Source organism: Treponema denticola (assembly GCF_024400535.1).
In the GTDB taxonomy this organism is placed as follows: domain Bacteria; phylum Spirochaetota; class Spirochaetia; order Treponematales; family Treponemataceae; genus Treponema_B; species Treponema_B denticola_C.
This window is the reverse complement of record NZ_CP038800.1, coordinates 1-57,671: the sequence shown is the minus strand read 5'-3', so window position 1 is coordinate 57,671 and position 57,671 is coordinate 1. Positions and strand designations below refer to the sequence as shown.

At 37.7% G+C, this 57,671-nt stretch carries 45 protein-coding genes and 3 pseudogenes (1 of these 48 running past the window's edge); 27 read left to right on the top strand and 21 right to left on the bottom strand.

Annotated features, from left to right (window positions below):
* From E4N78_RS00240 to E4N78_RS00225, 4 genes and pseudogenes are all read right to left on the bottom strand, one after another.
* Positions 1-267 carry the 5' end (the start) of an outer membrane lipoprotein-sorting protein gene (locus E4N78_RS00240; protein ID WP_255811130.1) on the bottom strand. It extends 507 nt beyond the left edge of the window, so the window shows 267 of its 774 coding nt (coding positions 1-267); the start codon lies at positions 265-267; the stop codon falls past the left edge of the window.
* On the bottom strand, positions 264-2,987 hold the full coding sequence (locus E4N78_RS00235) for an efflux RND transporter permease subunit (protein ID WP_255811129.1): 2,724 nt from the start codon (positions 2,985-2,987) through the stop codon (positions 264-266). Before E4N78_RS00235 ends, E4N78_RS00240 begins: the two co-directional genes overlap by 4 nt.
* Positions 2,988-3,046: 59 nt before the next feature.
* A complete protein-coding gene (gene cobO / locus E4N78_RS00230) occupies positions 3,047-3,562 on the bottom strand; it encodes a cob(I)yrinic acid a,c-diamide adenosyltransferase (RefSeq protein ID WP_002666509.1) in 516 nt (171 codons plus the stop codon).
* Positions 3,563-3,637: 75 nt separating this feature from the next.
* Positions 3,638-4,925, bottom strand: a pseudogene (locus E4N78_RS00225) (SLC13 family permease).
* Between the two features lie 187 nt (positions 4,926-5,112).
* Here E4N78_RS00225 and E4N78_RS00220 point away from each other — a divergent pair.
* Complete coding sequence (locus E4N78_RS00220) at positions 5,113-6,000, top strand: fructose bisphosphate aldolase (RefSeq protein ID WP_255811127.1); 888 nt, start codon at positions 5,113-5,115, stop codon at positions 5,998-6,000.
* 6 nt (positions 6,001-6,006) lie between these two features.
* Here E4N78_RS00220 and E4N78_RS00215 read toward each other — a convergent pair whose 3' ends face one another.
* The 4 genes and pseudogenes from E4N78_RS00215 to E4N78_RS00200 form a co-directional block, all read right to left on the bottom strand.
* Positions 6,007-8,544 carry a ribonucleoside-diphosphate reductase subunit alpha gene (locus E4N78_RS00215; RefSeq protein WP_255811126.1) on the bottom strand — a complete coding sequence of 846 codons (2,538 nt, stop codon included), beginning with the start codon at positions 8,542-8,544 and terminating at the stop codon, positions 6,007-6,009.
* 1 nt (position 8,545) lies between these two features.
* Positions 8,546-10,150 (bottom strand): murein biosynthesis integral membrane protein MurJ, encoded by a 1,605-nt coding sequence (gene murJ, locus E4N78_RS00210; RefSeq protein ID WP_255811125.1) that lies wholly within the window; start codon positions 10,148-10,150, stop codon positions 8,546-8,548.
* A 72-nt stretch (positions 10,151-10,222) separates the two neighbouring features.
* Positions 10,223-12,380: pseudogene (locus tag E4N78_RS00205) on the bottom strand (methyl-accepting chemotaxis protein).
* Positions 12,381-12,534: 154 nt separating this feature from the next.
* A pseudogene (locus E4N78_RS00200) lies at positions 12,535-14,710 on the bottom strand (methyl-accepting chemotaxis protein).
* A 146-nt stretch (positions 14,711-14,856) separates the two neighbouring features.
* On the opposite strand from E4N78_RS00200, the gene E4N78_RS00195 reads away from it, so the two are divergent.
* The 5 genes from E4N78_RS00195 to E4N78_RS00175 all read left to right on the top strand — a co-directional run bounded on the left by E4N78_RS00195 (position 14,857) and on the right by E4N78_RS00175 (position 20,681).
* Positions 14,857-16,599: an ABC transporter ATP-binding protein gene (locus tag E4N78_RS00195; protein WP_255811123.1), complete on the top strand. Its 1,743-nt coding sequence runs from the start codon at positions 14,857-14,859 to the stop codon at positions 16,597-16,599.
* A gap of 1 nt (position 16,600) precedes the next feature.
* Positions 16,601-18,508, top strand: a complete 1,908-nt coding sequence (locus E4N78_RS00190; protein ID WP_255811122.1) for an ABC transporter ATP-binding protein — start codon at positions 16,601-16,603, stop codon at positions 18,506-18,508.
* Between the two features lie 136 nt (positions 18,509-18,644).
* Positions 18,645-19,319: a hypothetical protein gene (locus tag E4N78_RS00185; RefSeq protein WP_255811121.1), complete on the top strand. Its 675-nt coding sequence runs from the start codon at positions 18,645-18,647 to the stop codon at positions 19,317-19,319.
* A 22-nt stretch (positions 19,320-19,341) separates the two neighbouring features.
* Positions 19,342-20,514 (top strand): RNA-binding domain-containing protein, encoded by a 1,173-nt coding sequence (locus E4N78_RS00180; RefSeq protein WP_255811120.1) that lies wholly within the window; start codon positions 19,342-19,344, stop codon positions 20,512-20,514.
* Positions 20,511-20,681 carry a hypothetical protein gene (locus E4N78_RS00175; RefSeq protein ID WP_255811119.1) on the top strand — a complete coding sequence of 57 codons (171 nt, stop codon included), beginning with the start codon at positions 20,511-20,513 and terminating at the stop codon, positions 20,679-20,681. The genes E4N78_RS00180 and E4N78_RS00175 overlap by 4 nt, the downstream gene beginning before the upstream one ends.
* On the opposite strand, the gene E4N78_RS00170 is transcribed toward E4N78_RS00175, so the two are convergent.
* Both E4N78_RS00170 and E4N78_RS00165 read right to left on the bottom strand, forming a co-directional pair.
* Complete coding sequence (locus E4N78_RS00170) at positions 20,678-22,024, bottom strand: MATE family efflux transporter (RefSeq protein ID WP_255811118.1); 1,347 nt, start codon at positions 22,022-22,024, stop codon at positions 20,678-20,680. The two genes, E4N78_RS00175 and E4N78_RS00170, sit on opposite strands and share 4 nt — an antisense overlap.
* A gap of 82 nt (positions 22,025-22,106) precedes the next feature.
* A complete protein-coding gene (locus E4N78_RS00165; RefSeq protein ID WP_255811117.1) occupies positions 22,107-22,733 on the bottom strand; it encodes a TetR/AcrR family transcriptional regulator in 627 nt (208 codons plus the stop codon).
* Positions 22,734-22,845: 112 nt separating this feature from the next.
* Between E4N78_RS00165 and E4N78_RS00160 the strand changes: the two genes are divergently transcribed.
* The 5 genes from E4N78_RS00160 to E4N78_RS00140 all read left to right on the top strand — a co-directional run bounded on the left by E4N78_RS00160 (position 22,846) and on the right by E4N78_RS00140 (position 28,644).
* Positions 22,846-24,045, top strand: a complete 1,200-nt coding sequence (locus tag E4N78_RS00160; protein WP_255811116.1) for a coenzyme F420-0:L-glutamate ligase — start codon at positions 22,846-22,848, stop codon at positions 24,043-24,045.
* Positions 24,046-24,067: 22 nt separating this feature from the next.
* A complete protein-coding gene (locus E4N78_RS00155; RefSeq protein WP_255811115.1) occupies positions 24,068-25,654 on the top strand; it encodes an LTA synthase family protein in 1,587 nt (528 codons plus the stop codon).
* Positions 25,655-25,732: 78 nt separating this feature from the next.
* Positions 25,733-26,455 (top strand): 5'-methylthioadenosine/adenosylhomocysteine nucleosidase, encoded by a 723-nt coding sequence (locus E4N78_RS00150; protein WP_255811114.1) that lies wholly within the window; start codon positions 25,733-25,735, stop codon positions 26,453-26,455.
* 18 nt (positions 26,456-26,473) lie between these two features.
* Positions 26,474-27,505: a 3-dehydroquinate synthase gene (locus tag E4N78_RS00145; protein ID WP_255811113.1), complete on the top strand. Its 1,032-nt coding sequence runs from the start codon at positions 26,474-26,476 to the stop codon at positions 27,503-27,505.
* On the top strand, positions 27,502-28,644 hold the full coding sequence (locus tag E4N78_RS00140; RefSeq protein WP_255811112.1) for a cysteine desulfurase family protein: 1,143 nt from the start codon (positions 27,502-27,504) through the stop codon (positions 28,642-28,644). The genes E4N78_RS00145 and E4N78_RS00140 overlap by 4 nt, the downstream gene beginning before the upstream one ends.
* Positions 28,645-28,670: 26 nt before the next feature.
* On the opposite strand, the gene E4N78_RS00135 is transcribed toward E4N78_RS00140, so the two are convergent.
* A complete protein-coding gene (locus E4N78_RS00135; RefSeq protein ID WP_255811111.1) occupies positions 28,671-29,963 on the bottom strand; it encodes a cyclic nucleotide-binding domain-containing protein in 1,293 nt (430 codons plus the stop codon).
* Between the two features lie 63 nt (positions 29,964-30,026).
* Here E4N78_RS00135 and glgX point away from each other — a divergent pair, with 63 nt between their 5' ends.
* The 7 genes from glgX (at position 30,027) to E4N78_RS00100 (ending at position 41,066) form a co-directional block, all read left to right on the top strand.
* Complete coding sequence (gene glgX, locus E4N78_RS00130) at positions 30,027-32,171, top strand: glycogen debranching protein GlgX (protein ID WP_255811110.1); 2,145 nt, start codon at positions 30,027-30,029, stop codon at positions 32,169-32,171.
* Positions 32,172-32,242: 71 nt separating this feature from the next.
* A complete protein-coding gene (locus E4N78_RS00125; protein WP_255811109.1) occupies positions 32,243-34,213 on the top strand; it encodes an alpha/beta hydrolase family protein in 1,971 nt (656 codons plus the stop codon).
* A gap of 203 nt (positions 34,214-34,416) precedes the next feature.
* Positions 34,417-36,291, top strand: a complete 1,875-nt coding sequence (gene recQ / locus E4N78_RS00120) for a DNA helicase RecQ (RefSeq protein WP_255811108.1) — start codon at positions 34,417-34,419, stop codon at positions 36,289-36,291.
* A gap of 23 nt (positions 36,292-36,314) precedes the next feature.
* Positions 36,315-37,796: a DUF1538 domain-containing protein gene (locus tag E4N78_RS00115; protein WP_255811107.1), complete on the top strand. Its 1,482-nt coding sequence runs from the start codon at positions 36,315-36,317 to the stop codon at positions 37,794-37,796.
* A complete protein-coding gene (locus E4N78_RS00110) occupies positions 37,793-38,440 on the top strand; it encodes a P-II family nitrogen regulator (RefSeq protein ID WP_255811106.1) in 648 nt (215 codons plus the stop codon). Before E4N78_RS00115 ends, E4N78_RS00110 begins: the two co-directional genes overlap by 4 nt.
* 11 nt (positions 38,441-38,451) lie before the next feature.
* The gene (locus E4N78_RS00105) at positions 38,452-39,771 is read left to right on the top strand and encodes a hemolysin family protein (RefSeq protein WP_255811105.1); all 1,320 of its coding nucleotides are present in this window, start codon (positions 38,452-38,454) and stop codon (positions 39,769-39,771) included.
* Positions 39,768-41,066 carry a hemolysin family protein gene (locus E4N78_RS00100; protein WP_255811104.1) on the top strand — a complete coding sequence of 433 codons (1,299 nt, stop codon included), beginning with the start codon at positions 39,768-39,770 and terminating at the stop codon, positions 41,064-41,066. The genes E4N78_RS00105 and E4N78_RS00100 overlap by 4 nt, the downstream gene beginning before the upstream one ends.
* On the opposite strand, the gene E4N78_RS00095 is transcribed toward E4N78_RS00100, so the two are convergent.
* From E4N78_RS00095 to E4N78_RS00085, 3 genes are all read right to left on the bottom strand, one after another.
* Entirely contained in the window at positions 41,029-42,048 is a 1,020-nt protein-coding gene (locus E4N78_RS00095; protein WP_255811103.1) for an AAA family ATPase, read from the bottom strand. The genes E4N78_RS00100 and E4N78_RS00095 overlap by 38 nt on opposite strands.
* A 63-nt stretch (positions 42,049-42,111) precedes the next feature.
* Complete coding sequence (locus E4N78_RS00090; protein WP_002692308.1) at positions 42,112-42,426, bottom strand: SHOCT-like domain-containing protein; 315 nt, start codon at positions 42,424-42,426, stop codon at positions 42,112-42,114.
* A gap of 45 nt (positions 42,427-42,471) precedes the next feature.
* Positions 42,472-42,852 carry a DUF2089 domain-containing protein gene (locus tag E4N78_RS00085; RefSeq protein WP_253681125.1) on the bottom strand — a complete coding sequence of 127 codons (381 nt, stop codon included), beginning with the start codon at positions 42,850-42,852 and terminating at the stop codon, positions 42,472-42,474.
* A 246-nt stretch (positions 42,853-43,098) separates the two neighbouring features.
* Between E4N78_RS00085 and E4N78_RS00080 the strand changes: the two genes are divergently transcribed.
* The 3 genes from E4N78_RS00080 (at position 43,099) to E4N78_RS00070 (ending at position 45,441) form a co-directional block, all read left to right on the top strand.
* A complete protein-coding gene (locus E4N78_RS00080) occupies positions 43,099-44,688 on the top strand; it encodes an ABC transporter ATP-binding protein (RefSeq protein WP_255811102.1) in 1,590 nt (529 codons plus the stop codon).
* Positions 44,689-44,903: 215 nt separating this feature from the next.
* A complete protein-coding gene (locus E4N78_RS00075; protein ID WP_255811101.1) occupies positions 44,904-45,170 on the top strand; it encodes a type II toxin-antitoxin system RelB/DinJ family antitoxin in 267 nt (88 codons plus the stop codon).
* The gene (locus E4N78_RS00070) at positions 45,163-45,441 is read left to right on the top strand and encodes a type II toxin-antitoxin system YafQ family toxin (protein ID WP_255811100.1); all 279 of its coding nucleotides are present in this window, start codon (positions 45,163-45,165) and stop codon (positions 45,439-45,441) included. The genes E4N78_RS00075 and E4N78_RS00070 overlap by 8 nt, the downstream gene beginning before the upstream one ends.
* A 35-nt stretch (positions 45,442-45,476) precedes the next feature.
* Here the strand turns inward: E4N78_RS00070 and E4N78_RS00065 are convergent, their stop codons facing one another.
* Positions 45,477-45,644, bottom strand: coding sequence for a hypothetical protein (locus tag E4N78_RS00065; protein ID WP_255811099.1), 168 nt, complete (start codon positions 45,642-45,644; stop codon positions 45,477-45,479).
* 131 nt (positions 45,645-45,775) lie between these two features.
* Here E4N78_RS00065 and vapB point away from each other — a divergent pair, with 131 nt between their 5' ends.
* The 5 genes from vapB (at position 45,776) to E4N78_RS00040 (ending at position 50,250) form a co-directional block, all read left to right on the top strand.
* Positions 45,776-46,006, top strand: coding sequence for a type II toxin-antitoxin system antitoxin VapB (gene vapB / locus E4N78_RS00060; protein WP_255811098.1), 231 nt, complete (start codon positions 45,776-45,778; stop codon positions 46,004-46,006).
* A complete protein-coding gene (gene vapC, locus E4N78_RS00055) occupies positions 46,006-46,401 on the top strand; it encodes a type II toxin-antitoxin system tRNA(fMet)-specific endonuclease VapC (protein ID WP_255811097.1) in 396 nt (131 codons plus the stop codon). The genes vapB and vapC overlap by 1 nt, the downstream gene beginning before the upstream one ends.
* A 117-nt stretch (positions 46,402-46,518) precedes the next feature.
* Positions 46,519-47,727: a M20 metallopeptidase family protein gene (locus E4N78_RS00050; protein ID WP_255811096.1), complete on the top strand. Its 1,209-nt coding sequence runs from the start codon at positions 46,519-46,521 to the stop codon at positions 47,725-47,727.
* Positions 47,728-47,798: 71 nt separating this feature from the next.
* The gene (locus tag E4N78_RS00045) at positions 47,799-48,887 is read left to right on the top strand and encodes a Fic family protein (protein WP_255811095.1); all 1,089 of its coding nucleotides are present in this window, start codon (positions 47,799-47,801) and stop codon (positions 48,885-48,887) included.
* Positions 48,888-49,041: 154 nt separating this feature from the next.
* Positions 49,042-50,250 (top strand): ATP-binding protein, encoded by a 1,209-nt coding sequence (locus E4N78_RS00040; protein WP_255811094.1) that lies wholly within the window; start codon positions 49,042-49,044, stop codon positions 50,248-50,250.
* 3 nt (positions 50,251-50,253) lie between these two features.
* Here the strand turns inward: E4N78_RS00040 and E4N78_RS00035 are convergent, their stop codons facing one another.
* From E4N78_RS00035 to E4N78_RS00025, 3 genes are read right to left on the bottom strand one after another with little or no spacing between them, the layout of a single operon-like run.
* Positions 50,254-50,886, bottom strand: a complete 633-nt coding sequence (locus tag E4N78_RS00035) for an ABC transporter ATP-binding protein (protein WP_255811093.1) — start codon at positions 50,884-50,886, stop codon at positions 50,254-50,256.
* A gap of 10 nt (positions 50,887-50,896) precedes the next feature.
* The gene (locus E4N78_RS00030; protein WP_255811092.1) at positions 50,897-52,579 is read right to left on the bottom strand and encodes an ABC transporter permease; all 1,683 of its coding nucleotides are present in this window, start codon (positions 52,577-52,579) and stop codon (positions 50,897-50,899) included.
* On the bottom strand, positions 52,563-53,573 hold the full coding sequence (locus E4N78_RS00025; RefSeq protein ID WP_255811091.1) for a thiamine ABC transporter substrate-binding protein: 1,011 nt from the start codon (positions 53,571-53,573) through the stop codon (positions 52,563-52,565). Before E4N78_RS00025 ends, E4N78_RS00030 begins: the two co-directional genes overlap by 17 nt.
* A 237-nt stretch (positions 53,574-53,810) precedes the next feature.
* On the opposite strand from E4N78_RS00025, the gene E4N78_RS00020 reads away from it, so the two are divergent.
* Positions 53,811-54,479 carry an HlyC/CorC family transporter associated domain-containing protein gene (locus E4N78_RS00020; RefSeq protein WP_255811090.1) on the top strand — a complete coding sequence of 223 codons (669 nt, stop codon included), beginning with the start codon at positions 53,811-53,813 and terminating at the stop codon, positions 54,477-54,479.
* A 67-nt stretch (positions 54,480-54,546) separates the two neighbouring features.
* Here the strand turns inward: E4N78_RS00020 and E4N78_RS00015 are convergent, their stop codons facing one another.
* The 3 genes from E4N78_RS00015 to dnaA all read right to left on the bottom strand — a co-directional run bounded on the left by E4N78_RS00015 (position 54,547) and on the right by dnaA (position 57,671).
* Positions 54,547-55,644, bottom strand: coding sequence for an amidase domain-containing protein (locus E4N78_RS00015; protein WP_255811089.1), 1,098 nt, complete (start codon positions 55,642-55,644; stop codon positions 54,547-54,549).
* Positions 55,645-55,659: 15 nt separating this feature from the next.
* Positions 55,660-56,169, bottom strand: coding sequence for a PsbP-related protein (locus tag E4N78_RS00010; protein ID WP_255811088.1), 510 nt, complete (start codon positions 56,167-56,169; stop codon positions 55,660-55,662).
* Positions 56,170-56,264: 95 nt separating this feature from the next.
* Entirely contained in the window at positions 56,265-57,671 is a 1,407-nt protein-coding gene (dnaA, locus tag E4N78_RS00005) for a chromosomal replication initiator protein DnaA (RefSeq protein WP_255811087.1), read from the bottom strand.

Sequence of the window (57,671 nt, the reverse complement as noted above, 5' to 3'; positions counted from 1 at the left end):
TAAAAATCTTGAACCCTTATAAGACGGGGAATTTTTTATTTCGACAAACATTCTCTGTAAACCGTTTTTGTCCAAAGAAGAATATTGTCTAATCTCTAATGTTGAAAGGGTTTTTCCGCCTGACTGCATATCCAAACTTGATTCCGAGCCAAGTGAAGATGCCGTATTTTTTGTCTTTGTTTTAGCTGCAATTTCTTCTGCACTTTGGGCAAAGATTAAACTGCAAAATCCGATAGCAAAAATTAAACTTAAAGTAAATTTTTTCATACTTCCTCCGTATCTTTTACTTCATTAAAAGGATGTTCGTTTTTGATTTCCTTTATGTCTACAGGTAAAAGTTTTCTTATAAACTTTGGTTTCATTAAATTTAATAAAACCGGAAGAATAGTCAAGCTGCCGAGGGAGCTGGTTATCATTATCAGGGCAATTAAAAAGCCCAGCTCTGAAAGCATGTTAAATTTTGAGAGCATTAAAACTGCAAAACCCGCTCCTACGGAAACGGCATTGAATAAGATAGCCTTTCCCGAGCCCAAGAAGGTTAGATACAAAAATTGGCCGCCGCCCTTTGTTTTTAAAAAGCATTTATGATAGGCTGCCAAAAGGTGAATTGTATAATCAACTCCTATTCCTATTGCAAAACTCGCAACCATTGCAGTTCCTATGTTGAGCTTTATACCCAATCTGCCCATTATTCCGAAATTAATCAAGATAGAAAGTGCCAGCGGAATAATTCCAAAAAAACCTGCAAAGGCTGATTTATAATAGACGGAAAGAATCAAAAATACTATAAGAAGAGAAACTCCAACTGAAATCAATTGAGATTCTACTACGAGTTTGTTCAAGGTCTTTTCGACCAATACAAAGCCGCCTGTTTCAGCGATTACATCCTTGGGGAATTTAAGGCGTACAAATTCGTTTATTTCTTCGAGAACCTTGTCCGTATCTTGCTGTCCGACGGTTCGAAGCTGAATGTTTACTTTTAGTGTTTTGGGATTTGTATTATTATCTAAAAAGCCTTCAGTGTTTTTTCCTAAAAGGATAAGATAGTTTTGCATTATGGCCGAAAGTTCTTCTTGAGAATTTCTGCCGTATTTTTTAGGATCGGTTGGAATTTCATAGTAGGCGAGTCCTTTGTAGTTTACCTTTTTCCCGAATTCGTAAACGAGTTTTTCTGCAGGAAGATTTTTTTTGGTCCTTTCTTCCGCAGCTTCGTTCAGTATAGCCATAATTTCTTCTTGGCTGTATTGCTTTTTAGGTTTAGAGGTGTTTTTTGCAAGTTGAGTATCAGCGTCATCCGATTCTTCTTCAAAATTTCCGAAGTCTCCGAAATCGTCTGAAGGTTCTGCTTCATTTATATTATCATCGGCACCTTGACTTCCTTTAGAAACTCCTTCGGGAGCTTCATCGGCATTATATGCCTGATTTAAACGCTTAATTAGGGGAACAATGGAGGTAACCTTGCCTACATCTTCGATTTCTTCTTCCAAAAAAGAAGAAAGATCATCGATAGCTTTTAAAATATCCGGACGTAAAATATCGGAACCGCCTTTAGCCTTAATTACCATTTCGAGTACTTTTGAACCGCCGAAGTGTTTACGCATAAAACTATCGGATTGAATTACTGCGACATCTTTATCGAAGTATTCCATTAAAACATTATCGATAACGAGTTTTTTTACTCCTAATATGGAAAAAACTACTATGAGGCCGACAAAAAGAATTACCGAGCGGGAATGTTCTGCAATGATTACAAAGGTACTTGCAATGCCGCGATCCAAGCGGCTGGTGTTATCTTTTTTTGATGCCCAACGCATTGACGGTTTTTTGGGTCCTCTTAATATCAATATTCCTGGAATTAATGTTATGGATATTAAAAATGCTGCAGCAACGCCGAAGCTCGAAAAGATACCGAATTCGAAGATGGGGACGACAGAGGTAAAACAAAAGGAAACAAAGCCTGCGAAGGTTGTGAGAGCTGCCAAAAAAACCGGCCTTATAACCTCGCTTAAGGCCTTAACAACCTGTTCTTTATGTTCTTCCTTTGAGATGGAATCATCTTGTACGACCTCATCATAATAGTGGTTTATAACATGGATGCCGTATGCCGAACCGACTGCAATTAAAATAATCGGTAAAATTGTAGAAAGAATCGACAAGGGAACGTTAAAAAGAGCCATCGCTCCCAAAGCCCAGATTACTGAGCATATAACCGTCAAAAGAGGTAAAAATACACCGGTAAACCTTTTAAAAGAAAGAAATAAGACGCCTAAAACGACAATGATAACCAGAGGAACTAAAAAGCTTAAGTCATGGGCGGTTGCCTCATTTACTATCTCGTTAAAAATGGGTGTTCCCGTTAGGTAAATTTTAGAATCCGGAAAATTCCAAGAGTCTGTCAGTTTCATAATTTTACGGCAGGCCGCAATAGTTTCGGGAGAACCGCTTTCTTCATTCGTTACATTAAGAAAAACAAAGATTTGGGTTGCATGTAAATCTTCGGAAACAAGGCTCCGTTCATACATATCCCAGTTGCGAAGCTTATGTTTAACGGTCTTAATTTCTTCTTCAGTGCCCGAAAAATCCGGCGGAATAATGGGTTCGCTTACGATTCCCTCTTCGCCTATGTCTATATGAGTTGTATTTGTTATTAAAGTCGTGTTTTTTACCAAGTCGATTTCTTTTAGCTTTTCATCCAGTTGTTTCACCTCATCTAAAAATTCTTTGTCAATGATGGTAGAAAAACGGCGTTCTATACCTATCAAAATCGGCACATCTTCTCCAAAAATGTCGGCAATTTTTTTTGCACTGATTCTGGAAGGATCGTTTTTAGGAATAAAACGGAAGTTGTTATTATCAAAATTTAGTCTTATTATTTGAAGAGCAAAAAACAAGGTTATGGCAAGAATCGTTATAAGCATTGATACGGGATGTTTATAAAAGTTGTTTGTGGAAAATATTTGCTTAAATGTGAGTCTTTTCTCTTTCATAAAGTCTACCTCTAAATAAAAAACTTATACAGGGCGCTAAGCCGGTTTTGCGAATTTGTTTAAGATTCTATGCCCCGCCTTGCTTGTACACCGTCATTAAAATAGTGCTTTATCATCTTCATTTCGGTTACAAGATCTGCAGCTTCAATTATTTTTTTATTTGCGTAGCGGCCGGTTAAGACGAGTTCTACAGATTCGGGCTTGTTTTTGATAATATGCAAAATGCGTTCAATATCAAAAAGGCCGTATAAAAGGGCAACATTAACTTCTTCCATAATTACAACATCGTACTCGCCCGACATAATTATTTTTTCAATCTTATCCAAACCTTCATTTGCTCTTTGAATATCCTTTTCTGTAGGATCATTATGAACAAAGTGAGCTTCTCCGTATTGCTCTATTGTAAGATTGGGAAGATACTCAGGAGCTTTTAATTCGCTGTAATTCATTCCCTTTAAAAATTGCCCGATATAAACCTTGTATCCGGCACACACGGCTCTAAGAGCAAGCCCGAAAGCTGCTGTTGTTTTTCCCTTACCGTCTCCGGTATAAACTTGAACATATCCTTTTTTCATCTTTAAGACCTCCAAAAAAGTAATTCAACTTATAAAGTTAAGTATAATTATATCGGTTTTTTATTAAAGATACAATCATACACCGTAACAAATCCAGATAAGAATATAACCTATTATAACCGCAGTAAGGGTGTAGGGAACGCTCATCTTCATAAATTCTGCTGTTTTTTACCTGATGGCCTTCGTTTCTTAAAATACCGAGAGAAGTAATATTTGCAGAAGCTCCGATGGGCGTAATGTTTCCGCCGAGGGTTGCACCTGAAAGAAGTCCGAAGAACAAAATAGGTGAAGCTATATTAAGACCTTCCGAAAGTATTTGTATAATTGGTATCATTGCAGCAACATATGGAATATTATCTACAAATGCTGAAATTAAAACCGAACCCCAAACTATTATTGTGTAAATTAAAAATACATTTGAGCCGAGGGTCAAAAACCAGTCGGCAATGGCCTGTATGACTCCTGCCCTTGTAACGGCTGCAATAACAGTAAAAAGGCCCATCAGTAAAAAGAGAGTTTCAAAGCTGAGTTCTTTTTTGACGACTTTTAAAATATCAAGTTTTTTTGTTTTTATGATGTTATAGATAATACCTGCTATCATAAGGCCTGTACAAATTAACCCGTTTATTGTTTGAGGCTTTTTGTCTTCCGGCAAAAATGAGGCTCCGATCATAAGTACGACCATTACGAGAAGCAGAATAGACGGGAAATAATCCGTTACCTTGGTAAGTTCAACCTTATCCGGTTTTTGTACAGCCTTGCGGAAAATAAAATAGATAATTCCGGTAGCGGCAACCGCTGCAATTTCGACTGCAAAGAAAAGAGAGGGTTTTCCCAAATACCAAAAAAAGTCGAAAAAGGTCATGTTTAAATGGCTTCCTAAAAGTATTGAGGTAGTGTCTCCTACCAAGGTAGCTGCTCCTTGAAGATTTGCCGAAATTGAAATAGCAATTATGGGTTTTACAGGCGACATGTTGAGCTTTTTCGATAAGACAACTGCAATAGGAGCCAGCATTAAGACTGTGGCAACATTATCCATAAAGGCTGAAATAAAACCTGCAAAGAGGGATAAACATACTATAATCCATTTTACATTCGGAACATCATTTATAATCTTATCTGCAATACGCTGAGGCATCTTAGATTCGGTAAAGAGGGCAACCAAGCCCATTGTTCCTGCAATCATTAAAATAACATTCCAGTCAATGGCAAAAAAGACTTCATTGAAGGGGAGTATTCCTAAAAGTACGAAGATTAGGGCCGATGAACAGGCAACTATAGGCCTGTGGTTTGTAAGGGTAATCATCAAAACATATGTCAATCCGAATAGTACTGCTGCTAAAATGAGGGGATTTGTAAGCATGGTATTTCTCCTAAAGGGTAAATTTTTACACTAAATGAGCAGCTTTGTCAACATATGAAAAAGTCCTGTTTTAGAGCAGACAAAGGAGAGTTATTTTTATAAGCCCTTGAGTGAAGTAAAGTTTATATGTTATAATTAAGAAAGTACGCAGGGGCACTTGCGGTAAATATTTTTAGAGAGGTGAATTATGGATAAAGTAAAACTTGAAAGGATGAAAAACGACAAGGGTTTTATTGCGGCATTGGATCAGAGCGGAGGAAGTACGCCTAAGGCTTTGGCTGCTTACGGAGTTCCCGAAACGGCATATTCCAATGAAAAAGAAATGTTTGATCTTGTTCATGCTATGCGTACAAGAATAATCACGGGAAAAGCCTTTAATTCCAATAATATTTTGGGTGCAATTTTATTTGAGCAAACAATGGAAAGGGAGATTGAAGGAATGCCCACAGCCGACTTCTTATGGGAAAAAAAGAAGATACTTCCCTTTTTAAAGGTCGATAAGGGGCTTGCTGACTTAAAGGACGGCGTTCAGCTTATGAAGCCGATACCCAATTTAGACGCTATGTTAAAGCACGCCGTAGAAAAGCACATTTTTGGAACAAAGATGCGCTCCGTTATAAAAGAAGCAAATCCTCAAGGAATAAAGGCTGTTGTAGATCAGCAGTTTGAATTGGGTATTCAAATCGCAAAGGCCGGTCTTGTTCCTATTATTGAACCTGAAGTAGATATTAAATCTCCCGACAAGGCCAAGTGTGAAGAAATCCTTAAAAAAGAATTGGAAGAACACCTTAAAGCCTTGCCGAAAGACTTGCTTGTAATGTTTAAACTTTCAATTCCTACAAAAGAAAATCTTTATGAGGAATTCACAAAACATCCTCAGGTAGTTAGAATGGTAGCCTTATCAGGCGGTTATTCCAGAGATGAAGCAAACAAACTCTTGGCTAAAAACAAAGGTATGATTGCAAGTTTCTCCAGAGCTCTTGCCGAAGGTCTTTCTGCAAGTCAAAGCGATGCCGAGTTTAATGCAACCTTGGAAAAAACAATCAAGGGCGTTTACGAAGCTTCAATAACATAGTCCTTATTAAGAGCTGCAGCTTTCACATTCCTCGACTTCGAGGGAGCGGCTTCGCACATAATAGATTGACTTAAGGCCTTCTTCCCAAGCCTTTACATAGAGCGAAAGCACCTTGCTGAAGGTAAATTCGTTTGTAATGTAAAGGTTTACGGATTGAGCTTGGTCGATATGGCGTTGCCGTAAGCCTGCGGCTCTTATACTCCAGCCTTGTTCAATATTATGGGCGTTTTTATAAAGCCAATAGGTTTCCGGTGAAAGAGATGGGGCAACCCTGGGCATTAAAGAACCTTTTTTCTCTTCTAAAAAATACTTATTCATAATCGGGTCTACACCGGCAGTTGTGCCTGCTATAATCGAGGTTGAGCTTGTAGGTGCGACGGCCAAAAGATAGGCATTCCTCATTCCGTTTGATTTTACTTCCTCTGCGAGAGCCTTCCATTTTTCGTCAACATAATTCCGCTTTTTAAAATACTCTCCTGTCTGCCAATCGCTTCCTTCAAAGTAAGAATAGGAGCCTTTTTCTTTTGCAATTTGTGAAGAAGCTTTGATTGCTGCATAATTTATTCTTTCAAAAACTTTATCTGCAAAGTTAAGGTGCTCTTCGCTTTCCCATGCAATGCCGTTTTTTGCAAGAGCATGATGATAGCCCGAAGCTCCCAAACCGATTGACCTGTATCGGCTATTGGTAATTTGTGCATAGGGAATAGGATAAAAATTCAAGTCTATAACATTATCCAAGGCACGCACTGCCGAAGAAACGATTGTGTCTATTTCTTTTTCATCATTTACATCTATGTTTCCGAGAACAAGGGAAGCCAGATTACATACAACAAAGTCTCCGGGGATAGTAGTTGTAGCAACGACAGTATCTCCGTCTTCAGTTTTTATTTCGATGCTTTTATGTTTTATCCCGCTCATATTTTGAGAAATTTCTGTGCATAGGTTTGAGCAGTAAATCATTCCCTTGTGAGGATTGGGATTTGTTTTGTTTGCATGGTCGCGGTTAAAAGCAAAGGGGGTACCCGTTTCAACGGCCGATTTTAAGATTAAACGAACCAATTCTTTTATAGGAATTTCTCTTTTGTTGATGCGGGAATCGGCAACGCAGTCTTTATACCTCTTTTCCCATTCTTCTCCGTAAAAATCTTCGAGGGCATAGCCCTTGGTTTTTAAAATTTCATGGGGGCACATTAGGTGCCAAGAAGAATTTATATCATCGCGGACGGTTTTCCAAAAAAGATCGGGATAGCAGACTGCCGGAAAAACATCGTGGGCCTTCATTCTGTCATCTCCGTTATTGGTGCGGAGCTGTAAAAATTCGGGGATGTCCTTGTGCCAGACATCGAGGTAAACGGCGACCGAGCCCTGCCTTACTCCAAGTTGGTCAACGGCAACAGCCGTATCGTTTGCAAGTTTTATCCAGCGGATAATTCCGCCTGCCGCTCCCATAAACCCGCGTATGGGCGAACCGACAGCCCTGACTTTTCCGAAGTAGAGTCCCATACCTCCTCCGAATTTGGAAACCTTGGCAAAGTTATCTATGCTGCGGTAAATGCCGTCAAGGGAATCGGGAACCGTGTCTATAAAACATGAAGAAAGCTGATGATAAGGCTTTCGGGCATTTGAAAGGGTTGGTGTGGCCATCGTAACCTTTAAGGTACTTGTCATATCGTAAAAACGCCTTACCCATTCAAGCCTGTTTGATTTTTCTTTCATTGCCAGGTGAAGGGCAATACCTAAAAACATTTCCTGAGGCGATTCAAGAACGGTGTTTGAATGAGTGCGAATAACGTAGCGGCGTAAAAGAAGGTCGAGGGCACTGTAGGTAAAAAGCTTATTTCTTTCTTCGTTTATAAATGAAGCAGCCTCTTCCAGCTCATCTCGGCTATAGGCTTCGCAAATATATGTTCCGTAGAGACCTTCGTTTTCAAGGTATTTGATTTTTTCATAAAATGAATGAATCTGTCTTTTTTCAAGCTCGGTTTTTAGTTTTAATTTAAATTGAAGCATTAAAAGGCGAGCCGCAATAAATTCCCAGTCCGGGGCATCTTGGGCGGTAAGTTCGACGGAAGCCTTAATGAGCATAGTTAGGGATTCGGTCTCGCTCATATTTTCTTTTCTAAAAGAAAGGAATTTATGTGCAAGCAAGTTAAGGCTGTACTCGTCCGAAGTAAAGTCGTTTTGAATCTCGGTGAGGACGCTCTGAATTTCTATTGTATCAAAAAAGCGGCTTATCATTTGACGGGAATCCCGCCTCTTTGTGCGGCCGACACGGTAGAGTATAAAGTTTTTTACTTCCGCATAGTAGTTGTGCTCTATTAAAGTTTTTTCTACCAAGTCTTGAATTGTTTCAACCTGAACAAGGCTTCCGTTTTTGGTAAGCTCCAAGATGTCTTCTTCTATTTCCTTTACCAAGGGCGGAATGATTGTATCTAAATCGGTATGCGGAGAGTTTTCCACACTTTTAAAAGCGGAGCGGATAGCACCTTCAATTTTTTCCGGTTCGTAATTTTTAGTTTCACCGTTTCGTTTTATGATTTGCATTTTATTTTTCCTTTAAGCGTTTTAAAATTATGTTTGCTGTTCTATCCTTAGTTATAAGCAAAAGGCCTGCACCAAACCCTGCAAAAATAATAAAAGAAATAAAAAGCGGAACACCCTGTCCGATAAGTTTTCCGAGTGAAGCAAATGGAGAATAAATCTTATCCTTTAAAAAATAAAGGGGAATTGAGGCTGTAATCGAAAAAACGAATATTTTTGCAATAAATAAAAGAGCGGGGAAGATGAGATTCTTTACATCCAGGGCCTTGTTCCTTTTTAAAAATATTAAGAGAATGATTGTGTTTATAAATGAAGATATTGTCAAAGCAAGAGCTATGCCGTTTCCTCCCATGGGGTCTACCAAAATTAAGGCTAGGAGGATATTAACTGCAAAGCAGATTATTCCTGCGATTGTCGGGGATTTTGAATCGTTTTGGGCATAAAAGGCAGGAGCTATAATCCTGTTCGCAGCGATTGCAAAAAGTCCGATTATATGAAAGTTAAAAATTCCCAATGTTAATTTTACCGAAGCGGAATCGAATTTATTGCTCTTGTAAATGAGGATGATTAAATTTTCTCCCGACAAAAGAGAGAAAAAGGTTGCGGGTATTGTAATTAAAGCTATCACCTTTATAGCTTGTAACAGAACCTTTTGAAAGGCTTCCCAATCTTTACGCAAGGCAAGGGCCGACATTTCGGGGAGGATTACGGTTCCTACCGAAACGGCAAAGATACCTAATAAAAGTTCTTGTAAGCGTAAAGAATATTGTAAGCTCGAAGCTATTCCAAGACCTGCCGAGGTTGCAAGCGAGGTAGAAACCAAATCGTTTATCTGATAGGCTGCCATGCCTATTATGGTCGGCCCGATAAGAGCAAGGACTTTTTTTGTGCCGGGGTTTGAAAAGGTTTTTGCAAGGCTTGTAAACTTAAAACTAAATCCCGTCTTTAGAACAAAGGGCAGCTGAAAAATCGCCTGCACAAGACCTCCTGCAACAACACCGTATGACATTGCTGCGGCAGGATCTCCGAATGGTTTTGCAAAAATATAGGTAGAAGAAATTACGATTATGTTGAATAAAATAGGCGTAAAGCCTGAGGGGTTAAAAATCTTTACTCCGTTTAAAATGCCTTGAAAAAAGGCTGCAACCGAAATTAAAAATAAATATGGAAACATTATCCGCGTTAAAAAAACGGTAGAATCATAGTCTGCAATGTTTTTAAAAAAAAGTTTTACTATCAGCGGAGAAAGTATTATGCCCAATGTAACTACAATGGCAGTAGAAAAGCTTACAAGAGTAAAAATAGAATTTAAAAACTCGTTTATTTCTTTTTTTGTCTTTTCGGATTCTTGAGAATCTTTGTGTTTTTGCAGGTAGGCATTAAAGGTCGGAATAAAGGCAACGGTTATGCTGTTTTCGGCAAAGAGCCTTCTAAAAAGATTGGGAAGCATAAAGGCTGTGGCAAAAGCATCCGCCAATGGCCCGGTCCCTAAAAAATGAGACATGGTCATCTGGCGGACAAGCCCTAAAATCCTTGACCCTAAAACCAAAAGAGAAAGTTTTGACCCGCTTTTTACGAGAGATTTATTTTTATTTTCCACAATACTCATAATAAGCAAGGATTATACAGGCTTAGCGTTTATAATGCAAGAGTCTGCCGATATAAAATCTTTACCGTTTAATCAAACCTTAAACTTGCTGACTTCAGCAGCCAGATTTTCAATACTGGTTTTGTTCTTTTGGGTTATTGCATTTACTTCCTGAACTGCTTTGTTTATCTGAACAGCACCTGCTGCCATTTCGTTCATATTGTCGGTTATCATACGGGTTAAGTTATCAAGCTTCAGCATTTCTTCTGCGACTCCTTCACCGCCTTTCAGCATCTCTTCGGAACCGGCTTGCACTTCTACCGTTACCGTATTGATATTTTTAATTGCTCCGAGTACTTCTTTGCTGCCGTTCTCCTGTTCACGCATCGCTTCGGTAAGACGGTCGCTCATTGATTTTACTTGTTCGGATAAATTAAAAATCGTGCTGAATTTGTCTTCAACGGTTTTAGAAGAAACCGAAAGAGATTCTATTTCGCTTGATAAGGTTTTAAGCGTAGACGTTATCGTCTTGCCTTGAGTTGCCGAGTCTTCGGCTAACTTTCTGATTTCATCGGCGACGACGGCAAAACCTTTTCCTGCTTCGCCTGCGTGGGCAGCTTCAATAGCGGCGTTCATTGCGAGCAAATTGGTTTGGCTTGCAATATGCTGAATAACACTTGAAGCTTCAATGAGCGAGCCGGACTCTTCTGCAATTTTCTGTGTTACGCTGTTTGAGGTTACAATCGTTTCTTTTCCGTCTTCAGTTGCCGATGCAAGATTTTTAACAACATCATAGGTTTTTTCAAGCGTTTGAGTAATGGATGCGATGTTGGCAACCATCTCTTCTACTGAGGCCGAAGACTGAGCAACGCTCGCTGCCTGATGTTCGATACTATTATTAAGCTGTTTAATAGTACGTACAATTTGTTCAATTGTGGCTGCAGTTTCGGTTACGCTTGCAGCCTGTGTAAGGGTTTGACTTTTAACTCCTTCAATGTTTGCACTGATTTCATTTATCGCACTCGCCGTTTGAGTCATATTGGAAGCAAGTTCTTCTCCTATGGCTTCCATTGAAACCGAATTTTCACCGACATTTTTGATTGCAGCACCTATTTTTTCAATTGTTTGATTGAAGCATTCGGACAAATCTGTGATCTCATCATTTCCGGTAACGGGAAGTCGAACCGTTAAGTCTCCTTCTCCCTGTGCAATATCTTTTAACGCCGTAACCGTTTTTTGAATAGGCTGGAGCATATAATGTGCGACGGCATATATAACGGCAAGGGTAATAATCAAAATGATAATACCTAAAATTCTTATACTCATCCTTAAATCGTCTACGGTTTTTGTGAATTCTCTTACCGGTGCTTTAATAATAACCGTCCATCCGGTAATTTTGATCGTCGCATACGAAGCGATATTTGAAACGCCGTCATAATCATAGTAGCCGACCTCACTGGCATCAGTATCAAGGGCATGCTGCAAAAATGCCGACAGGGAAGCAAGGTTTTTATTGTTCTTACCTTCTTCAATCATATTCCTCTGCTTGGTTACCATATCAAAATTTTTGTGTGCTATAACGGTACCCTTTAAACCGAGTATATAGCATTCACCTGTTTTACCGACCACGATATCGTCAATTTCATTTGAGAGAAGCTGTGCCGGAACTGCCGCATTGAGCACACCGATTATATCATTATTATCATCATAAATCGGAACTGCAAAAAGGATTTGCATATTGTTTGTTATGTGTGAAATTGTAGGCTCGGTAATAAAGTTTTTACCCTGAGAGGCGGCTTTAAACCATTCTCTGTCGTTTACGGACATACGAAGTCCGTTTCCGTCGTATCGGTTGCCCTGCATATCGCAGATGCCGAAATAGTCTATCTTTTTGTTACGTTCGGCTTCTTTTATAAGAAGTTCTGCTTTTTCGGTTAAAGGCATTGAATTGTCGCGTAAAAACGGCATGCGGGCCAAGCCTTCAATAAATTGAACAACGGAAGATACTCTTCCATTTATGACTTCTGCTATGTCGGTCGCTTTATCGGTTAGATGTGCTTCTACTTTTTTCAAGCACGGCTTTACGTGCATTTCTTATCGTAATCAGAGCTGCAATTGTGAGCGCAACCGCAATTAAAAAGCCGAAAATTAAAACCAGTTTTTTTCGCAATGAAAATCGCTTTTTACCTGTTTTTGCGATCTGATTTTTCTCATTATTTTCCTTATAGGAAATTCCGCCGTTCTTTGTCATTTTAAGGCTCCTTTGTTATAGGAAACCTCGAAAAACGAAAAGTTTTTCGAGGTTTCCCTTAAATTTATTTACGACGTTTTTTAGATTTACATTTCAGCCGTTTTTAATATACTTATTTTAACGCGCTTAGTCCACTGTTTTTTTATGATTTACCTTATACTTTAAATTTAGAAACCTCATTTGATAAATTTTCAATACTCTTTTTTATTTTTCTGAGTAATGCCGCTTACTTCTTCGACTGCAATGGTAATTTGCTCGGCTCCTAAAGCTATTTCATTCATACTGTTGGTGGTCTCGAGCGTTATCTCGGCGAGTTTGTGCATCTCTTGCGCAATTTGGCTGCCGCCTGAAATCATTTCGGCGGAGCCTGTCTTAATTTCACTTGTTACGTCATTTATTCTCTTAATGGCATCAAGTACTTGTTTTCCGTTTTCTTCTTGTTCTCTCATCACTTCCAAAATAGAATCTTCTTTTTCGGAGATTTGACTGACTAAGTTGTATACATCGATAAACGTTTTTTCCGCTTGGGAACCGGCCTCTGTAATGTTGCGTATAATTTCCGTTGTCTCTTTTATAACCGCAGCAATTTGCTTTCCTTGCAGATTAGAGCCTTCGGCAAGTTTTCTAATCTCGCCGGCGACAACTGCAAAACCCTTACCGGATTCGCCTGCATGGGCTGCCTCTATTGCAGCATTCATTGCTAAAAGGTTCGTTTGACTTGCAATATTTTGAATGATTTGACTCGCCTCAAGGAGGGACGCCGATTTTTCGGCGATTTGCTTTACAATATCATTTGCAGTTCTTGCTCCGTCTTTACCGACCTTGGTTTGTCCATACACCGTTTTGATAAGCTCGTTATTTTCATCAAGCGTTTTAGCGATTTTAACTGTGTTCTTAGCCATGTGCGTAATGACTTCAGAAGATTCGCTGATGCTTGCGGCTTGCATTTCTATACCGGAAACGAGGCGGCTAAGCCGTCCATTGATTTGCTCCACTGTTGCAACGGTTTCCGTAACGCCTGCAGCCTGAGACATGGCTTTTTCTTTTACACCTTTAACGTTTTCGCCTATCTGTTTAATTGCGGCTGCCGTTTCTTCCATACTGCTTGATAGCTGAGATCCGATTGAGCCCATTTTATCGGCTTCATCTTTTAAAAGGCATATCATCGTATGATTGTTTTCGATTGCGGTATTGAGGTTTATCATAATACGTCCGACTTCATTATTCTTTTTTACCTTTACCCTATCGGTAAGGTCGCCTTCGGCAATTTTGCCGAAAACGGTTTCGAGCCGCTTAAAATAGCGTTTAAGAGCCTTTGCAAAAATAAAAGCCAATGTAAAATACAGGACGAACATAAAAAGACCGATAAGAATCATATTTTTTAAGAGGGTATAAAAAAGTGAAAGCATTTCGTTTTGTTCGATAAAAAGAGCAACTTTCCAATCGAGGCCCGAAAGTGAAAATACTGAAACCTTCCATCTCTTTCCGTCAAGCATAATAAAAGCCGAGCCCTCTTTCATTTTGTCTATTTCGTTAAAGGCGGGAATACCGGTTTCTTTTAATATTTTTAGATTGGAGTCTTTATGTTTTGGGTCAGCTAAAATCAACCCATCGTTTTGCATAAGCATACAATAGCCCGTCTTGCCGATACGGATGCTGCCGACTCGTGAAGCTAAATCCGTAAGATCTAAGTCAAGACCGATACAGCCTAAAAAAGCCCCCTTAGGATCTTTTATTGCCTGAGCCAATGCTACGACGGGGCTGCCGTCTGTTGATATATATACTGGCGTTATTATGACCTTTCCGTTTGCTCCCGCCGCATTTTTATACCAAGGTCTGTTACGCGGGTCAAATCCTTGTTGATATTCCTCTGTCCATGAAGTTACGAAACCTCCCCAGCTCGTGCCCATATATATTTCTTTAAACTCTTCATAATTTTTATCCATACGAACGAAGAGCGCTTTTATATCCTGTTCCGTTTTGCCGTCATGTATATACACAATGTCTTTTCTTTCGCCTGTATAGTTATACAGCGTTTCGTCGGCATTTTTGACAGCAGGATTTTCCGCAAGCATAGTAACGGTATTTTTTCCGTTTCGGATAAAAAGGTTTATGGACCTTTCAATATTAGAAAATTGCTGCTCAGTAAATTCATCGAACTGAGCTATGTTCTTTTTATATAGTTGGAAGCCCACAACAGCACAAATAACGGAAACGATTGAAATGATTGTTATTGTAATTGCCCGTAAAAGGCGTACCGTAATAGATGCCCCTTTTTTAATAGCTCCGTCCTTAGTTTTGGGGGAGGGTAATGTAACTTTTTCTTTCATTTTGTCAAATCCTTTTTTCTATTATATAGAATACATTAATTATATCAAGACTTTTATTTTTCTGCAAGCCTCTTGAAAGCGATTTAAAACAGATTGCTTTTCGGAATAAATAGTAGTATAATATGGTTCTATTGAAGGATAACTTTATGCTGAAAACCCTATCAAAAAGCCTTCGGGAATATAAAAGGACGTCCGTGCTCGCAGTGCTTCTGACAATCACGGAGGTTGTATTTGAAATTATTATCCCCTCCTGTATGGCGTATTTAATCGATTTTGGAATTGAACTCGGTGCAATGGGAACCGTATTCAAGTACGGAGTTGCGCTGTTAATTTTTGCAATTATTCAATTACTGACAGGTGTTTTTTCGTCGATTACAGCGGCAAAGGCTTCGGCAGGATTTGCTGCAAACCTTAGGCAAGATATGTACGCTAATGTTCAAACATTTTCTTTTTCCAATATCGACAAATTTTCAACTTCTTCCATTATAACGCGGCTTACAACCGATGTAACGAATGTTCTCAATTCTTATCAGATGCTTGTAAAGCTCGCTGTGCGCGCTCCCGGTATGATGATTTTTGCGATGATTGCATCGTTTAGAATCAGTCCTAAAATTTCCATGATATTCCTATGTATGATTCCGCTTCTGGGACTCGGCATTTTTTTGATTATCAGTAAAGTGCATCCGATATTCAGAAATGTTTTTAAGACCTATGATAAGCTCAACAATGTCGTGCAGGAAAATGTGCGCGGAGTACGGGCGGTAAAGTCCTTTAACCGGCAGCAGTACGAAATTGAAAAGTTTGAAAAAATTTCGGAATCGATTTATCGAGGATTTTCAAAGGGGGAGAGGTATATCACTCTGATGATGCCGATGGCGCAGCTATGTATTTATACCTGTATGATTTTGATTTCATGGTTCGGTGCGAAGGAGATTGTTGCAAGCGGAAACAATGCGGCACAGGGCTTAACCACAGGATCGCTGATGGCTCTTTTTTCGTATGCAACACAGATTATGATGAGCTTGATGATGTTCTCCATGGTCTTTGTGATGATCACGATTTCCCGCTCATCTGCGGAGCGCATTGCCGAAATTTTAAATGAACGCTCTACCATTCAAAACCCTGAACATCCTGTGATGGAGGTAAAGGACGGAAGTATATGCTTTACCGATGCCGATTTTATGTATAGTGCCGATGCGGATAAAAAAGTTATTACCAATGCAAACATTTCAATCGATTCGGGAGAAACGGTTGGAATTATCGGAGGCACCGGTTCTTCCAAGACTTCTTTTGTGCAGCTCATTCCCCGATTGTACGATGTTACTTCCGGTTCGGTTAGCGTCGGCGGCGTAAACGTAAAAGACTATGATGTAAAAACTCTGCGGGATGCGGTTGCCATGGTTTTACAGAAAAACGAATTATTCTCAGGTACGGTGAAAGATAATTTGAAGTGGGGCAATGAACACGCAAGCGATGAAGAAATTGCCGAAGCCTGCCGCCTTGCCTGTGCTTCCGAATTTGTCGAAGCAATGCCGGATGCTTATGATTCCCATATTGAGCAGGGCGGAACAAATGTTTCGGGCGGACAAAAACAGCGGCTCTGTATTGCGCGGGCTCTTTTAAAAAGACCTAAGATTTTAATCCTAGATGATTCTACCAGTGCGGTGGACACCAAGACGGATGCTCTGATTCATAAATCATTTAAAGAGTTCCTTCCGGAAACAACAAAGATTATTATTGCACAGCGGATTTCTTCCGTGCAGCATGCGGATAAAATCCTCGTATTCGATAAGGGTTCAATTACTGCAGTAGGCACACATGACGAACTGTTGCAGACGAGTGCCATCTATAAAGAAGTCTTTGAAACTCAACAAAAAGGACATGAATAATATGAAACCTATTAACACAGCAAAACCGGAAATGAAGCTTTCCATGCCGGCCGTCAAACGGCTTCTTTCCTACCTTAAACAATATAAAACCGTTCTTGCGGTTGTTACGGTCTGTATTTTATTAAGCGCAGGAGCAACCGCATCAGCAGCTTTGTTCCTGCAAGTATTGATTGACCGGTATATTATGCCGCTGCTTGCGCAAAGCACTCCGGTGTTTAGCGGACTTTTACGGGTGCTCATCTTTATGGCGGCGGTTTACGGCACAGGTGTTCTTTGTTCATGGATTTATAACCGCTTGATGATTAAGGTTGCACAGCGGACTCTCAAGCGGATTAGAGATGAAATGTTCTCTAAGATGCAGCGCTTCCCTCTGCGGTATTTTGACACGCACACTCACGGAGATATTATGAGCCGCTATACCAATGATACCGACACACTCCGGCAGATGATTACGCAGTCGATGCCTCAGCTGGTTTCTTCTATGTGTACGGTTGTTACAGTTTTCTTTGCAATGCTGTATCAGAGCGTGTATCTTACGATTATCGTTGTCGCTTCTATCTTTTCTATTTTAAAAGTGATTAAGTTTATCGCAAAAAAAAGCGGCTTTTATTTTGTACGGCAGCAGGAAACGCTCGGGCTGCTGAACGGCTATGTTGAAGAAATGATTAACGGACAAAAGGTAATTAAAGTGTTCTGCCGGGAAGAAGCGGTCAAAGTCGATTTTCATGAAAAAAATGCCGCATGGCAGGAAAGCGCCTCAAAGGCAAACTCCTATGCGAATATCATCATGCCCTTTATGAATGCACTCGGCTATTTTCAATATGTGATTGTCGCCCTTGTCGGAGCATGGTTCGCAATTGCAAAAATCCCCAATCCTACTATCGCAGGTATCAATACGCTGACGCTTGGTACCATCGCGTCGTTTTTAACGCTATCGCGGAATTTTACCAATCCTATTTCTCAGCTTTCCAATCAGCTCAATTCGGTTATCAATGCCGTTGCAGGAGCCTCGCGTATTTTTTCACTTATGGACGAAACTCCGGAGGAAGATGCCGGTACCGTTACTCTCGTAAATGCACGGGAAGAAGCAGGTACTCTGACCGAAACTGTGGGGCACACCGGGGTATGGGCTTGGAAGGAAATGCACGAGGACGGCAGCATTACATTAACAAGACTTACCGGAAAGGTGATTTTTGAGCATGTCGATTTCGGTTACTCGCCTGATAAAAAAGTTTTAAAAGACATAAACCTTTTTGCAGAACGGGGACAGAAGGTCGCTTTTGTCGGGGCAACAGGTGCAGGCAAAACAACGATTACCAATTTGATAAACCGCTTTTATGATATTAACAAAGGAACTATCACCTATGACGGAATACCGATTACCCATATAAAGAAAGAAGACCTGCGCAGCTCACTCGGTATCGTATTGCAAGAGGTTAATTTATTTACCGGCACCATTATGGAAAATATCCGTTTCGGCAATTTGGATGCAACCGACGAGCAGTGTATCGAAGCGGCGAAACTTGCCAATGCTCACAATTTTATTACAATGCTTCCACATGGTTATGACACGGTTATTGAAGGGATCAAAAACTCTCTTTCGCAAGGACAGCGCCAGCTATTGTCCATCGCCCGCGCCGCAGTCTCCGATCCGCCCGTTATGATTTTGGACGAAGCGACATCTTCAATCGACACCCGAACCGAAGCTCTTATCCAAAAAGGTATGGATAGGCTGATGGAAGGCCGAACCGTTTTTGTCATCGCTCACCGTCTTTCCACAGTTATGAATTCCGATGTTATCATGGTCTTGGATCACGGTGAAATTATCGAGCGCGGCACACACGCCTCTCTGCTGGAGAAGAAGGGCGTATACTATAGACTCTACACCGGAGCTTTTGAACTCGACTAAGTTTTTGACAAATAGCTGGGTACCTATTCTGCTGGATTATTGATATCTAAAATCTTTTTTAGCATAGGGTAGTATAAATTTTAATGGTTTTGTGTTATATTTCTTGGCTAGGTTAAGTGCTTGGTAGGAGGGTTTTATGCAAGATACACAAATCGAATTAGGTTCATATGAAAAAAGCATACATAGGTGGGGAAGAACATGGATGATAATAGCTATTATAATGTTTCTTTCTTATCCTCTTTTTACCTGTATTTACTATAATACCTGGCCTAATTTTTGGCTCCTTTTAAGGGGGCTTTTCGGTGTTGCCGTTGTTTTTTGGCCGGTAGGAATTATTGAAGCCTTTACCTTTGCCCCCATGCTCGGTGCGGGCGGAACCTATGTAGGCTTTATAACAGGAAACTTGACAAACCTAAAAGTGCCCTGCGGAGTCTTAGCCTTGGAAACGGCAAAGGTTGAAGCCAATACAGAAGAAGGCGATGTAGTTACCACAATCGCCGTTGCGGTTTCTTCCATTACTACAACCCTTATCTTGGTTTTGGGAATGCTCTTATTGACTCAGTTAAAACCCATATTGGAATCTCCCATCATGGCACCGGCCTTTAAAAATATTTTGCCGGCCCTTTTCGGCGGCCTTCTGGTAGTCTTCGTTGCAAAAAATCCTAAGATTGCCGCAGTCCCCTTTGCCTTTATGCTGATTCTTTTTATTGCAATGCCCCAGCTGGGAAAGGCTATAAGTATGCTCATTCCCGTCGGGGCCGCAATTACAATCATCTACACAAGGATAATGTATAAAAAGGGTAAGATATAAAAATAAATGGAGATATACATTTATGAATACTAAAGATATATTGGAAATTATTACATTGGGAGAAACAAGCAAAGTTCAATTTAAACAAGATTTGCCTAATTTGGAAAGCATAGCACAAGAAATTGTTGCAATGTCTAATTCTATAGGCGGGCTTATTTTAATTGGAATTAAGGATGTTACCGGCGGCATAGTAGGCTTATCTCCCGAAAAAATAGAGGATTATGATAAAAGGATATCTCAAGCTGCCGATAATTTAAAGCCTCCTGTTTATATTGCAACCGAAGTATTAAAAATAGAAACCCCTGAAACTAAATATATTTTAGCTATTCATATTCAAGAAGGAATAAATAAACCTTATAAAACATCAAAAGGCGAAATATTTATAAAACAAGGAGCAAATAAAAGACTTGTTACCGATAATTCGGAAATAATGCGTTTATTCCAACAAAGTGCAAATTTGCTTGCAGATGAAATGGAAGTTTATGGATCCTCCGTCGATGATATCAATAAAGAAAAATTTTCAGACTTTTTTAAAAAAGAATTCGGTACAACATACGAAGATAAGGGATTAAATCTTGAGCAGGCCTTAAAAGCAAAACGGGTTTTACGAAATGAACACTTAACGCTTGCGGGATTACTTTTTTTTGGAAAAAATCCTCAAGAAATAAAACCGGCTTTTACGATTAAATTTGTCTCTTTTTTTGGAAACGATATATCGGAAAATTACTATAGAAGCAAACCTTCGGATTTAAAAGGAACAATCCCCGAACTTTTTGATGAAGCTATGAGATATTTAAAATCTTGTTTACACCATGTTCAAAAAGAACAGGGTTTTAATTCGACAGGTATTCTTGAAATCTCCGAAATAGCGCTTATTGAAATATTACAAAATGCCTTGCTGCATAGAGATTATTTTAAAAATTCCCCGATTAGAATTCTCATTTTTGATAATAGAGTTGAAATAATTAGTCCGGGTAAATTGCCTAATAGCCTGACTGTCGAAGAAATAAAATTCGGAAATCCTGTAATAAGAAATAACCAATTAGTTTCTTACGCTTTGCATCTTTTACCTTTTAGCGGTTTAGGGTCAGGCATTAAAAGAGCTATATCCGAACAGCCTAATATAGAATTAATAAATGATATTCAAGGTGAACAATTTAAAGTAATTATACCAAGACCGGAAAAATCTAAATGAGCAAATATCCTTTTGTTAGGACATTTAAGCTCTTGGCGGTTTGGGCTGTAATTACCATAACTTCCGAATTAGCCGTAAAACTTCAAGCAACCTTAAATGCCCTTATACACGACAAAAAATTCAACGAAAAAGTTTCTACCGATTTTGTAGAGCTGGAAAGAATTTAAGACAGATCTTTAGTGCTTAAATCTTTTTTAAAAAGTTTAATCACTATAAATGCAGATAAAACCGTAACTAACGTGTCTACTATCGGGCTTGAAATCCAAATTCCCCGTGTTCCAAAAAACAGTGGGAGAATTAATACGGCCGGAATATAAAGTAAAAATTGACGGGCAATTACTAACATACCTGCGTACTTCGCTTTACCTAAAGCTTGAAAAAGGGTTAAATTGATAATCATAATTGCCGACAAAGGAAATAAAGAAATAGCAAGCATTGAATTTGTTCTTCCTAAAGATATAAGGTTATTATTTTCCAAAAATAGCCCCAAAACCCTTTCAGGCATAATTAAAAATACCAGCCAAAATATTAATGATAAAAATAATCCGAAACCGTAAAAAAGAAAGGTTCCTTTTTTTACCCTGTCGAGTTTTTGTGCTCCGAAATTGGTTCCTGCAAAGGGCTGATAGCCCTGACTTATTCCCCAAAGAGGAATAAAGGATAACATTAGATATCTAAAAAAAGCCCCCATCAAAATTACTTGCTCTTCTCCGCCGTATCTTTTTAATGTAGAATACATAACGGCCTGCTGTAAAAGGGCAAAGACTTGCATCAACATTGCAGAAAAGCCGATTGAAAGTGTTTCTTTTACGATACTTTTTTGAAGCTTAAAGTGTTTGAATTTAACGTTTTTGCTGAAGAATGCGAAGTAACAAAAATTACAAATTGCAAGAACCACTTGAGATATTACGGTTGCTATAGCGGCGCCTTCAAGTCCCTTTTTTAAAACAATTACAAAGACTGCATCCAAAATAATATTTAATACGGCACTTATACCCATCAAAAGCATAGCAAGACCCATTCGGCCTTCCCCTCTCATAACCATGTTGGCTGCTTGACCGAAGTTTACAAAGACTGAACCGATATATACAATCCGCAGATAGCTTACTCCTAATCGGAGCATTTCTCCTTCCGCTCCTATAAGGCTTAAAAGTTGAGGTGCAAAAATTAATCCGATTGTCATAGTTCCCAATGAAAAAAGGAGCGTCAACAAAAGGACATTTCCCATAATGGAATCAACGGTTTCTTGATCGCTTCTTCCCACCGCTCTCGAAAGAACCGAAGCGGAACCTATACCTACTAAAACGGCAATACCGTTATTTATCAGTGTAAATGTATAGGCTACACTGATTGCTCCTAAAGCTAGGCTGCTTACATATCTTCCTACGAATATTGCATCCACAAAGCTGTATAAGCTGATGACAAACATTCCGATAATGCCCGGAATGCTGAGCTCAAGCATCAGCTTGAACATATTACCTGAAATTAAATGTTCTCTTTTATCCGTCATAAGAACCTCCATAACTGACGTATACGTCAGTTATATTATATAAAAAGAGAAAATAAAGTCAATAACGGCTAACTAATTTTTTTTATTCGATTGTAAAGCTTTTTTTTACACAAGAATAGAGAAAGTCGTGGAGCTCTCTTTTTCCCTCATCAAAAACGGTTTTGTCTTCAAAGAGTTCGTAGATTATAAGGATTCCGTTAAAAAGACGGGAGTAGAGCCGTCCTGTTTTGTTTGTTTTATACTTTATTTTTTTACCTTCAAAAGTCCCTTCTTTAAACAAATGTTCCAGATTTTCGTTTATAAACTTATGAGCTTGATTTTCAAGTTTCCAAAAAAGAGTCTCATATTCTTTGTCATATAGAATTTCGGCAAGAAACATTAGATAAAGCCGTTTTTCGGGAACATCATCAAATAGTTTTGCTTCTAAGGCTTGGGTTACAATTTCGTAAGGATCATCAATTTTTTTTGCAGAACTAAAAATTTCTTCGTTGCGTCTGTATCGAAAATAGTTTCCTTCCTGCATTATGGCAAACATTATAGCCTTCGTACTTTTAAAGTACTGATAAACTCCTCCTTTTGAAAGGCTTGTGGCAGCAACAATATCTTCCATCGTAGTATTATGAAAACCCTTTTTTAAAAACACCTTTTTTGCAGCTTCTATTATCTCATGCGTCCGCTCTTCTTTTGTTTTCCGTTTAAATTTAGCCATATCTATATTATAAGGAAAAAGTAAAAAAAAGAAAGGGATATGTTAAAAGCGGAGAAAAAAACTTATTGACAAACAAAAAAAAAGCACCTATAATACCTTTCTGAGGTTCAAAATGAAGAAATTTGTAGGAACTACATCCAGAGGTTTGATTGCCCCGATAATCCGCGAGGGAGACGACATAGCCTCCATTGCTGCCGAAACTCTTTTAAATGCCGCAAAAGCCGAAAACTTTACAATAAAAGATAAAGATATTCTTTCTGTCACAGAATCCATAGTTGCCCGCGCACAGGGAAACTATGCAACAGCTGACGATATAGCAGCCGATATAAAGGCAAAATTCGGAAACTCATGTATAGGCCTGATTTTTCCTATTTTAAGCCGGAACCGTTTTTCGGTTTGTTTGGAAGGCATAGCCCGTTCAAAAAATAAACTTGTCATTATGCTAAGCTATCCAAGCGATGAGGTAGGTAATCACTTGATTGACCCGGATGTTTTTGAAGATTCCGATGTAAACCCATGGACAAATTCATTTACAAGAGAAGAATTTAGAAGCAAATTCGGAGACCACAAGCATAAATTCACAGGGATGGATTATATAGAATATTATGATTCGATAATAAAAAAACATAATCCCGAATCCTTTGTAATCCTCTCCAATGATCCGAAAAAAATAATAGAATATACAGATTCGGTTTTAGCCTGCGATATTCATACACGGAATAGAACAAAAAAACTTTTAAAAAAAGCCGGAGCAAAGATAGTTTTAGGCCTTGACGATATTTTAAGCAGCCCGGTAAATGGAAGCGGTTTTAATTCGGATTACGGACTTCTGGGTTCCAATAAGTCCGGAGAAGATAGAGTAAAACTCTTTCCCCATAATGCACAAGTTATTGTCGATAAGATACAGGCTATAATAAAAGAAAAAACAGGAAAAACCATCGAGGTTATGGTTTATGGAGACGGAGCTTTTAAGGACCCGATAGGTAAAATTTGGGAACTTGCCGATCCGGTTGTTTCGCCGGCTTATACAAAGGGACTTGAAGGCAAGCCCAATGAGGTAAAGCTAAAGTATCTGGCAGACAACAACTTCAAAGACTTAAATGAAGAAGATCAAAAGAAAAAAATAGCCGAATATATTGAAAATCATCAAAAAGAAACAGCCTCCCATATAGACTCTATGGAGTCCCAAGGAACGACCCCGCGGAGACTTATAGACTTAATCGGTTCACTTTCAGACCTTACATCGGGAAGCGGAGACAAGGGAACCCCTATAATATTTATACAGGGATATTTCGACAAGTATACAGGATAAATTTTTAGCTTGAAGATGTGCTATGCTTATACGGGAAAAAATTGAATTCACAAATAAAAAAGAAAAGAAAAAGCAGGCTTTTTTAGGAAGTCTTTTTGTATTTCTGTATGCTTTTCTTATAATGTTAATAATTTGGCTTTTGGGAGTTTTTCCTCATGCCCAGATAGATCAGCTTATCTTTACAGCCGTAACACCCATTGACGGTACAAGCAGTGCAGTTCTTCTAAGTTTTTATTTAAAAGCCCTTGTAATTCCGATAATCCTATCTTTTGTAAACCTCATTTTGATCCTAAAAGAAATAAAACTTGTTTTAAAACCAAAAAAAGGAAAATCTTACAGACTCTTCCCTGTTTTGGTAAGAAGGCCCCGCCTTTATGTTTTGATTTACATTTGTATTTTTTTAGGCTACAGCCAATATAAATTCGGGTATATTCAATATATTTATTATAAATTAAGCCCTCCAACGGATCTTTATGAAACTAACTATATAGATCCTTCAAAGGTAGAATTTAATTTTCCTCCAAAAAAGAGAAATCTTATAATCCTCTACCTTGAATCGATGGAAATAAGTGCTACATCAAAAGAATTCGGAGGCTTATCCCGTTACGATCTTATTCCCGAATTACGCGGGATAGCCGAACAAAACCTCTCATTCAGCCACTGTGAAAAATTGGGCGGAGGGACCCAGGTTATGGGAACATCACATTCCATAGCCTCTCTTACTTCCCTAAATATGGGAGTTCCGTTAATTTTAAATCTTCCTTCTTTCGACTCATCTTCTGTTAAACTTTCATCTTTAAATACTTCTTCAATAAAAATCGATAATTTTATAGAAGGGGGTTACGGACTCGGAGATCTTTTATATGATAACGGCTACAATCTTGTGTTCAGCATGGCTGCAGACAAAAATTTCGGCTGTTTGGGTAATTTTTTAACCAATCATAAAAATTTTAAAATTCAGGATTATGCTTACTTTGTAGAAACCGGAAGAATCCCTCAAGGCTACAATGTGTGGTGGGGTTTTGAAGACGAAAAGCTTTATCAATTTGCACGGGAAGACATTACGGAGCTTTCAAAAGAAGATAAGCCTTTTGCCTATATTTTCTTTACTGCCGACACACATTCTCCCCACGGTTATGCCGATGAAAAATGCCCCAACATTTATTTTGAAAAAATACACAACGTATACGCCGGAGCATCAAAAAAAGCTTATGATTTTGTAGAATGGGCAAAAACTCAAGACTTTTATGAAAACACCACAATAGTCATTTTAGGAGATCACTTGTACATGGGCGGAGATTTATACCTGCCGACCGTCAAACTACAAGACAGGCATCCCTACAATGCCTTTATAAATTCTGCAAAGACAACTGATAAAACCAAAAACCGGCAATTTACAACCTTTGATTTTTTTCCCACAGTCGTAGAAAGCATGGGCATCGAATTTAATGCTAAGGGCTTAGGTCTCGGACGCTCTCTTTTTTCGGGCGAAAAAACTCTTCTTGAAGAAAAAGGCTTAAAGAAGCTTAACTCCGAAATTGAAAAGCCTTCAATCTTTTACGAAGAAAATTTAATGAAAAAAGATAATGCCGGCCTAACACATAGATAGAATTACGGGAAGCGGAGTACATTGCAAAGTAATAAATCATATGCTAAAATAGTTTAATTATATTTGTGAGGTAGAATTGTGAAAATAGGAATTTTTGGAGCAGAGGAACAAGAAGTTCGGCTCTTAAAAGAATATTTTACCGGAAACTGCATAAAAATTGCCGGTTTGGATTTTTTTGACGGTGTTATAATGGAACAAAAGATTGTGCTAGTATGCGGCGGAATTGGTAAAGTAAATGCAGCCTTATGTTCTCAAATCCTTATTTCCGAATTTAAGGTTGATGCTCTTATAAATACAGGAACCGCGGGTGCCTTGTTGGAGGGCTTAAATGTTTTTGATATTGTTCTTTCTACAGATGCCGTTCAGCACGATGTAGATGCTTCGTGTTTCGGCTATCCTCCGGGGCAGATTCCTAAGACCGAGTCTCCTTTTTGGCAAGCCGATAAAAATCTTAAAAAGACTGCTTTTGATGCTTTTAAAATTTTACAAGCAGAAAGCGGAGATGAAAACATAAAAAAGCTTAAGCTTGTTGAAGGGCGGATTGCTTCAGGAGATGTTTTTGTTTCGGAAGCAAAAGCTCGTGAAAAAATTATCAAAAAATTTAATCCCGCCTGTGTTGAGATGGAGGGAGCAGCTGTTGCACAGGTTTGTACCCTAAATAAAATTCCTTTTTTAATTTTAAGGAGCATGTCCGATACGGCAGGAAAGGACAAAATTGCAAAAATATCTTATGATGTTTTTTCAGCTCAAGCTGCAAAAAATTCTTCTATGCTGGTTTTGGAAATGCTTAAACAGCTTTAATCTTTTTTGTTTATTGATATGGATAGTTTTAGTTTTACAACGGTTCAAGGGAAAACCGAAGTTTTTTACTGCGATGAGTCTTCTTTACCGCTTGTAGGCACATCCGGCGGGATGTACATCGCCGATTCCAATACTGCTCCTATTGCAAAGAGTGCAAAAAATTTCCGCCATGATCTTCCCTTGGTTATAATTGAAGCCGGAGAAGAAAATAAAAATTTTACTTCCCTTGTATCTATTTTAAAAACCGCCCTCGATGCGGGCCTAAGCCGGAACTCTGTTTTTATCGGAGTCGGGGGAGGGCTTGTCTGCGATTTGGCAGCCTTTGCTGCCTCGGTTTATATGAGGGGAGCAAAATGCAAGCTTGTTCCTACCAGTCTTTTGGCTATGGCGGATGCAGCCATCGGCGGAAAAACTGCAATAAATTTTGACGGTTATAAAAACATGGTAGGAACTTTTTTTAAGGCTGATGAAGTTTACATAAGCCCAAAGGTCTTAAAAAGTTTAAGCGAGGCGGAGTATCTTTCAGGAATGTTCGAGATATTTAAGATGGGGCTTTTATATTCTAAAGATATTTATCGGGCCTTTAGATTGCAAAGGGAAAAAATATTAGCTAGAGATGAAGGCCTTTGCTTGGAGCTTGTAAAAAAAGCTGTTGAAGCAAAAGCACTGGTTGTAAGCCGTGATTTTGACGAAAAAAATGAAAGAGCTTTTTTAAACTTGGGGCACACCTTTGGCCATGCGCTGGAATCCGTCTTAAATTTTTCAAAGATTTCGCACGGCGAGGCTGTTGCATGGGGAATATCAAAAGCGATACTCTTAGGTAAAAAATTAGGTTTAACCGATTCTTCCTATGCGGATGAGGTTTGTGCCGTTATACATTCTTATAGCCGCATAGATGTTCCGCTCTTATATGATAAAGAGAAGGTTCTTTTAGCAATGAAAAAAGATAAAAAAAATATAGATGCTAAAATCCGTTTGATTTTACAAAAAAATATTTGTGAAACTTTTATTTATGAAGCCTCTGAAAAAGACATCAGGGAGGTTCTATGATTTATTTGGATTGGGCGGCAACAGCCATTCCACAAGAAGATATAATTACGGAGGCCTTAAAAAAATCTTTTAAATATTTTGCAAATCCTTCTTCAAAGCATTTTTTAGGTAAGGACGCTCGAAAAGTTTTGGAAGATACTCGTTCGGAAATTGCAGAACTTTTGAATACGGCTCCTGAGCATATTATTTTTACATCGGGAGGAACCGAGGGAGATTATATTCCTATGCTCTCTCTATTATCCCTGCCGTCTCCCTGTTCGATTGCGGTGAGCAGCATAGAGCACTCTGCAGTCAGGGAACAGGCTGCCGTTATGAAGGTACGGGGTTATAAGATTTTACAAATTCCTTCGGACAAAAACGGTTTTATAAGTGCCGATGCAGTTTTAAAAACCATAGAGCCCGATACGGCCTTTGTTTCGGTAATGGCGGTAAACAATGAAACCGGAGCAATCCAGCCCATCGCCGAAATAGGAAAGGCTCTTGAAGAATATTCTAAGGGAAAACGAAGAATCCATTTTCATACTGATGCAGTTCAAGCTATAGGAAAGATTCCTTTTGAACTTTCAAAACTATCCATCCATTCGGCTTCTTTTAGCGGACATAAAATAGGAGCACCCAGAGGAATCGGTTTTTTGTATCTTGCTAAAAATATGGAGGTATTTATCCGCGGGGGCGGACAAGAAAATGGCCTAAGGCCCGGGACCGAAAACCTTGCAGGTATTTTAGCTCTGTCCGGCTGCTTAAAAAAATATTATAAAAACTTAAACAGCTATGTTTTTCATGCAAAAGAGTTAATGGATTTTTTAATTGAAGAACTGGCAAGTATTGAGGGCCTAAGCTTTATTCCCGAATCCCGTCTGCAGTTAAAGGATAACTTTTCGCCGTGGATTTTACAGTTTGCGGTTAAAGAATTAACCGGAGAAGTCCTTGTACGCTGCTTGTCCGAAAAGGGCATCTGCATCTCTACAGGTTCTGCATGTTCATCAAAAAAACAAATCCGCCCCGTTTTAGAGGCTATGAAAATTGATGCTAAAGTGCAGCAAAACTCAGTGCGGGTTTCAATAGGGCCTTTAACACAAAAGATTGAGCTTGAAGTTTTTGTTAAAACCCTAAAAGAAACATTAATAGAATTCCGCTGATTAAATTAAGTGCTTTATTGGAATTACTACTTGTTATTTTCTTGTTCTTCTTTTAGTTGTGCCGTAATCTTTGATTGACGGGCCAGCCGGTTAGCCAACAATCGGGATAAGAAAATACCGTAATGGGGATGCTCCTCAATCAACTGCATAAACTTCATCTTAGGAATCTTTACAAGAGAACCTTCGCCGATAGATACGACAGTAGCGGATCTTCTGTCATTCATCAAAAAGGCCATTTCTCCTATAAAAATGTCAGCCGGTGTTAAAACCGACATCAATTTATTGTTTACATAGACGGCATAGCGTCCTGAGCTTATATAGAAAAGATCGCTTGAATCCTCGTTTTCGCGGCAGACAATCTGCATGTGTTTGAAGGTTAGTAATTGCTGGGATTTTAAAATAGCCGGTGTCAAGTTTGCTATATTTCTTTGGTTATTTACCTCAAATGAAACCTCATTCCCAATATTATTATAGCGTAGATTTTTAACAAGGGTTTGAGAAAGTTTAATACCCATTCCGTGAAGGCCTGCTTCAAAGTCTGATTCAAGATGGCTCTTCCAGTCAAAACCGTTCCCTTCATCTTTGATAGTTATCTTTGTTTTTTCAGGCAGTATCGAATATGTGATATAAACTTTTTCCTTTTTTATTTCGGGCTGTTTTTGCTTTTCGGTAATTAAATCCAACATATTTTTTCCGCTTCGCAGCCATTTATTTTTTTCTTCATACGAGATGTTACAGTTTCCGTGTTCTACTGCATTAAGCAAAAATTCCATCATTGCAGTTTGTAAGGAAGACCTTTCTTCTTCATTGACTCTGTTGGTATTGTAAAGATAAGTTCCTATCAGGTTGGCGTAGAAAACTATTTCAAATGGGTCGGTATCGCTTACAAAATGACCTGTTTCTTTTTCATCAGCCCTCTGATGCATTCCTCTGTTAAAAAGAAAATGCTGATGTTGGTTTAAAATCTTTATAATCTGTTCGGTATTTTTTTCAAAATCTTTTCTTGTACATACAAATAAAAAGTTAGGCTCCTTTATTTGTTCAAGCTTTGCTTTTTCTTGACGGTCATTGGTAATGGCTATAATTCCTCCGAATAAAAGCCACGGATCCTCTTTTATAATTTTAACACAAGAGTCGGCATCGATATTCGGATCTCCGAAATCGATGATCTTGATTTCAGGCATTTCGTATTTAAAAAACGAAACAATATCTTCATATTTATCAAGGACTGCAATATCGACGTTTTCTATGTTTTTTGCAGCAGCTTTTAATCCGTTTACTGTAGTCTGTATTGTGCTTATTATAGGGACCTTTTTCATCAATATTTCCTTTAAAAAGTTACTTGTATTATAGCATAAATTTGAAATACATACTATACTTTAATGATGAATATGAACGATTTATCTTTTTTTCAAGGAAAAGCTTCTCCCTTAGGCACAAAATTAAGCTGTGATGGAGTGAATTTCAGCGTCTTTTCGCGAAATGCAAAGGAAATAGTTCTCCACATATTTGAAAATGTAGAGGATTCCGATCCGATAATTTCATATAAACTGGATCCTCAAGTAAATAAAACCGGTGATGTTTGGCATGTATTTGTTTCCGGTTTAAAAAGTTGGGCCTTTTATTTGTATACGGCTGATGGAGAGTTTTCTCCTTCCGCAGGTTTTTTATTCGATGAAAATAATTACTTGCTTGATCCTTACGCAAGGCTTATAAGTTCTCATTCAGTATTTAATTCGGAACAAACTTTAAATCAAATAAACAGTAAAATTTCCGGCGGTAAAAATCAATATAAAAGGACGGCAAAGGGTTTCCCAAAATGTGTAGTTGTGGATGATAGGGAATTCGATTGGCAGGGAGATAAACCCTTAAATATTCCGCTCCAAAGATGTGTGATATATGAAGCTCATGTAAAGGGCTTTTCTTTTTTAAACGATAAAATAAGTCCTACAAAACGGGGTAAATATTCAGGCCTTGTGGAGCTGATTCCATATTTAAAGGATTTGGGAATTACTTCTCTTGAGCTCCTGCCTGTTTTTGATTTTGATGAAAACGAAAATATGAATATAAACCCCAAAACCGGCGTTCGGCTAAAAAATTATTGGGGGTATAGTACAATTGCTTTTTTTGCACCTAAGGCCCTCTATGCTGAAGATCCCGGTAATGCCGTAAACGAGTTTAAATTTATGGTCAGGGAATTTCATAAAGCAGGCATCGAAATAATCTTGGATGTGGTGTTTAACCATACTGCAGAAGGAAACGAAAACGGTCCCGTTTTTTCTTTTAAGGGATTGGATAATTCCATTTATTATCATCTTGAAGATAATAAGCTCTATTATAAAAATTTTTCGGGCTGCGGGAACAGCCTAAAAACCTCGGAGATTCCCGTTATAAAATTTATATTGGATTGTCTGCGGTATTGGGTAACGGAAATGCATGTAGACGGATTCCGTTTTGATTTAGCTCCCGTTCTGGCACGCGATAAAACCGGAAGTATAGATTTAAATTCTTTTATGATACAGGCCATCGCAGATGACTCCGTGCTTCACTCTACAAAGATTATAGCTGAAGCTTGGGATGCTGCCGGTGCGTACATGGTAGGAAAATTTCCCGGGCGTTGGGCGGAATGGAACGATTTATTCCGTAACTCCGTCAGAGAGTTTTGGTTGCAGCCCAATCCTGATATAAGACACTTGGCAACCAGAGTAACCGGTTCTGCGGATTTATATTCTCAAAAAGGCAGAAGGCCTTATCAGTCAATAAATTTTGTTTGCTGTCATGACGGCTTTACCCTTTGCGATTTGCTAAGCTATTCCGAAAAACATAACGAAGAAAACGGGGAGAATAACCGTGACGGCTCAAATGAAAATTTAAGCTATAATCATGGAATAGAAGGAGCCGCATCTATCGAGATTGAAAGAATGCGTATGCGGTCTGCAAAAAATATTTTGACAACGCTTATTCTTTCAGCCGGTACACCTATGATTAACATGGGAGATGAAGTATTCCGTACACAAAACGGAAACAATAATGCTTATTGTCAGGATAATGAAATGTCGTGGTTTGATTGGGATCTTTTAAATGAAAATAAGGATTTGCTCGAATTTACCAAAAAACTTATCAATTTAAGGAAGACTCATTTTTCTTTTTTAAGAAAACATTTTTTTACCGGAGTTTCGAAAATTAACGGTACTCCAAGCGATATAACTTGGTTTGATTATCAGGCACAAAAACCTAATTGGAACGCTCCTTCAAATTTCTTAGCCTTTTTAATAGACGGCAACAAAATTAATTTGGAAAGCGATGAAGATGATAACGATTTTTATGTTATGACCAATAGTTATAACAACGATATAACCGTGAGGCTTCCTCCTCCGTCTTCCGGCGGGAAGATATGGCATCGCCTTATAGACACCTCGTACACCGACGGAAAAGATTTTTTAGATGAAGAACATACCGAGCAGATTATGAATCAGCAAATATATGTAGTGCTTGCCCGTACAACTGTGGTTTTAATTTCAAAATAAAGAAGTCCCCTTGTTCAAACTGCCCGATAGTGTTATACTTATTTAACAAAAATTCTTAAAGGAGAACTTTGATGAAGACAATAAAGTTGGACGATTTTAAAAATTACTCATTTTTAAGTAACCTTAAATTTTCGGAAGACGGAAGATATGCGGCCTATATTTGTGCTCATGCCGATCTAAACGAAAATGATTATAACAAAGCCCTTTTCCTTTTGGACATGGAAACAAAAAAGACAAAGCAGCTTACGGGCGAGGATGTAAATTCTTTTTACGGCTTTGACGGCGACCGCCTCCTTTTTTCTGCAAGAAGAACAAAAAAAGAAAAGGAAGAAAAAGAGAAAACCTTTGTTTATGCTATCCCCGTTTCGGGCGGTGAAGCCTTGCTTGCCTACACCTTCCCCCATCCCGTTTTAAAAATGGAATTTGCCGATAAAAAGACGGCTGTTGTTTTACACTCATGGAAGGATGACCCGTTTAAAAAGCTGCCTAAAGAAAAGGCAGAAGAAGCAAAAAAAGATGAAGCCGATTATGAAACCTTTGAAGAGATTCCGTTTTGGAGCAACGGGGGAGGCTTTACCTCGCGCAAGAGAAATCGGCTCTTTGTTTATAATCTTTCAAACATGAAGGGTACGGCTCTAACCGATGAGTTTACTCAGGTTGACGGTTTTGATTTTGATAAAAAGACCCAAGAGATTTTATTTACTAAGGCGACTTATACCGATAAGATGCCCATCTATAATGAGCTGATGCTCATGCCCTTAAAACCAAAAAAGGCAAAGCTCTTAAATGGCGGTCAAGATTTTATGTACGCCGATGCCAAATTCTTCGGAGATAAAATTCTTTATACGGGTGCCGACGGAAAAAAATACGGCGTAAACCAAGATGCCGATATTTATCTTATTCCCAAAACCGGAACAGGAGCGAAGATGATTTCGCCCAAGGATTATGACAAGAGCTTATGGAATTCCGTGGGTTCCGATTCAAGGTACGGAGGCGGTGCTAACTCCCATGTCAAAGACGGAAAATATTATTTTATTACAACCGAGGATGATTCTTCCTTTGTAAATGTCATTGACGAAAAAGGAGAACTAAAGCAGCTTATTACCGAAAAAGGTTCTGTAGACTGCTTTGCCGTTCATGAAGAAAAAATTCTTTTTATCGGTTTTAGAAAACAAGAATTACAAGAGGTTTATCTTTTTGAAGATAAAAAAGAAACCTGCCTCACAAAGCACAATGCTTACGCTGCAAAATTGCAAAAGATTGTGCCGGAAGAATTCGAGTTTACAAATGACGGGGTTAAACTCCACGGCTTTGTTTTAAAGCCCTTAAACTACAAGACCGGAAAAAAATATCCCGGAATCTTGACAATTCACGGCGGGCCTAAGACCGCTTACGGTTCAATCTTCTACCACGAGATGCAGTTTTTAGCTCAATCCGGTTACTTTGTGTTTTATACGAATCCCCGCGGTGCCGACGGAATGGGCAGAGCCTTTGCAGATATCCGGGGCAAGTACGGAACAATCGACTATTCCGATTTAATGAAGCTTACGGATGAGGTTCTAAAAAAATACAAGGATATCGACAAGGAAAAAGTAGGCGTTATGGGAGGCTCTTACGGCGGCTTTATGACCAACTGGATTATCGGTCACACAAACCGCTTTGCTGCAGCCTGTTCCCAGCGTTCAATTTCAAACTGGATTTCCAAATTCGGAATTACCGATATCGGTTATTATTTTAATTCCGACCAAAACGGAGGAGTTACTCCTTGGAAGGGTGTAGAAAAAATGTGGGATCACAGCCCGCTCAAGTATGCCGATAAGTGCAAAACTCCGACCCTTTTTATTCAGTCGGATGAGGATTACCGCTGCTTTGAGGCCTGCGCCTTCCAAATGTTTACGGCTCTAAAATATCACGGCTGCGAGGCAAAACTTGTCTTGTTCCATGGGGAAAATCATGACCTATCCCGAACTGGAAAACCCAAGCACCGAATCCGCCGCTTAACTGAAATATTCAACTGGTTTGAAAAGTATCTTAAAAAATAAAGGTTTAAGGCGTCTTTAACTTCCAAATACTTAAATCCGAAAATTAATCCGGATTTTGTTAAGTTAAGGACGCCTCTTTTATAAGATTTCCATATTCTGCCGCCCTTTTAAAATAGGTATTTCGTCCTTGCATCTATCTTAACATAGAACTTAATGCAAATGCTTGCTTAATTTAGCGTTTTAGAGTATAATATCACCTATATATGACTCATGGATCAAAAGGTTCTGACAATTCTAAATTATCCTCTACTTCTGAAGAGATTTTAAAAAATGTTTTCGGCTATGATGAATTTAGGCTTTTCCAAAAAGAAATAATTGATTGTGTTTTGCAGAGAAAAGATACCCTTGCAGTCTTGCCGACTGGCGGAGGCAAATCCCTATGTTATCAAGTTCCTGCTCTCATTTTTGAAGGTCTGACTGTCGTTGTATCGCCTTTGATATCTCTAATGCATGATCAAATTTGCGGATTGGAAACTGTAGGAATAAAAGCAGCCGCCTTAAATAGCTCCTTAGATTGGGAAAAATATGCCGATAATATACGCCGTATTAAAAACGGAGAAGTGAAAATCCTCTATGTTTCTCCCGAAACCTTGGCTAGTGATAGATGTAAAGAACTTCTTTCTTCTATTAAGGTAGATTGTATTACTATAGATGAAGCACACTGCATTTCGGAATGGGGGCATGATTTTAGACCGGAATATCGCCAATTAGCCGGTATTCGTAAGCTGATACCGGATGCGGTTTGTCTTGCTCTTACAGCTACTGCAACCGAAAAGGTCCGTTCAGATATAAAGAAGATGCTCAAGCTTAAATCAGCTAAAGAATTTGTTGCCAGCTTTAACCGTAAGAATATTTTTTTGGAGGTTAAGGAAAACCAAAAACCCTTTGAGCAGGCCTCCGACTTTTTAAAAGACCATAAGGGCGAAAGCGGAATAATCTATTGCTTTTCCAGGAAGCAGGCAGATACCCTGTCGGTGCAATTATCGGTTTTAGGATATAATGCAAAACCCTATCATGCAGGACTATCCGATGAGCTTAGGCAAAAAACTCAAAACGATTTTATAAATGACGATATAGAAATAATTGTAGCAACCGTTGCTTTTGGAATGGGTATAAATAAACCGAATGTGCGTTTTGTTATTCATTTTGATTTGCCCAAGAGTATAGAGCAATATTATCAAGAAATAGGACGCGCAGGAAGAGACGGAAAACCGGCTCATGCTCTCTTGCTTTTTTCAGGAGCCGATATTTTTAAGCTTAAATTTTTGATGCAGGATAAGGCTCCCGATGAAGTCAAAAAGGCTGAAGCAATGCTTTCTGCCATTAGTAATTATGCACAAGCCAACAGCTGCCGGCGGCGGGCGATTTTAAAATATTTCGGAGAAAACATATCTGAAGGAAAATTAAAAGAAATACAGGGCGAGTCCCCTTGCTGTGATTTTTGTTCTAGAGAAAAAATAGAAAAAACCGATTTAACTGTTCCGGTTCAAAAATTTTTGTCCTGTGTTATACGGACGGGCTGCCGTTTTGGAGCCAGCTATATAATCGATGTACTTTTAGGTTCAAAACAAAAACGAATTCTTGAAAACAAGCATAATGACCTTTCCGTTTGGGGGATAGGCACTGAATTTAACCGAGAAGGATGGTTTAATCTTGTCCGTATTTTGTTGGCTGAAGACTACCTCGTAAAGGACGAAGATTATTCGGTTTTGTCGCTTACACAAAAGGCAAAGGAAGAACTTCAATCCCGTACGGCAATTTTTCTTCCTTTTGATTATGAAAAAGAAAATTCGGATAAACAGGATATAAAAGAAAAAATTAAACCGCCCCCTTCCGACGATACTTTGGACCCGGTTGGAACTGCTATAGTTAAATCCTTAAACCAAAAGCGCCGAGATCTTGCTGATGAAGCAAGAGTTCCGGCTTATGTTATTTTTTCGGATAAAACTATTTTTGATCTGGGTGTAAAAAAGCCTTCTTCAATTGAAGAACTTGATAATATCTTTGGTATAGGTAAGGCAAAAAAAGAAAAGTATGGAGAGATGATTATTCAACTCGTTACCTCTAATAACAAATGATAAGGATATTAAGGTTTTAAAATATGAATATCTTAACCGATAAATTTAAAGAAGTATTAATGTCGGTTTTACCGATTGTTATCTTGACTACTGTTCTTAATTTTGCATTTATTCATATCGATTATCAAGTCTTTATTAGATTTTTAATCGGAAGTGTATGCATAATATTAGGCCTTGCTTTATTTCTGTTTGGAATCGAAATGAGCGTTACAAAAATCGGTTTACAGATGGGAAAAGAAATTACAAAGCGGAATAAAATTTTTATTTTGATTTTAGGAGGCTTTGCCCTCGGCTTTTTAATTTCAATTGCAGAACCTGATTTACAGATTTTAGCAAGTCAGGTAAATACGGTAACGAAAAGCGGTATTCCGGCTTTAAGGCTCATTGTAGTCGTTTCTGTCGGTGTTGCAGCCTTTGTGGTTTTCGGTATATTGCGAACGGTATTCAATATTTCGCAAAAAATTGTTTTTGCAGTTTCATACGGCATTATATTTTTACTTGCATTATTTTCTTCGGCAGAGTTTATTTCAATTGCCTTCGATTCTTCCGGAACTACAACAGGCGCTATAACCGTTCCGTTTATTTTGGCCTTGGCTGCAGGTGTTTCCGAGATGAAAAAAGATTCGGCTGCTTCCGAGCGGGATGCTTTCGGTCTTGTAGGTATGGCATCTGCCGGAGCAATCTTAGCGGTATTGGCTTTAAGCGTATTAGGAAAAACAAAAGAAATATCCGCCGATGATTTTGTATTCAATTTAGATGTACATGCACAAATATTTTATCCCTTTGCTGAACATTTTTTACCGGTACTTTATGAATGTATTATGTCTCTTTTACCCTTGACCGTAATATTTTTAATTACAAACTTTATAAGCATTAAGTTGCGGGTCAAGGATTTAATTCCCATTATTAAAGGTCTTATAATTACATTGATAGGCTTATTTCTATTTATGTGGGGAGCAAAATCGGGCTTTTTAGATGTCGGAATAGCGATGGGAAGCCGATTGGGAGAAATAGGCACACGGCCTTTAATTCTTTTTATCGGAGCCCTGATAGGTACTGTTTCTATTTTGGCCGAACCTGCCGTATATGTTTTGACGGTACAAATAGAAAATGTAACAAGCGGCCATATTCCGCGCAAAATAGTTTTAATATTTTTATGTATAGGAGTCAGTTTTGCAGTAATGCTTTCTTTACTTAGAATTATAGAGCCGGCATTTCAGCTATGGCATATCTTACTTCCTGGATATATAGTTTCGCTTTTATTATCAATCATCGTTCCGGATCTTTTTGTAAGTATAGCCTTTGATGCCGGAGGCGTCGCGTCAGGTCCAATGACGGCAACATTTGTTTTATCCCTTGCACAGGGGCTTGCCGATTCTACGCCGACAGCGAATGTTTTAATAGACGGCTTTGGAATTATAGCCGCCGTAGCTTTAGCTCCTATTATTTCGTTACAAATTTTAGGATTGATATTTAAAATTAAAAGCGGAGGAGAGCAAAAATGAAAGATTTTTCCCTTCTGATTATTTTAGTACCTTTTGGGCGTGCACGTAAAATCGTAAGATATGCTAAAGACAAGGGTCTTACCGGCGCTACAATAATGATTGCCTTTGGTACGGTAAAAAGTAAACTTCTTGATTTTTTAGGAATTCAAGAAACAAGAAAAGAATTGATTTTAACGGCCGGACATGGAGATGTTTTAGACGGTCTTATGGATAATCTAAATAACAAATTCAATCTTACACGGAAGAATTTCGGTATAGCATTCCGTATGCCTTTAAGTTTTATTAATATTAAAAATGCCCTGGAAGGAGAAAAGCCCGTATTTAAACGGGAGGAGGTAAAAACTATGAAATCTGCCATTTTTACTGTTGTTGATAGAGGAAAAGCCGGTGAGGTCGTTGATGCTTCGCTTGATGCAGGAGCTCGCGGCGGAACAATAATTCATGCACGAGGCTCCGGCTTAAACCAAACGAAAGTTATCTTTGATATGGAAATTGAACCCGAAAAAGAAATTGTTTTAACTATTGTCGATGATGATAAGCTTGAAAAAGTTGTTGATGCAATTAGAAAAAACTCCGATGTAGAAAAAGACGGACATGGAATTCTTTTTGTTATTCCGATAAGCAAGGCTTACGGCATAAAATAGGTGTTTATAGGATGAACGAGCCTCCTCCGCAATGGCTTTATATTTTACTCTTAATTGTTCTTCTTTTTTTATCGATGATTTTTTCATCGGGAGAAACTGCTTTTTTATCAGTAAATAAATTGAAGATAAAATATTTACGCGAAAAGAAAAATAAAAAAGCGGCAAGAGTTGAAAAAATTTTAAAAAATAAACAAAAATTTTTAACGACTTCTTTAATCGGAAACAGTCTGGTAAATATTTTAATATCGGTAATATTAACCGCTTTGCTTGTAAAATTGGTAGGAGCAAAAGGCTTGAGTATTGCAGTAACAGCTGCAACAATTGCAATTTTAATTTTCGGCGAGATACTGCCTAAATCGATTGCCTTGGTTTTTTCGGAACCGATAGCCTTAAGATTCTCAGGCTTTATTTTGTTTTTAATTAAAGTGCTTGCACCTATCGAATGGCTTTTTTCAGGTTTTACAAAATTCTTTTTAAAGTTTTTAGGTGTAAAAAATCTGCAATCGAATGAGGCATTGACCGATGCAGACTTAAAAGATTTTTTTGATGTGAGTCAAGCGCATGGAGACCTTCGCTCGGAAGAAAAAGCCGTCCTCGAAAAAATATTAAGCTACGGGGATATAACCGTAAAAAATATTATGACACCCAGACCAGATATAATAGGCCTTACCTCTGATGTAAACCCTGAAGAAATTATAGAGCTTTCCCATTCTTCAAGATTTTCAAGATTTCCGGTTTATGAAGAAGACATAGATGAAATTATCGGTATTTTTTATATTAAAGATTTTTTGTTTTCGGAAGCGGCTGCAAAAGATTTCTTGCAAGAGTCAAAAGAAAAATTTGATATAAAAAGATATTTACGCAAACCTGTTCTTGTTTTTGAAAACACCGAACTTTCAAAGTTACAGGAAATATTTAGAAAAGAACAACAGAACATGGTTGTGATTATCGACGAGTACGGCGGAACTTTAGGTATTGCAACTCTTGAAGACTTAAATGAAGAGATATTCGGAAACATAGCCGATGAATACGATACCGACGATGCAGCTGCAGAGGATCCCAATCTTGATAATATAAATGATGAATCAACTCAAAATATGACTCAAATTATTTTAGGCAGCATGAGGCTGAGCGATTTAAATGAGGATCTGGGTACAAATTTATCTTCGGACTATTATGATACAATAGGCGGCTTGATTATGGAAAAATGCGGAGAGGTTCCGCAAATAGGTTCCACCATAAAAATAGAAAACTATAATTTCACGGTTATGAAAACCGAAGGAAACAGAATAAGCGAACTGCAAGTAAATATTGCCGGAGATGAAGAATGAAATTTGAATTAGCTTTAATGATAGTAGAATTTATAGCTCTTCTTTTTTGTGCATTCTTTTTTTCTGCAACCGAAACGGCAATTACGGCAATTACAAGAACCGAATATAAGACAATAAAAAAAAGCCGGACAAAAAAGAACAAAAATCTAGCATTTCTTATTGAAAGAAAAGATGAAATTGTAAGTGCAACCCTGATAGGTACCAATTTTGTAAACACTCTTTCTTCCGGTTTGATAACGGCCTTTGTGATAGATATGTATGGACAGCAGTATATTCCGGCTGCTACTGCTATTGCAACAATTCTTATAATTATCTTTGCTGAAATTTTACCCAAGGCTGTCGCCGCTTATAATTCCGTAGAAATCACGAAAACTTTTTTAGTACCTCTGTCGGTTGTAAGGCTTCTTTTAAAACCGCTTATTTTTATTTTTTCTCTTATGTCTAACTTTATTATTAAACTTGTCTCAAAAAAACAGAAAAATCAAAATTCCGAACTTTCCGAAGATTATTTAGAAACGCTTATAAATATAAGTTTGGCAGACGGGACTTTTCAAACGGGCGAGCATGAATTAATTAAAAGAGCTGTGAGGCTCCATGAATTAAAACTGCAAAGCATAATGACAAAAAAAGAGGATATTGTCAGCCTCGATATAAATTCATCTCTCGAAACTATGATAAGCATTTTTCGTAAAACAATGTTTTCCCGCCTTCCCGTTTATAAGGGAGAAAAAGATAAAATAATAGGCAGTGTGCATTATAAGGATATTTTATTTTATAGAAGCCATAAAGCGGAAATGGATATAAATAAAATTATAAGGCGGGCCCTATTTATTCCGAAAACAGCAAATATTTTTTCGGCTATAAAAACGATGAGTAAAAATAAAAGAAATATGGCCTTTGTTATAGATGAATACGGTTCCTCTGCGGGGCTTATCACAATTGATGATATAAGCACGGCTATCTTCGGTTCCATTCAAGATGAGTATTCTAAAACAAAAACCAATCCTTTAAGCGGAATGAAGATTGTTGACGGTACGCATATTTTAATTCCCGGAGCTGTCCCTATAGTTCAGCTTAATAGAATTTTAAATACCGATTTTCATTCGGATTATAACGATACGATAGGCGGCCTTATTCTTGAAACGGCAGAATACCTTCCTAAAGAGGGGGAAAAGATTAATGTTGGAGAAATCGAATTTAAAGTAGAAAAAGTTGAGATGGGGAAAATTATTTCTCTTATTGCAGATGTTTCTAAAATTACGGCTGGGGCACAATTCCCAAAAGCTTTTCTATAATATCGTCAGCGGTTAAGTTATCGGCGGCAGCTTCATAAGAAAGTTTAAGCCTATGCCTAAGAGCCGCATATGCGACGGCTTTTACATCTTCAGGAATTACATAATCTCTTCCATTAAATAGAGCCTTTATCTTTGCACATTTTTGAATAGCTATTCCGGCTCTTGGAGATGCCCCATAAAGAATATAGCTTAGGTAGTTCCCGTGAATATAGTCATCCTGCTTTACGTTTTTTACGGGACGGGTAGCGGCAATGATTGAAACTATATAGCTTGTAATTTCGGAAGAACACTTGACTTGTTCTACAGCATTGCGTAGAGTTTCTAAGTTTTCCGGCGTCAAAACGGCTTCGGCCGGATTGATATTTGAGCTTTGACCGAGGTTTTGCCCCATGTTTTGGCTCGGCCCTAGGCTTGAAAATTTATTCACTATATCTATTTCTTCTTGAATAGACGGATACGGAACGAATAGTTTTAACAAAAAGCGGTCAAGTTCGGCTTCGGGCAGGGGATAGGTACCTTCCTGCTCGATAGGGTTTTGTGTGGCAAGTACAAAAAAAGGCGCAGGTAAAGAAAAAGAATTTTCTCCGATTGTAACCTGCCCTTCGGCCATGGCTTCCAAAAGTGCAGACTGCACCTTTGCAGGAGCTCTGTTTATTTCATCGGCCAAAACAATATTTGCAAAAACGGGACCCCTCCTTACGGAAAACTTACCGATACTTTGCTGATAAATCAAGGTTCCTATTAAATCGGCAGGAAGAAGGTCAGGCGTAAATTGAATACGCTTAAAGCTTGCGCTGGCCAGCTCTGCAAAGGTTTTTACTATGAGAGTTTTTGCAAGGCCGGGCACACCTTCAAGGAGCACATGGCCGCCTGCAATATACGCAGTTAAAATTCCTTCTATGAGTTCTTGCTGGCCCACAATCCGTTCTGCCATCTTTGCTTTAAAATTTTCTACTATCGTTTTATAGCTTGTATCGATCATAGTATCATTTTACGCCTTATGTTAAAATTTTGCAAGAGGTTGAAAGATTTGAGCCGCTTATTCCTACAAATTAAATGATTGAGTTTTGCCGTCGGGAGTTTGAATTGTTATATCGATATTTTTTTTCTTTTTGTTTTCAAAGGTTTCATTTACCGTATTTTCCGAACCGGCTGCTTTTTCTAAAAAATCCGCCGGATCACTTTTAGAGGGAATCTTTGTACTTATTATTATGGTCTCGCTATCTTTTTTTTGTTTAGGCTCTTCAAAAACAAATTTAACATTTTCTTTTTGGATAGCTTCCAAAAGTTTTAAGCCTTCTTCGGGTGTAATCGCCTTGTCTCTAATCATGTTTAAAATTTCAAGTTTTTCGTTTTCCATAAAATATCTCCTTGTAGTTCAAACCGAAATGTTGTCGCTGTTCTTCTAAATTTTTTCTTCTCCGGGCTCTCCCGTTAAAAATGAAACCGCAGAATCAACCGATAACTCTCCGTTCTTTATTTTTTGTAAGACTTCAGAAACATTAACGGACGGAAGGCTTCCATCCGATAAGCCCAGAGCCGCATTGATTTCTTCTATCTTATTCCGAACAGTCGGATAAGAAATGCCCAATTCTTTTTCCATATCGCGTATGCTGCCTCGGTTTTTTAAAAACATCTTTACAAAATATTTTTGTTCCTTTGTGAGGCGGCAAAACTCACATAGCTCAAACTCGCCCTTTAGCGAACTGTTGCATTTTGAGCAATGCAGCTCCGAAACGGTAAAACTATCCCCGCACACGGGACAGATTCCAATAACCTCTATCATGCTATCCCCCATAAAAACTTTAATTCTATGATAATAAAAATTCTTTCTGGTGTCAAGAGAATTCATCAAAAATATTAAAATATCTATATTAAAAATTAAAAAATATAATAATTTTAGCTAAAAATATAAGAATTTTCAAATATTTTATTAAATATTTCAAAATTTAGCTTGACTTTTGTTTTGTAATACCATAAATTGAAATTACAGGCTTGTAAACATTCAATTCTGATAATTTGGAGGAAAAAAATGAAAAAATATATTATTAAATATTTACCCGAAAATATTTTAGTCTGGTTCTTGGGATTTATTAATACAGCCTTACATATCGGAATGGCTTATCTCGGTATGTATGCCTTAAATGCTCTAATAGAACTTAACCTTGATTTGTTTTTAAAATATGTCGGCATAATGCTGGCAGGCTGGTGTCTTACATATTTTACAAATTATGTGTTTGAAATGTTCAGAGCCAAGACGGTGCAAAAAATTCTTACCGGAATAAGAACCGATATCGCCGAAAAAATTATGTGCTGTTCATACGCAGGCTATCATAAAGAAAATTCTGCCGTCTATCTTTCTTGGCTTGAAAACGACATGAAGACAATAGAGGTAAACGGTTTGGTTTCTATATTTTATTTGGTGCTTCATTTCTCTACATTGCTTACAGCCTTCGCTGCCTTGTTTTTTATTCATTGGATGCTTGCTCTTTTTGCTCTTTTTTCGGGACTGCTGCTTTTATTTATTCCCAAAATTTTTGAAAAATCAATCGAAAAGGGAACAATGGATTTAAGTATGGAAATGCAAAATTTTATTTCTAAAATAAAAGATGTTTTATCGGGCTTTGATGTTCTCTTTTGTTTTAATAAAAGAAAAATAATTAAAGACACCGTCCATGACCTTTCCGTAAAAAGAGGCGGAAAAGTCATCAGCTTGACGGGTAAATATCTTATTTCGGGAATTGTGATAGCCCTTTTCGGTTCCGTATTTGAAACTTTGATTTTAGGTTTTACCGGTTTTTTGGCGATAAGGCAAGTTATTGCTTTAGGTGCAATTATGGCTACCGGAAAAATTGCTTCTCAACTTTCAAAGGCCTTGTCCGATCTTACCGGCCTTATAGTAAAAATAAAATCTGTAAAAATTATATTTAATAAACTTGAAAGTCTTAGTATCGAAAGTTCAAAGGAACTTAAAGCTCCGTCCTTTAAAAAAGAAATAGAATTAAAGGACCTTTCTTTCGCATATAATGAGCAAAAAAATATTTTATCGAATTTGAATATGCATTTTGAGTTAGGCAAAAAATACGGAATTATCGGAGAATCCGGAAGCGGTAAAACTACGATGTTTAAACTTTTGGCAGGAATGTTTGAAAATTTTAAGGGCAGCATTGCTTATGACGGGGAAGATATATCTTTATTGAACAAAGAACTCTTAAGGGAAAATGTAGCGTACATTGATCAAAATGTTTATATCTTTAACGATACGGTAAAAGAAAATATTTGTTTGGGCGGTAAATTTACGGAAGAAGAAATAAACGCTGCTTTAAAGAATTCGGCACTTGAAGATGTTATCGCTTCATGCGGAAATGGTTTGGATACTCTTGCCGAAGAAAACGGTAAAAACTTTTCGGGCGGGCAAAGACAGCGTATAGCAATAGCCCGTGCACTCATTCACGGCAGAAAAATTCTTTTAATCGACGAAGGCACTTCTTCTCTCGATAAAGAAAACGCTTTGGAGATTGAAAAGAGGTTGATAGAAAATCCCGATTTAACCGTGATAATGATAAGTCATAACTTTGACCCGCAAATAAAAGAAAAATTAGACGGGGTTTATAAATTGTAAATTTTTACGATGATGTATAAGACTTTTTGCAATCAACAACCCCGACGCAGAGCATCGGGGTATGTGTTCTCATAAGGTGGTTGCAGTCGGCTTTAATACCCTTCGTTACGACGCAAGCGTCGGGGTATTAAACCCTCCGCACGAATAAGAGTCTTATACATATCTTGAAAAAAATATTATATAATTATATAATTTAGTATTAAGGAGGTATCAAAATGACTCAATCTGAATTTAGCGTCCATATGGATACTCAGCTAAAAAAAGATTTTACTGAGATTTGTAAAGCATTTGGTATACCCGTATCTACAGCTATAACTCTTTTTGCTAAAGCGGTTGTTAGAGAGCAAAAAATTCCTTTTGATATAAAAATTGAGGATCCGAACAACATAACTATAAAAACATTAGAACTTGCAGAAAAAGGAAAAGAACTTCATGGCCCTTTTTCAACTATTGAAGCATTAAGGGAATCTTTAGATGCTTAAGCTGGTATATACAACACAATTTAAAAAAGATTATAAATTAGCTATTAAACGCAAGTCAAATATTAAAGAATTATTTAATGTAATCGCTATTCTGCAAAAGCAAGAGCCTTTACCTCGTGAAAAAAGAGATCATCAGTTGACAGGCAATTATAAAGGCTATCGGGAATGTCATGTAACAGCTGATTTTCTGCTTTTATATAAGGTTAAAGGAGACACACTTGAGTTAATCCTATATAGGATAGGCAGTCATTCAGATTTATTTAAAAATTAAGTCGGACAGTGAGACTGCCTAAAGAATATTTTTTATCATTGACTATTGACCTCATCCGTATAATACTTAGCCTGCAAGCTATAAAGCTCCTTGTACTTGCCTTCTTGGTTTATAAGAGTTTCGTGGTTCCCGTCTTGTACTATGTGTGCATTGTCGAATACAAGAGTCCTATCCGAAAATTTTGTAACCTCCTGAATATGCATATTGTTCCGCCTTTTGTTTTAAGTTTAAGAATTCGGGAGTTTCAAGCCGTTCATAATCTACCTAAATTTCTATTATGTTTTTCTTGACATAATATATACTATGATATATACTTATTTTAAGGGGGTGTAGTATGGAAACGGCAAAATTATTCCAAAACGGCAGGAGTCAAGCAGTTAGGCTGCCTAAAAAATATAATTTTTCGGGAACCGAGGTTTTTATCCGCAGAGCCGGAGAGTCCGTTATTTTATTCCCCAAAAACAAGGAATGGGAAACATTTTTAGAAGGCTTAAACGGTTTTACCGACGATTTTATGGAGGAAGGAAGAACCCAGCCTGAATTACAGAATCGGAAAGGTTTATAATGTACCTATTGGATACAAATATCTGTATATTTCTTAAAATTAAAAAAAGTCCTAATGTACTTCAAAAAATCAAAAAGAATAAACACTTAGGAATTTACATTTCAAGTATTACTGTGGCAGAGTTACAGTTCGGCGTATACAATAGTAAATATATGGAAAGAAATAGAATAGCATTAATAAAATTTTTAACACCTTTTTCTGTTTTAAATTTTGATGATAGAGATGCCGAAGAATTCGGGAAAATAAGGACCAGCCTAAAAAATGAAGGGAAAATTATCGGAGCCTATGATATGTTGATAGCGGCACAGGCTCTAGCTAAAAATCTAATTCTCGTTACCGATAATACAAAAGAATTCTGCCGTATAAAAACCTTAACCATAGAAGATTGGAAATAAGGTTTACTCGCTTATTCCTACAAATTAAATTATTGAGAACATGTAAATTAAGCATTGACAATCTATTTAATCGGTGCGATAATATATTGTTCATACAATTATTAAGGAGGCAATAATTTGACTAAAGAAAATCTTGTTAATTTGGTTAAACAAAAAGAGGCTAAGATTATTCAAATTAGGAGGGACCTGCATCAGATTCCCGAATTGGAATTATCCCTTCCAAAAACTGTGGACTATGTTTGTAAGCAGCTTGATGTTATGCAAATTCCGTATCATAAACTTGTTAACGGGAATGCTATTGTTGCCCTCATTGAGGGAAAAGAAAAGGGCAAATGTATAGCAATTAGAGCCGATATGGATGCTTTACCCATAAAAGAAAATACGGGACTAAGTTTTGCATCAAAGCATGATGGCTGTATGCATGCCTGCGGTCATGACGGCCACATGGCTATGGCTCTTGGAGCCTGTATGGTGCTTAAGGAACTGTCATCGGAATTTAAAGGCTGTGTAAAAATTCTTTTTCAACCGGGAGAGGAGTATCCCGGAGGAGCCCTCCCCATGATTGAAGAAGGCTGTATGGAAAATCCAAAGGTTGATGCCGTAATAGGCCTTCACGCAGGCTATATTTATCCTGGTGTTGAAAAGGGAAAGATAGGTGCATGTAAAGGGCCTTTTTTTGCCGCTGCCGATAAATTCAAGATTATCGTAACGGGATATGGTGCTCATGGGGCTTATCCGCATCTTTCGGTAGATCCTGTTCCTATAGCTTGTGAAATAGTTTCCGGTCTGCAAAAAATTATAAGCCGTGAGCTTCCCCCAACTTCTCGCGCCTTAATTTCCGTAGGGCAGATACATGGCGGATCCGCTTTTAATATCATACCCGATGAAGTTTTTATTGAAGGAACAGTACGTGTTACAGATGAGAATGAACGGAATTTTATAGCAAAAAGAATTGAAGAGATTGCTTCTGGTATTTCAAAATCATACAGGGCAGAAGCAAAAACGGTCTATGATTTTAGATATCCTGTTTTGATAAATAATGAAGATTTTACGGAGTTTTTTATTGAAAGTACAAAAGAAATCTTGGGAGAAGATTCTATTCACGAAATTTCGGTGCCTACAATGGCCGGTGAAGATATGGCATATTTTTTGCAAAAAGCTCCGGGTACATTTTTTGTCTTGTCCAATCCTATAATACAGAAGGACGGTAGTATTTATCCTCATCACTCAGATAAATTTGATATGGATGAAAGTTTATTTTATAAAGGAACCTCTGCTGTGCTGGCCGCTGTTCTAAAATATTTGAATTTAGGCGGCTTAAAATAAAGCCCTCCATATAGTTTCTGCATATAAGTGCTTGATTTATATGCAGAAAGACTTGACTTTTCTGCATATAAATGTATAATTTTTATGTAGAAAGGCGGCTTATGAGAAAATTCGATTATTCTTTTTTAAAAAATGCTTTGCTTCCTGCAGGGCTTTTGAATATTTCTTCAGGAATTGCAGACCTTAAAAATGAGGCAAAACACAGAAAACAAGATTATGTAAAAGTTTTTACGGAACTTGAAGTAGTTGCAAGAATTCAATCTATCAAAAGCTCAAATGCAATCGAAGGTATTGTTACAAGCGATGAAAGAATAAATGCTATTGTAAATCACAACAGTGCTCCTCTTAATCATGATGAGGCCGAAATTGCAGGTTATAGAGATTCTCTTGCTGCTATTCATTCAGCCTATGAAAATATTGATTTTACGGTTAAAGATATTTTGGCTCTTCATAAAATTTTAATGTCTTCGGCCGGATATGAATACGGCGGCCGGTTTAAAACTTCTAATAATTCTATAATTGAAGTAGATACAGAGGGCAATAGGAAAATCAGATTTCAGCCTATATCTGCTGAAGAAACACCTATGGCAATGGAACAATTGGAGCTTGCTTATCTTTCTGTACGGGATGACAGCGGTATTAATCAGTTATTATTGATACCATGTGTCATTCTCGATTTTTTATGCATTCACCCTTTTAAAGACGGAAACGGAAGAATGTCAAGGTTATTATCCTTGCTTTTGTTATATAAAAACGGATATGATACGGGTAAATATGTTTCTTTTGAGGAGCAGATAAATAATTATAAATCGTACTATTATGATTCTCTAAAAAAATCTTCACATTATTGGCATGAAAATAAAAATGACTATATCCCTTTTATCGAAAACTTTTTGTCCACCCTTTATCGATGTTATAAAGAACTTGATAAGCGGTTTGCCGTTCTGCACGGAAAAAAAGTTACAAAAACGGCTAGAGTTGAAGCCTGTGTTTTAAACAGCCTTACCCCAATTTCAAAATCTGAAATATGCAAAATTCATCCCGATATTAGCCCCACAACTGTTGAGGCCGTCTTAGGCTCTATGCTAAAGGAAGGGTTTATCAAAATTATCGGCAGCGGCCGATCTTCAAAATATATAAGGAATAAAGCCGTCCTATAATTTCGATTATAATAGAAACTACAGCAAAAGCACCTACATCTTTCGACTATAATCGAAATTATAATAGAAAATACTCATTTTATCGATTATAATCGAAATTTTTCTTGATTTTATCTTATATTTCGACTATAATCGAATTAGAAGAGGTAACGGAATGAGCTATATTGTAAGATCACGCTATATGGAAAAAATCCGGCAGTTTATCGATAAGCCCATTATTAAGGTACTATCCGGTATGAGACGGGTTGGAAAATCAACTATTTTACTGCTCATAAAAGATGAGGTTTTTAGCCATATACCCGATAAAAATAAAATTTATCTTAATTTTGAATCCATAGAGCTTTTTACGGTAAATAAGGCCGAAGTCTTGATAGAATACCTCAAGCCATTGATCAAAGACTTAACCGGAAGAATATATTTTTTCTTTGATGAAATACAGTTTGTAGAAAATTGGGAGCAGGTTATAAACGGATTACGGGTTGATTTGGATTGCGATATTTATCTTACAGGCTCAAATTCCGGCTTGCTTTCAGGAGACCTTTCAAGTCTACTGGCCGGAAGATATGTGGAATTTGAAATTCAACCTTTTAGTTTTGGGGAATTTATAAAATGCTTTGACGGTAAGCCGCTTTCTAGGGAAGATTTGTTTTTCGCCTTTGTTAAAACAGGCGGGATGCCTTTTTTGAAGTATTTTAATTTGGAGGAAATCCCGTCTTTTAAATACTTAAATGATGTTTATAATACCGTTTTGGTTAAAGATGTTTTACAGTACAATAATATAAGGGATGTGGATATTTTTAACCGTATTTTAGATTATGCTATGGAAAACATAGGACACACCTTTTCTGCAAACAGTATAAAAAATTATTTTAAAAATGAAAATAGAAATGTTTCGGCAGATACGGTGCTTAATTATTTGGATTATTGCAGTAAAGCTTTTATCATAAAAAAGGTTCCACGCTACGATACTGCGGGAAAAAAGGTACTTAAAATCGATGAAAAATACTATTTGACGGATCATGGGTTTAGGCAGGCACGAGGATTTTCCAATATAAAAGACATCGAAAGAGTGCTTGAAAATATTGTTTATATCGAACTTCGTTCCAGAGGTTATGAGGTTACAATAGGCAAGGTAAAAGACAAAGAAATCGACTTTATAGCAAAAAGGGAAAACGATATTTCTTATTATCAAGTTGCTTATAAAATGGGAGATGAATCCACAAGGGAAAGGGAATTCGGAGTTTATAAGACAATCAAGGATAATTTTCCTAAATATGTACTTTCCTTGGATTCTATGGATTTTAGTCAAGACGGAATTATCCACAAAAACATAATCGACTTTTTGCTTGAATACGGAGCCTAAACTCTAGCCCATGTAGAGTACCTCATCGGCAAGGGCTGCAGCCTCATCTTTGTCGTGGGTAACGTAAACGGCTGTGTAGCCCAAGCTCTCTTGCTTGACTCTTAATTCTTTACGCAAGTGCAGGCGGAGGTCTGCATCGAGGGCAGAAAGGGGTTCATCAAAGAGGATGAGAGCGGGCTTTACTGCAAGACTCCGTGCAAGAGAAACCCTTTGTTTTTCTCCGCCCGAAAGAAGATCCGTTTTGCGTTTTTGTAAGGTCTCCAAATGAAAAAGCTCGACAAGAGGGGTAATGGCCTTGCGGGCTTCCTTTTTGGACATGCCTTGGGAGACCAAGCCATAGAAAATATTTTCTTCAACATTGAGATGAGGGAAGAGGGCGTAATCCTGAAAGACCATTCCGATTCCGCGTTTGCCGGGAGGAGTGTGATTGATATTTTTTCCGTCCAAAATGATTTCTCCCGAATCCGGAGGGACAAGGCCTGCGATTATTTTTAAAACCGTTGTTTTACCGCAGCCCGAAGGACCGAGGAGGGCAAGAGCTTTTCCTTTTTTTAATTCAAAAGAAATGGAAATATCTTTTTCGGTAAAATGTTTTTTTATGTTTTTAAGCTGTAAAAATGCTTTTTCGTTTTCCATCGGTTTCTCCTTAAGTTTCTTTTTCCTGTAAAAAGAAAACAAAGCCGGTCATAAGGCTTAAGACGACTGCAACCGCAGAAGATTCTACAAAGCGGTATGAAGAAGCATAATCGAAGATCAGCAGGGCAAGGTTATTAAAACGCGGTATGTTTAAAACTATTGGTAAGGAAGCATCTCCCGCACTTATGGCAAAGACAAAGGCCAAGGCGGAAAAGATGCCCTTCTTGCACATGGGTACTATCACCCTAAAAAAGGCCGTTTTTTTGTCCGGTGAAAGCAAGACTGCCGCATTGATAATATTTTGAGGAATGCGTAAAAGTGAGGTCTGTATTTGAGTCCACGCAAAGGGCCATGCAAGGGAGCTTTGTGCAAAGATTAAAATGAGCTCCGTTCCGTTGGGTCTTAACAAGAGCCATCCGAAGCCCAGCATTACCGATGAAACGGCCAAGGGCAGATAGGGAATCGCGTATATTTTTCTCCGGTTATAAAAGACGGTAATGTATGCAAAGAACAAAGAAGCTATGAGGCTTACAAGGGCAGTAAGAATGCCGATTTTGATGCTTGTCCAAAGAGCCGTCCAAAAAGTTCGGGATAAAAAAATATTTTTCCATGCCTTAAAATAAAAGAATTTATTAAAGATAGAAGTATAATTTACATTATATGTAGAATGTAAAAAGATAGAAAATAAGGGTGCTATTAAAAAAAGAATAATTATAAAAATCGTGAAGCTAAAAAACACTTTTTGTCCAAAGCCTTTTATTGCAGTCCTCTCCCTTATTCCCTTTAGGTTTTCGTTTTGTACTCTCATCTTTTTTTGCAGGTTAGAATAGATGAAGATTAAAATTAAGGCCGCGGAGATTTCGGTGAGGGCTATCTTTGCGGCAAGGTTCATATCTAATTTTGTGCGGGCTGCCTTGTAAAGTTCTACCTCTAAGGTAGTAAGGGCAAGGCCTCCGAAAAGCAGGATTATTATAAAACTAAAAAAGCAAAAAAGGAAAATCAACAAAAAGGAAACGGCTATCGAATTTAAAAGAGCCGGAAAGGTTATGGTCTTAAAGATTCTAAATTTACTTGCCCCTAAAAGGAGGGCTGCATTAGGTTCATCTTCGCTTAAGCGTTCCCAGACTTGAGAAATTGTTTTCATTGCGAGGGGAAAGTTGTAAAAGCCGTGGATTATAATTACTCCCGTCATCGAAAACACAAAATTGACAGGCGGTTCGTCTTGGTTTAATAAGCTCTTTAAAAAAGAATTGAGGATTCCGTTATTCCCGAAAAATATTATAAAGGAAAGGGCAACAATTATTGCAGGTACGCAGAGGGGGACACTCGACAGAGCCATTAGAAATTTTCTACCCCGAAAGTTTTTTCTTGCACAAAAATAAGCGGCAGCAAAGCCTACCGTGCAGGCAAGGGCTGCGGAAAAAAAGGCCTGAGAAACCGTAAAGGCTGCAATCCTAAAAATCTGCGAAAAGTCAAAAGAGCTTTTTACTCCCGTAATATGCGAAAAGTCAAAGCGTGAAGAAAATAAAGGAACAAAGCTTAAAATCAGCGGAAGAAAAAAAGAAAGAAGTACAAGAAAAAAGATGAGGCCGCCGAGCGGTAAAACAAGGCGGCCAGCCTTTGATAGGCCGCTCGGCCGAGAAACTCGCTCATGTCGAGTATCTCGGCCTTGTTTTTTATTTTTGTAAAACATTGATTACGGCATTTACCGATTCGGTTTGATCTTCTGAAGGAATACGCAAAACTTTTGCAGGTTTGGGAACATCCTTATAAGAAGCAGGAAGAGCAAGCCCCTTGATAACGGGATACATAAACTGCGTTTCGGGAAGGAGGCTTTGAGCTTCTTCCGTCAGCATAAAGTCTATAAATTCCTTTGCTCCTTTAGTGTTAGCTGCATTGGCGGCAATACCCATGCCTTCAATCTGAATAATATGCCCTTCTTCAAAAATCAATGGTTGAAATCGGTTTGTTTTGTCATATAGAACATGGGAGGCGAGGCTGCTTGTGTAAGAGATGGCTATGGGAGCTTCTCCGGCTGTAAAATAGCCGTAGCCCGTACTCCACTTGGGAGCCATGGCAAAGATGTTCGGTTTGAGGGCCTTCCAAAAGTCAAGATACTTATCGCCAAAAACGGCCTTTGTCCACGAGACTAAACCCAGTCCTGTTGTGCTGGAACTCGGATCCAAAATAACAATCTTTTTTGCATAAGCCGAATCGGTCAACTCTTTTAAGGATAAGGGCTTTTTGATTTTGGCTTTTGTGTCGAACATAAAGGCAAAAAAGCCGTAGTCAAAGGGGGTTAAAAGCCAGTCATCGGCAATAAGAACTTCCGAATCTATTTTGTCTGAGGCCGTAGGTTTGTAGGCTTTTAAAACTTTTGCCTTGCGGGCCTTTTCGATAAGGTGGTTATCTATACCGATGAGGACATCCGCTGTAGAAGCCTTGCCTTCCAATATGACCCTGTTTAAAACGCCTTCTTTGCAGATAACGTACTCAACTTCCTTGCCCGTTTTTGCCTTAAAGAGCTCGGCAATTTTCGGTCCGGGGCCGTAGTCGGCAGCAAAGGATTTTGTTGTGTAAACTACAACCTTTGTTCCGTCAGATTCTTTTGCACCGCCTGCAAAAAGAGCGGCACAACCGATAATTAAAAAAGAGAAAATTAAAATAGAGCGTAAATGATTTTTCATATGCTCCCTCCGCCGGTATTATCCGGATCAGGTAATAGGGCATCCGTGCGGACAGCCCTTTGCGGGTATGTTCTCAGCTTGTAAAAGCACCCCGGCAATATGAGTTTAGCATAATGAAAATAAAAATTCAAGGCCTGTGTTTTATAGTTAAAAATAAGCCAAAGATAAAAATATTGACAAAAAAAAATCTTTTAGGTATACTTTTGAACGGATTCGAAAAAATAAGAGAGAGTTATTATGCAAAAGATTAAAGCTTTTTTTCATCAACAAAATTTAAGGAGAAGTGCGGCAAGATTTGCAGGAAGGATAGAGATTGTCCTATCCTTTGCAATGCTTATCGGCATTTTAATTCTTTCTATCGAAATTTTCTTTGACTTAAAAGAAATGGTTTATGCCTTTATTTATAGTAACAAGATTCCTTCATTCTCCGAATTCCTGTCATTAATATTTTCTCTTGTAATCGGTCTTGAATTTGTAAACATGCTTATAAAACATACACCGGGGAGTGCTCTTGAAGTTGTGCTTTATACCATTGCGCGGAAAATTATTGCCGATCACGGCAGTATGGTTGATGCTCTATTGGGGGTTGTCGCTATCGCAATTTTGTTTGCCGTAAAAAAATACCTAAATGAGGGCGGAGAGTACGGGACAGGAAACGAATGCGATTATATCGTAAACGGCGGCACCAGTATCCACGAGATCAATCACAGGTTGGACTCGGATTTTGATGAGGCATACGGAAACACGGTTGCAGGTTATTTGTTTAACTATCTTAAACAACAGGGACGCTCACCTCACCTCGGTTTAGAAGCCGACATAGGAGAATATAAATTCATAATCCACGAAATGGATAATGACCTGATAAGATATATTAAAATTCTTCCTATAAAAGAACATAAAAATTAATTTCTTGGTTAAACCTCTTCTATATTATTAGAACAAGGTTTTTAAGAGATGACATAAAGCCTTCAAGCTAATTATTCGAGGTTAAATAAATTGCTTCAGACTCGTTTAGGTGAGGGAAGGAAACCATTTTGCGGTCATTTGTATGGCCGTTAAACAATATGGTGATACTGTCATTGGATACGATAAAAACAACATGGGATTCTTTTGTAAGGCAGATAAAACCTCCCTCACTTACGGCAGAGTAATTTGTTGTATAAAATAATTTTTTGTTTTGCATATAGGTTGTTACGCCGCTATTATCATATCTCGGGCTTCCTGTCCTAATCCAAATCAGACTTTCAGGATACCAAGCCTCCGTTGTAGAAATACCTCCGGCATAGATACACTGAGAAACATAGTTTGCGCAATCATTTTCGTAGGTCTTGTACTCAGGATTCCAAACAGACATATCACTCGACATATTTAAGGGATTGGATGTGTACCTATTCGCATAGCCGACGGCAGCCGCATTATTATAATCAACTTTTTTTGAATTTGTATTAACATGATATTTTATAAAATCAAACCCGTTTTGCATAAGCACATCGGATTCAGGAGGTTTTAACGAAAAAGCGTCTATTTTTGTATGATATGTTGCTATTTCAATTTTTATGTTTTCAAAACTATCTTTTTCCGTAAATGTTATTTTAAAAATATTGTTTTCAATTTGTTTTTTGCCGATATATTTTTTTAAATCCGTAGTTTTTTTGTTGTATTGATTTAAAGCTTTTTTATTGTTTTTAAAATATTCAACAGCCTTTTTCATTCCGGCAACAAAAGGAAGCTGATAAACCGAATTGAATTTTAATTTTTTTTCTATTACAACAAAATAGAATTTTTCATTTGAATTATAATTTTCATCATCGGGTATATAATCATAAACTGAAACATCCGAGATATCATAATATTCCGAGTATAAACTTTCAGCATATTTTCTAAAAAAAAATTCCTCTTTTGTGTTTTCCTTTTTCGGTTTTGCTTTTACGGTTACATCGTGCTTACTTGAGCCTGATTTTCCTTCTTTAGCTTCTTTTATTATCGGATATAGTTTTAAAATTGCAATTATCCAAAGAATGATTATAAAAAGAATAAAAAAAAGTTTAGCTCTATTTGTTTTTTTCCCCATGATATAAAAACTAAATTATTCTTCTTTATCTATTATTTGAAATGTCTTCATAGCTGCATCCAGAACCTCTTCGGTTTCAGCAGCGGCTTCCTGAGTCAGCAGGGCGGAGCATATAAACAGCATATCATTATGCTTAAACAAATAAAAATATTGTTTTAGATTAAGTTTTTCTTCCGGTATCTCTATCACCAATTTTTTAGCTTCTAATTTATAATTATTTTCGAATGATTCTGATTTTAATAGTTTATAATCGGGTCTACTTGTTTGGAGTTCTTCTATGTAATTATTAACTGCTTCTTCAATTGTTCCCTGTCCTTCTTGAGAGATAAAAATCATTGTTTGGTTATAACCATTTACGGAAGCTCCATATATTACCTTATATTTTAAACCCTTATAGTCCATAATTTCCCATTCGTCAGGCATTTCAAAGGTAAAATCCTTAAAATCGTCCGTATAGTAATCTTGTGACGATAAATAACAAATAAGAAACAGGCTAAAAAAAATTAATGACAATTTTTTTTTCATTAATCAGCTCCTTTGTTAAAGCATTATAAAAACTATACAAAAGATAGAATTAAATGTCAACCACAAACAATTTACACTAATTATTGCATTAACGTCTATTTATTTGTGGTTTCTTTGATCTTGTTTTGAAGTTCATGGATAATTGTTTCGAGACTTGGGTCGGCCGCAATTTGCTCTTCAATCTTGTTACAGCCGTGCAAAATAGTAGTATGATCCCTTCCGCCGAAATCGTTACCCAGCTCGGTGGTAGAACACTCGGTCATTTCCCTGCAAATGAACATTGCAATTTGCCTTGGGAAAGAAAAGCTCTTGGTTCTTTTTTTACTTTTAATGTCCGAAATTGAAATACTAAAATAATCGGCAACGGTTTTTTGGATAAGATCTATAGTAACATTTCTTTGCCGGGTCGATCCGAAAATATCTCTTAAAAGATTTTTTGCTGTAGCCTCATCCATTGTTTTTTTTGTAAGCTCTGTATAGGCAATGAGTTTTGTTAAGGCCGCTTCCAAGTCACGGACATTTGAAGAAACATTTTTTGCAACCATGTCGATGACTTCATTAGGAATTTTTATACTGTACTTTTCCATTTTCTTTAAAAGAATGGCATAGCGGACTTCGTAAGAAGGCGTCTGAAGGTCAACATTTAAGCCCCTTTCAAACCTTGACTTTAAACGGGGCTCAAGCCTTTTAAGTTCTGCCGGAGGCCGGTCACAGGTAAACACTATCTGCTTATTTTTTTCGTAGAGCTCATTAAATGTATGGAAAAATTCTTCTTGAGTTTCTTCCTTTCCCTGAAAAAAGTGAATGTCATCTATAAGAAGAACATCTGCATTTCTATATTTATTTTTAAAGGAAGACATCTTACGCTTTTGAATACACTCTACAAATTCGTTTGTAAAATTTTCAGCTGTTACATAAATCACTTTTAAATTTGTATTATTCCATATTTTATTTCCGATTGCCTGCATAAGATGGGTCTTTCCCAACCCTACGCCTCCATAAATTAACATAGGATTATAAGCCGTTCCGGGATTTGCCGAAACAGCAATCCCCGCATTTACAGCAAAAGAGTTGTTCGGACCGACAACAAAATCATCAAAATTATATTCACTTTTTAAATCGGGATGCTGCCCCCTTCCATTATCCTCATTTTTGGCCGGCTTTTGCCTTTTTTTTGTTTCTTTTTCGGTTGATACGGGGCTGGGTATAGCTGCATTTTCTTCCGTTTCTTCGGAATTTGCAGAATTTTCTTTATTGATAGTAAATTCTATGGATAATCTTTTACCGGACAGCTCAAAAAGTTTCTTTTCTATAGCCTTTTTGTGCTTTGTAATAAGTTGATCTCTAAAAAACTGAGACGGTACAGTTAAAACTACTGAATTTTCCGTCGATTTTTCATATTTTGCAGGCATAAACCACATTGAAAATACGGGAAATGATAGCTCTTCTTTAAATTGACTAACGGCTTCATCCCAAAAAATTTTATAATCCCATTCACTCAT

What these genes read in the sequence shown, in the direction of transcription:
- E4N78_RS00020 (WP_255811090.1), top strand. Translation starts at nt 53,811, where the DNA reads ATGCAAAAGATTAAAGCTTTTTTTCATCAACAAAATTTAAGGAGAAGT.
- E4N78_RS00135 (WP_255811111.1), bottom strand. Translation starts at nt 29,963, where the DNA reads ATGAAAAAGGTCCCTATAATAAGCACAATACAGACTACAGTAAACGGA.
- E4N78_RS00025 (WP_255811091.1), bottom strand. Translation starts at nt 53,573, where the DNA reads ATGAAAAATCATTTACGCTCTATTTTAATTTTCTCTTTTTTAATTATC.
- E4N78_RS00190 (WP_255811122.1), top strand. Translation starts at nt 16,601, where the DNA reads ATGAAACCTATTAACACAGCAAAACCGGAAATGAAGCTTTCCATGCCG.
- E4N78_RS00215 (WP_255811126.1), bottom strand. Translation starts at nt 8,544, where the DNA reads ATGCAAATCATAAAACGAAACGGTGAAACTAAAAATTACGAACCGGAA.
- E4N78_RS00110 (WP_255811106.1), top strand. Translation starts at nt 37,793, where the DNA reads ATGAAAGATTTTTCCCTTCTGATTATTTTAGTACCTTTTGGGCGTGCA.
- E4N78_RS00080 (WP_255811102.1), top strand. Translation starts at nt 43,099, where the DNA reads ATGAAAAAATATATTATTAAATATTTACCCGAAAATATTTTAGTCTGG.
- recQ (WP_255811108.1), top strand. Translation starts at nt 34,417, where the DNA reads ATGACTCATGGATCAAAAGGTTCTGACAATTCTAAATTATCCTCTACT.
- E4N78_RS00030 (WP_255811092.1), bottom strand. Translation starts at nt 52,579, where the DNA reads ATGTTTTACAAAAATAAAAAACAAGGCCGAGATACTCGACATGAGCGA.
- murJ (WP_255811125.1), bottom strand. Translation starts at nt 10,150, where the DNA reads ATGAGTATTGTGGAAAATAAAAATAAATCTCTCGTAAAAAGCGGGTCA.
- E4N78_RS00220 (WP_255811127.1), top strand. Translation starts at nt 5,113, where the DNA reads ATGGATAAAGTAAAACTTGAAAGGATGAAAAACGACAAGGGTTTTATT.
- E4N78_RS00035 (WP_255811093.1), bottom strand. Translation starts at nt 50,886, where the DNA reads ATGGAAAACGAAAAAGCATTTTTACAGCTTAAAAACATAAAAAAACAT.
- E4N78_RS00235 (WP_255811129.1), bottom strand. Translation starts at nt 2,987, where the DNA reads ATGAAAGAGAAAAGACTCACATTTAAGCAAATATTTTCCACAAACAAC.
- E4N78_RS00065 (WP_255811099.1), bottom strand. Translation starts at nt 45,644, where the DNA reads ATGCATATTCAGGAGGTTACAAAATTTTCGGATAGGACTCTTGTATTC.
- vapC (WP_255811097.1), top strand. Translation starts at nt 46,006, where the DNA reads ATGTACCTATTGGATACAAATATCTGTATATTTCTTAAAATTAAAAAA.
- E4N78_RS00105 (WP_255811105.1), top strand. Translation starts at nt 38,452, where the DNA reads ATGAACGAGCCTCCTCCGCAATGGCTTTATATTTTACTCTTAATTGTT.
- E4N78_RS00015 (WP_255811089.1), bottom strand. Translation starts at nt 55,644, where the DNA reads ATGGGGAAAAAAACAAATAGAGCTAAACTTTTTTTTATTCTTTTTATA.
- vapB (WP_255811098.1), top strand. Translation starts at nt 45,776, where the DNA reads ATGGAAACGGCAAAATTATTCCAAAACGGCAGGAGTCAAGCAGTTAGG.
- E4N78_RS00185 (WP_255811121.1), top strand. Translation starts at nt 18,645, where the DNA reads ATGCAAGATACACAAATCGAATTAGGTTCATATGAAAAAAGCATACAT.
- E4N78_RS00100 (WP_255811104.1), top strand. Translation starts at nt 39,768, where the DNA reads ATGAAATTTGAATTAGCTTTAATGATAGTAGAATTTATAGCTCTTCTT.
- E4N78_RS00040 (WP_255811094.1), top strand. Translation starts at nt 49,042, where the DNA reads ATGAGCTATATTGTAAGATCACGCTATATGGAAAAAATCCGGCAGTTT.
- E4N78_RS00140 (WP_255811112.1), top strand. Translation starts at nt 27,502, where the DNA reads ATGATTTATTTGGATTGGGCGGCAACAGCCATTCCACAAGAAGATATA.
- E4N78_RS00165 (WP_255811117.1), bottom strand. Translation starts at nt 22,733, where the DNA reads ATGGCTAAATTTAAACGGAAAACAAAAGAAGAGCGGACGCATGAGATA.
- E4N78_RS00175 (WP_255811119.1), top strand. Translation starts at nt 20,511, where the DNA reads ATGAGCAAATATCCTTTTGTTAGGACATTTAAGCTCTTGGCGGTTTGG.
- glgX (WP_255811110.1), top strand. Translation starts at nt 30,027, where the DNA reads ATGATGAATATGAACGATTTATCTTTTTTTCAAGGAAAAGCTTCTCCC.
- E4N78_RS00010 (WP_255811088.1), bottom strand. Translation starts at nt 56,169, where the DNA reads ATGAAAAAAAAATTGTCATTAATTTTTTTTAGCCTGTTTCTTATTTGT.
- E4N78_RS00125 (WP_255811109.1), top strand. Translation starts at nt 32,243, where the DNA reads ATGAAGACAATAAAGTTGGACGATTTTAAAAATTACTCATTTTTAAGT.
- dnaA (WP_255811087.1), bottom strand. Translation starts at nt 57,671, where the DNA reads ATGAGTGAATGGGATTATAAAATTTTTTGGGATGAAGCCGTTAGTCAA.
- E4N78_RS00095 (WP_255811103.1), bottom strand. Translation starts at nt 42,048, where the DNA reads ATGATCGATACAAGCTATAAAACGATAGTAGAAAATTTTAAAGCAAAG.
- E4N78_RS00195 (WP_255811123.1), top strand. Translation starts at nt 14,857, where the DNA reads ATGCTGAAAACCCTATCAAAAAGCCTTCGGGAATATAAAAGGACGTCC.
- E4N78_RS00115 (WP_255811107.1), top strand. Translation starts at nt 36,315, where the DNA reads ATGAATATCTTAACCGATAAATTTAAAGAAGTATTAATGTCGGTTTTA.
- E4N78_RS00180 (WP_255811120.1), top strand. Translation starts at nt 19,342, where the DNA reads ATGAATACTAAAGATATATTGGAAATTATTACATTGGGAGAAACAAGC.
- E4N78_RS00045 (WP_255811095.1), top strand. Translation starts at nt 47,799, where the DNA reads ATGTATAATTTTTATGTAGAAAGGCGGCTTATGAGAAAATTCGATTAT.
- E4N78_RS00145 (WP_255811113.1), top strand. Translation starts at nt 26,474, where the DNA reads ATGGATAGTTTTAGTTTTACAACGGTTCAAGGGAAAACCGAAGTTTTT.
- E4N78_RS00075 (WP_255811101.1), top strand. Translation starts at nt 44,904, where the DNA reads ATGACTCAATCTGAATTTAGCGTCCATATGGATACTCAGCTAAAAAAA.
- E4N78_RS00170 (WP_255811118.1), bottom strand. Translation starts at nt 22,024, where the DNA reads ATGACGGATAAAAGAGAACATTTAATTTCAGGTAATATGTTCAAGCTG.
- E4N78_RS00070 (WP_255811100.1), top strand. Translation starts at nt 45,163, where the DNA reads ATGCTTAAGCTGGTATATACAACACAATTTAAAAAAGATTATAAATTA.
- E4N78_RS00090 (WP_002692308.1), bottom strand. Translation starts at nt 42,426, where the DNA reads ATGGAAAACGAAAAACTTGAAATTTTAAACATGATTAGAGACAAGGCG.
- E4N78_RS00085 (WP_253681125.1), bottom strand. Translation starts at nt 42,852, where the DNA reads ATGATAGAGGTTATTGGAATCTGTCCCGTGTGCGGGGATAGTTTTACC.
- cobO (WP_002666509.1), bottom strand. Translation starts at nt 3,562, where the DNA reads ATGAAAAAAGGATATGTTCAAGTTTATACCGGAGACGGTAAGGGAAAA.
- E4N78_RS00155 (WP_255811115.1), top strand. Translation starts at nt 24,068, where the DNA reads ATGCTTATACGGGAAAAAATTGAATTCACAAATAAAAAAGAAAAGAAA.
- E4N78_RS00160 (WP_255811116.1), top strand. Translation starts at nt 22,846, where the DNA reads ATGAAGAAATTTGTAGGAACTACATCCAGAGGTTTGATTGCCCCGATA.